The following is a 57,671-nucleotide window of genomic DNA, read 5'->3' on the forward strand; positions in this document are numbered from 1 at the left end:
CGGCCGAAGTGCGTTACTGCTAGCAGTTGCGCACTTCGGCCGCCCGGCGGCCCGGTCCGCTCAGTGTGACAGGGGGTTATTTTATGTGACAGGGGTTGTTTTGATTGGCTCAGCTTCAGGGCTTCAACTTCACCCAGTCTGCATTATAAAGCGGCATATGGATTGCTTTTAGCTTTGCTTCGGGGAATTTGATCACTTTGCGGTCGTAGGTCATCAGGCCGTTTGTTTCTATTTCTACGTCGGTTGTTTGCGTGTAGACTGCGGCTGATAATCCTCTTTTGATCAGGGATTCAAATCTTTTTACGAAGGACTCGTAACGGGCGTAAAGCTCCTGCTGGTTTTTAAAACTCTGGTATCCCCAGTTATCCTTTTGCTGCCAAACGTGACCGTCTATCGGCAGCCCCAGCCCGCCGAATTCACCCAGCACAATAATCTGCTTTGCACCAAAAATTTCTGGTCTCGGCATCACCGGTGCGGGATAATTATGCATGTCGATAATGTGGCCGACCGGGAAAAAGTTGCCTCCGCTGGCGCTGTTAACCAGGCGGCTTGGGTCGTATTGCATGGTCCAGTTGGTGATTTCTTCTGTTTTGAATTGTCCCCACGCTTCGTTGAAAGGAACCCATACGACAATGGATGGAAAATGATCATTGGCATCCATGATAGCCTTCCATTCCGTCTTATAAATGTTCTCTGACTCTGGTGTGCGCTGCTTTTCCGTCTCGTCTCCGGTAATGCCGGGACGCTGCTCCCAGTTGTTGCCCATATCGCCGCTCGGCATGTCCTGCCACACCAGCATTCCCAGCTCATCACAATAGCGATACCAACGCGCAGGCTCTACTTTCACGTGTTTTCTGATCATATTGAAGCCCATTTCCTTGGTTTTCAAAATGTCGAATTTCAATGCTTCGTCCGTTGGAGCTGTATAGAGTCCGTCTGGCCACCAGCCCTGATCGAGCGGGCCATATTGGAATAAGAACTTGTTATTCAATGCCATACGCTGAATGCCATTTGCATCCAATTGCATCGAAATTTTACGCATAGCGAAATAGCTCTTCACTTCGTCTACTACTTTTCCGTTCCGGGTTACTGTGAGCACTAAGTCATACAAAAATGGATTTTCGGGCGACCACAACTTAGCATTAGCAATGTTCAGCACGGCATTTTCACCGGATGCGATTTCCTGCTCAGCTACTTTATTGGAGCCGTCCAGCGCAACGATTCTGATCTTGTCCGTTGTTCCTGCATTTTTAAGCGTTGTTGTAACAGTCAAAGTTTGCTTATCAATGTCCGGAACTTGCTTGAAATCAGCAATGTGCGTGGTTGGAACGGTTTCCAGCCAAACGGTTTGCCAGATTCCGGTCACAGGCGTGTACCAGATTGCATGCGGATTTTTGATTTGCTTTCCTCTTGGCTGCGGACCATCGCTGCTGGGGTCCCAGACGCGAACGCTGATGTCCTGCTGCTTTTTCTTCACCAAAAGGTCCGTAATGTCAAAAGAGAAAGGATCGTAGCCGCCCTGATGCGAGCCCGCCGGCTTTCCATTGACAAACACATCACATTTCCAATCCACAGCCCCAAAGTGCAGGAGCACTCTCTGATCTTTTAGCTTAGGCGCAAAGTCAATGTTCCGCTGATACCAGAGCACACTGTCTTTTCCCACAGTCTTACCCACGCCCGACAATGCGGATTCCACGGCGAACGGGACCAATATCTGACCGTCAAAAGCCGCCGGCTTAGTTTCGGACGATTGTTTTGGAACAATTGAGAAATTCCATAAGCCATTGATATTAACCCAATTCTGGCGGACCATTTGCGGCCGCGGATATTCAGGATGAACATTGGCTGCATTTACCTTTTCCGCCCAGGGCGATACGATTTTCCCTTCAACATATTTCCATTCGGGAGACTTCTGCGCAGCCGAGTCGACGCTTAGGATGCATGATAGCAATCCCAATCCTAGCAGTGCTGTTTTCATTAAATTTGAGTTACTGAACAAGATGTTAATTAAATTCAAATTTAAAAGGATTGCAGGAAACCGCTCTACTATCATTTTGCTTAGCTTTGAAATAACTCACTCAAATTCCAACCCATGAAAAAACGCTGTTACCTGGCCATTCTCCTGCTGATCAGCTTTTCTGCCTTCGCACAGGACTACTCCGATAAAATCACACTTGCCCTGCATGGGGGCGCAGGCACCATTACGCGCGCCAGCATGTCGCCGGAGCAGGAAAAAGCCTATAAAGAAGTCCTTAATACGGCATTGCAAAAGGGTTATGGCGTATTGAAAAGTGGCGGAACGAGTGTTCAGGCGGTGGAAGCTACAATCAGGGTTATGGAAGATTCACCGCTTTTCAACGCTGGTAAAGGTGCTGTTTTTACCAACGAGGGCAAAAATGAGCTGGACGCATCCATTATGGAAGGAAAAACACTGAAAGCCGGCGCCATAGCAGGCGTCACCACGATCAGGAACCCGATCAGCACGGCCATTGCCGTCATGGAGAAGTCTCCGCACGTCATGATGGCAGGCAAAGGCGCGGAAACATTTGCGAAAGCGCAGGGACAGGCAATTGTTGATCCTTCCTATTTCTATACCGAGTCCAGGTTTAAAGCATTGCAACGCGCCAAAGAGCAGGAAAAAACAGAGCTGGACCATGACGCCAAAGAAAAGCAGGAAGTAAAAAAAGCGCCGAAGACAGGTTTCGTTGAACAAGACGAGCTGATATTTACAGAAGGCAAAAAATTTGGGACTGTGGGCTGTGTTGCACTGGACAAATTCGGGAATTTAGCGGCTGGAACGTCCACGGGCGGAATGACCAACAAACGATACGGGCGCATCGGCGACGCACCGATCATTGGCGCAGGAACTTATGCAAATAATGCCACATGCGCGGTTTCGGCCACGGGACACGGCGAATATTTCATCCGCTCCGTGGTTGCCTACGACATCTCGGCACTGATGGAATACAAAGGCATGACTTTGCAGGACGCTGCGAATCAAGTGGTGATGAAAAAACTGGTAGAACGTGGCGGCGAAGGCGGCATTATTGCGGTGGACAGGAACGGTAATGTTGCGATGCCTTTTAATAGCGAAGGCATGTACCGCGGTTATATCAAAAGCGACGGAAAAAGTGAGATCCTGATTTATAAGGACTGATTTCGGGTCTTTTGAGCAGGCGGTTTTGCTATGGTTACAAAAACGCGTTTTTATACACTTGTTTCTCATTCCCGTAATACAAAACGGGCTGCTTTTGTCGTTTGGATTAAGTAACGTAACATTCAGCTTCCTTACTCTATGAAATCAGTTTACAAGGTTTTTCTTCTGATCTTACTGGCTTCTCCGCTTTGTTTTGCGACCCATATCCGGGGCGGTGAGATCATGGCTTCACATATTTCCGGCCAAAATTATAACATTAAAGTGCGTTTGTACTTTGACAGGAACGTTGGTGAAGCTGCTGCAACTGCTCAAACAAATGTTTTGGTATGTTTTGGTGATGGTTCTACCAAAGAATTTCAAAGATCGAAAACGGAAGCGCTTCCTGGTGATGTGCTGGTGTCTGACTATGACGGAACGCACACCTATCCTTCTTCCGGGACATTCCAGATTTCTGTTTCAATGGAGAATCGTTCACCCGGAATATTGAACCTGCCGAATTCAGGCGATACACGAGCATTTTTCTGGACTGTTATCAATACACAGGTTTCCAATTCCACGCCTGTCCTTCCCTATCTGGCCTTCGAAGCGGGTGTAAAGCAGTTATTCAAAATTGATCTCAAACCAACCGTTGCTGATGCCGATAGCATTACTGTAAAGCTTCCCAAACTGAGCAAACCTTCGCCGGGCGAGTGCGGCGTGCGTATGCTGGAACATACTTATATGTATCCCAATGAAGTAAGCAGCACAGGCACATTCAAAGTCGTTCCATCGGTTAATCAGTTGGTTTGGCAGGCTCCGGAAGTGTTGGGCAACTACATATTTGCAATGGTAGTAAGTGAATGGCGTGACGGAGTTGCTATTTCTGAGACTTACCGCGAAGGTCTCATTACCGTAATTGACAAGCCCGGCCCGACCGTCGAGATACCACCCTACGAATCGGCTGCAAATGGTGGCTTGATCACGTCTACGCCAAATGTAAAATCGGCAGAAGTTTCCATGGCCATTGAAGCCTATCCGGTTCCTACTGAGACATCAATTACTGTGAAAGCATATAGCAAAAAACGTTCTGTTGTAACATTACAGCTTATAGATATTCGCGGAAGGGTTATCAAGGAAATCAAAAGCGGCGGCCCGGTAATTTCAGTTCAGGAGGAGTTTGATATGCGTAATCTTGCCAAAGGGATTTACATCATAAAAGCAGCAAACGAAAATGATGCGGTGTCGCAGAAAGTGTTGCGGTAAGAGCATTGTAATGGTGTAAAAGAGAAATTTCGTCTTATGTAAATACGACACTTGTATATGCAATTGGTCTCCGTATTTATCATAGGTTAATTATAATTCAGAAAAATGGCTGATCACATGATCAGCCATTTTCTTTTCAATACAATGTAAAAACCTCTTAATTAGCCGCCTGCCCTGACGCCGCAGACATATCGAGCGAAGTGATCCTGTCTTCAACAAACTGGCTTTTCAAAAGCATTTCTTTGATCATCGACAAATGGGTGTAGGTGATCATATGTCCGGCTTTGTGCAGGAAAATGTATTGAGCGCGCTTGCTCTTAATGTGTTTCTTGGCAAAATCAATGTTGGCCGGATCGGCTATCCAGTCATTTCCACCCTGGATTACCGTTGTAGGAAGGTCGAGGTTACGCCAAACGGGCAATAGTTTCCGGAGCTCATCGGAGTGGCTGTATTTCTCAGCCGTAGCCGTATTGAACTCTCCCGGCAAGAACAACTGGATAAAAGAATTCCTGCCCCATTTCGAAAACCAATAAAACTTCTCTTTTTCAGGATCTATAACAGGCGAAACCATGATCAGCTCCTTCACTTGATCCGGTTGCAGTGAAACGAGCTTGGCAGCGATCGGTGCACCGTAAGATCTGCCTAGAACGGTTACTTTTTCTTTGCTTTTATTTAATTCAAAAACGGGTAAAAGTGCATTGGCTTGTGTGGCAATGGAAGTCACATAGCGGTGCTTCTTCTTCATTTTAAGGCGGGATTTCCCATAACCCACACGGTCAACGGACACAATGTGAAAGCGCTTTTGCAGGTCTTCATCGTCCATCAAATTCATATAACCCCATAACGAGCCGGGGGCACCATGGATCAGCAGCAACATTGGCAATGTATCCGCACCCACACTTGCAATGCAAAGGGCAAGCGTATCATTTTTAATAATGCGTTCCTCAGGTTTTACTTTTTTCGCTGCATAATGTTTCCGCACCTGTTTGGCTGATATAGTGTACCGGGAAAAGCAGGAACTGAGCGAAATGGATATTAGAAAAACAACAATTACAGATCGCAAAAATTTAAAACTTGGCATACATTCAGGAATCTTACTGTAATTTATAACTTCACAGGATATTTCAATATACGATTATAAATAGAAAAAGAGTGAAATTCAGGACGTGTTTCTCAAAGAAACAGCCTGGACAAAATTTTTCCTGCTTATTATGTGTTCAATATAAAATTGATGCCAGAAATCCGGGTTATCTAAGCCAAATTCCTACTGTTGATGACAACCAACCAACAAAACGAGTTCTTCCAGCGCCTGGCAGAGCAAAATGAGCAGTATCGCTATCAATTACCTTCGAGACACGATGCTGGTAAGTTTATTCAGGACCTGATTAATTTTCTTTTTCCGATCAGTAAGGACTGCACGAGCTGCCCCACCAAGGACATTGCGATGAAATATGCTGATTTACGCAACAGTCTGAACTGCATGCTGGAACCATTGCTTCCCGAACTGGAAAAAAGCAAGGAGGGAATTCTGGATGACGTTTTTGGGCAGATTCCCGGGATTTACGAGAAATTGTTGCTGGATGCCAAATCAATCACGGATAATGATCCTGCTTCGGTAAGCATTGAAGAGGTCATTTCGGTTTATCCGGGCTTTATGGCTATTGCTACTTATCGCTTTGCCAACTTGTTTGCGCTTGCCGGCATTCCGCTTCTACCCAGGATGTTGACTGAATTCGCGCACAGCCAAACAGGAATCGACATTCACCCGAACGCAACAATCGGCCATTCGTTTTTTATAGACCACGGAACAGGCGTTGTCATCGGCGAAACGACGCACATTGGTAACAATGTTAAATTGTATCAGGGCGTAACATTAGGGGCGACATTTGTATCGAAGTCACTTGCTTCCAGCAAACGGCATCCAACCATTGAAGATAATGTTGTGGTATATGCCAATGCGACGATTTTGGGAGGAGAAACCGTGATAGGCCACGATTCGATCATTGGCGGGAATGCCTGGCTGGTGCGAAGCGTACCTCCATTTTCGCAGGTTTATCACCAGAGCAAAATAGAGATACGCCAGCAGACACCGTCTATTACATAATACTTCTTATAAATCTGCGAACACCTTCCATATACACGGGCTCAGCTTGCGGAAACGCATATCTGGGCTGTGTGGTCATGGTAATGCTTATAAAACCGTAGGTAAGGCACCACCACTCGTAATAGGTTTTGGTAACCATCTCGCCAGATCTCGGACGCAGGCTTGCGATCATTTCCCAAACCGGATTGCCCTTAATGCTCATGGCCTTTCCGTATACATTCTTGGAATCGCAATAAGCGCCTTCCAGATTGAACATTACCTGAAAAACCTCTGGATTTTCGATCGCAAACACCCAGATCCGCTGCGCTACTTCTGCCAACTGCTTCTGGGGATTGCTGAAATGGGTCTTGATTTTTGAAAACTCAGCCTGCAAGATATCGAACCCTTCCATGCGGATCGCTTCGAGCAATTTATCCTTGCTCTCAAAATATTCATAGAGAATCGGAGGGCTGTATTCGATCACTTCAGCAATTTTGCGGATAGAGACCGCTGTCCACCCGTCCTCACGGGCTATTTCCTTTGCTGTTTTGACGATATCCGAACGTACCTGTATTCTGAGGCGTTCTCTTCGCTCTACTATTCCCATACTATAATGCTGATTTTAAGATGGAGTCAGAATGATATGCATTCAAATATAAACATATAGTCCTTACCGCTCAAGAGGATTTTGACCCGTTTATTCAAAACATTTTGTCCTTTAAACTATTTTTTCCTGCAAACACCCCAGATTAAATCTAACAGCGGATTATTAAATTTATGCGTAAAAAAATTTTTTTAAACGCCTGAAAATGTTTTATTCAGCCCTTTTCGGGGGTCCTGTTTTCTCAATTTTTTCGACCAGACGATAATTCGATTCCTGCGCGCGAACCTTCCCGCGCGAGTCGTCGGTGATTCTTAAATTGTTCTGATAAAGGTCCAGCCTGACAGACTTCTGGTTGTCGCTTACATAGTTCCTGAGCACAAGACGCATCTGATTTTTCAGCGCTTCATCCAGGATCGGGAAGCATACATCAATGCGGCGGTGCAGGTTGCGGTGCGTCCAGTCGCAGGACGACAAATACATTTCATCATTGCCGCGGTTGGCAAAATGAAAGATCCGCGTGTTCTCCACATAGCGGTCTACGTGACGGCTTACTACAATGTTATCACTGATCGACGGCAGGCCGGAAATGAGGCCGCAACTTTCACTGACGATCACATGCACCGGAACGCCGGCCTGCCCGGCCTGATAAATCTTATCGATCAGCATATGGTCTTGCAGCTGATTAATTTTAATGGTCACAAAGGATTTTAGCCCCGCGTTACAATTGGCAATTTCGCGGTCTATCAGATCCAGGAGTCTTTTTTGGAGCGTAAATTGTGTTACAAACAGATTATTGAAGGGTAAATATTTATACTTTTTCGGCTCGTCCTGCGTAGACAAATATCCAAAAAGCAGTTCCAGCTCGTTGGTCAGTTCCCGGTGGCTCGTTAACAATGCGTGATCAACGATTTCCCGGCTGGTAAGCCTGTAAAAACCGCCCGTTCCAAAAAATGCGTATCGTTCCCAGCCTTTGTGGACTTTGCGTTTGACCAAAGCAATTTTGGCATGTACTTTCAATCCGGGGACGCTCAGAATGATCTTTACGCCCGCATCCCGCATTTTTTTGGACCAATGCAAATTTTCCTGAATGTCGAGCTTCGTATTAAGCTCTACATAAGTTGTAACCCGCTTACCATTGCGTGCTGCGCTGATCAACGAGTTCAGTATAAAGGAATTAGGGCTGATCTTATAAAGCGAAACGTGGATCTCGCGCACATGCGGGTCGACGGCAGCTTCATTAAAAAACCGCACGATGGGCTCGTAAGAATGGTAAGGCAAATGCAGCAGCTGATCTGCCTTTTGTATGGATTCAAAAACAGAGGTAACATCGTCGAAATCCGGATTCTGGATTGGGCGCTGAACAGGATAATCCAATCGCCGCGAAAGTTGCGGGAAGGTCATCAGGTCCTGCATATAAATGTAATGTCCCCGCTCGTGAAACTCGTTCATCGGGATGGCAGCCTTGCTGACCAGATATTCACGCATATACAGCGGCATACCCGATTCATAGAAATATTGCGCGGGCTGGACGAAATTGCGCTTTTCCAGCTGTTTCAAAATGCGCTGCGCAAGCTGCATCGGATACTCGTCTTCTATCGACAGTTCGGTATCTTTCTCGACCCGTAACGCATAGCTTTCCAAAACATCGTAACCCGGAAAAAGCAAGGGCAGATGTTCCCGGATAACGTCTTCCAGGAAAGCAACCTGCTTTTTCCCATCCAGTTCCGGCAACTCCGCGAAGCGGCCAAAAAGCTCGGACGGAATATTTACAATCGCATACCAATCCTCTTCCGTATCATCCCTATGCTGCAGCCTGACAACCAGATACAATTGTTTGGATTCGAAAAAGGGCATTTTCGAGCTTCTCCGACTGTCTAGAAAAACGGGCTGCAAATGCCTGAAAAGCTTGTCGACAAAAAATTTCCTCAAAAAATTCAGATGCTCATTCGCAAATGTTTCCCGATAATATAAATGTACGCCCTGCTCATGCAGCGCGGGAAGAATTCCAGTAAGTAATATGTCGTTGAACTCGCGCAGCTGGTTTTCAACCGTTTCGTAAACGTGTTCCAGCAATGACTCAGGGAAAAGATTGAGTTTGGTACGGATATCGTTGCTCACCTCCCCCATGGCCAGCAAGCTGGGAACACGTGCGCGGAAGAATTCTTTGGTTTGATATGCGTAAATGCCAAGAAAACGTAAACGTTCCCTCACCGGTACAGTCTCATCGTTGGCTTCCAGTAATAATCGGTAATTATTAGACAGCCAACTTAGATTTGTATCGAAGTAGGGATAAGCAACATCTATCATTGATTAAGGTAAAAAAGATTCAAAATTTGCTACAATATAAATACATTTGGCCGGTAAGGATCTAACTTTGCGACACAAAGATTTAACAAAGTTCGGCAAGCGTCCGATGTTATTTCTTTCATTTAAAACTTAATTACAGTACTATGCAATATCAATTATTGGGCCGGTCAGGTTTACGTGTTTCGGAAGTTTGCCTGGGCACCATGACCTTCGGAACTGAGTGGGGATGGGGAGCGGATAAGCATGAAAGCTATAAGATATTCGAAAGTTTCGCAGGCGCAGGAGGCAATTTTATAGATACAGCCAACCGCTATACAGAAGGCTCTTCCGAAAAATATGTAGGTGAATTCATTGAAAATGACCGTGATCACTGGGTCTTAGCGACCAAATTCACGCTAAAAGACCGGAACGACGACCTTAATTTTGCCGGTAACCACCGCAAAAACATGATGCGCTCGGTGAGAGCAAGCTTGAAGCGCCTGAATACGGAATACATTGACCTGCTATGGGTTCACCTTTGGGACAATACAACCCCCGTTGAGGAAGTAATGCGCGGCCTGGACGACCTGGTCACACGAGGTTTGGTCCATTATGTCGGCATTTCGGATACACCGGCCTGGGTGGTTTCACAGGCAAATACGATTGCAGATTTTCGCGGCTGGAATGCATTTGCGGCCATTCAGTTTGAATATTCCCTTATTCAGCGCACACCGGAACGCGACTTGCTTCCTATGGCAAAAGCGCTTGGACTTGCTGTAACACCCTGGGGCACAATAGGTGGCGGCGCACTTACCGGAAAATATTTACGCGGTGAAGCCGGCCGCGTTCCGGACCATAGCATTCGCAGAAACGAGCATAGTAGCATTATAGCACAAACTGTGGTGGATGTGGCCAGTGAATTGGGCGTAACGCCGGTGCAGGTGGCGATCAACTGGGCGCGTCACCGCGATCAGGTAATGATCCCGATCATTGGTGCTTCAAAGGAAAAACAACTTGTGGATTCGCTTGGCTGCCTGTCGTTCAAGTTGCCCGATGAAATGATCGCGCGGCTTAACGAGGTAAGTAAAATCGAGCTGGGTTTCCCGCATGAATTTCTTAAATCCGAAGGCGTGAAGGAAGAGGCGTTCGGAGGACTTTATGAAAAGCTGGAAAATCACAGAAGCTAACTGTAACGTATCGGCTGCCGGCCATTAAATGTAAAGCCGGCAGCCGATAGCATTTGGCTACTATTAATTTCTGCCCCAGCTCTCAGGAGCTACGCGCCATGCGCTCAGACTTTCCAGTTGAGAGCTGTCAATGTAATTGTGTTCCAATGCGGTTTCTATCAATGCATTGTAATTGCTCACTGTGCTAAGCTTTACATTTTTCTCTTTGAAATTATTTTCTGCAACCGCGAAGCCGTAGGTAAAAATCGCGACCATTCCAGCCACTTCAATCTCCGCTTCCCGCAGCACGTCAACCACTTTCAAAGAGCTTCCGCCGGTTGAGATCAGGTCTTCAATGATAATCACCGACTGACCTTTTTCCAGTCTGCCCTCGATCTGATTGCCCATGCCGTGCTTCTTAGGCTCAGGACGAACATATGCGAAAGGCAATTCCAGCAAGTCTGCTACCAATGCTCCCTGGGCAATGCCGCCCGTTGCCACACCTACAACTGCCTGCACATCAGGATATTCCTTTTTTATCAATGCCGCCAAGGTCTTTTTGATAAAAGTTCGTGTGTCAGGATAAGATAACGCCACACGGTTATCGCAGTAAATGGGAGACAGCCAGCCCGAACTCCATTGGAATGGCTTATCGGGACTTAGTTTTATTGCTTTGGCTTCAAGCAGCAATTCAGCGATTCTTTTGGTAATATCCTGTTGGTTTAGCATTGCTAGTCTTCGGATTCTTCGTTTGTACTATGATTGATTACTAATAATTTATCGATCCGGCTCCGGTCCATATCAATCACTTCAAACTCGAAGTGCTTCCATTTGAACTTCTCGCCGGTGGTAGGAATATTTTCAAGAATGTGCAGCACAAAACCGCCCAATGTGTTAAATCCAACAAATTCCCGGCGCTCAGCTTCCTGAATGTTGAGATTGAAATACTGGATAAAATCATCGAATGGCAATTGTGCATCGATGAGAAAGCTGCCGTCTTCCCTCCGGACCACTTCGGATGCTTCTTCAATGTCCTCTGAAATATCACCAACGAGCGCATCCATGATGTCGTGCATGGTTAACACGCCCAGAATGCCGCCATACTCATCCACAATGATACCGAAATAGACGCGCTGCTCTTTGAATTTGGCCAGGGCCTGATATGCACGGTTGCTTTCGGGCAGATAAACCGGGTCTTTTACAACCGCATTCATATTGGCAAGCTGCGCTTCTATATCCGTTGCAATGAGGTCTTTCACATAAACCAAACCCACCACATCATCCACAGCGCCGCGGCAAACTGGATAAATCGAATGTCTTGCATCGAAAATCTTGGCTTTATTTTCCTCAACAGAATCTTCCAGGTCCAGCCAAACGATCTCCTGGCGATTGGTCATGAGTGACGTCACTTTCCTGTCCCCCAGCTGGAACACATTGTGAACGATCTCCTGCTCAATTTCTTCAAAGACACCGCCCGAAGTCCCTTCCTGTATCAAACTTTTAATTTCCTCCTCTGTGACCGAATTTTCACTTTGTTTAATATTTAATATCTTGATAATGAAGTCACTGGAAAAGCCTAGCAATGCGATAAAGGGCGCCGTGGCCTTCGAAAGCAGGTTCATAGGCATGGCCATGAACTTCGAAATGGACTCGGGATTAGCCATTCCTATTCTTTTAGGAACCAGCTCACCAAGGACTAATGATAAATATGTGATAAATACCAGCACTGATCCAACAGCCAGAGAATGGGCATATGGCATCAGAAACGGGATAGTAGCAATGTATTTTTCAAAATCACTCGTAATGTTGTCACCGCTGTACATACCCGTCAAAAGACCGATAAGCGTGATGCCGATTTGCACGGTAGACAGAAAACGAGTGGGTGAATTGGCGAGATGAAGGGCTGCTTTCGCACTGGAATCTCCATTTTTTGCAGCGGCTTCGAGACGTGATTTGCGGGATGAAACGAGTGCAATCTCAGACATGGAAAAGACACCATTGAGCAGCACAAGCAGTAGAATTATCAGGAGTTCCAAGAACTGTATATTTGATACAAGCACAAATTTATCAATAATAATCACTGTCTAAACTAAACTCTTTACTTAATTTTGGCATCGATTCACGTACCATTTGAAAAATGATCATTTTTTTTGACGACCGTCCTTTGCGAATTGTACGGAACAATCAGCTTTCTGCAACGGAAACTTCCGCCTTCGATCACATTGTAGACCTGAGACTTGATAAGCTGCAAAAAAAGATGCTAACCGGCCACGTGCTCTTCCTGAACACCACTGCCGCCTCTGCCATGCAGCTCATTGAACTCCTGGACAAAGCCGTCCCGGCAGACATGTTATCAGTCACGATGGCGACGCGGGAAAGGTCGGAAGTAGAAGAGAAAATTAAAGGCAGTTACAAAGTTATCAAGGCCGCAGGAGGTGTTGTGGTGAAGGAAGGAAAGTGGCTTTTCATGTTCCGCCGCAAAAAGTGGGACCTGCCCAAAGGCAAGCTGGACAAAGGTGAAAATTCCAGAACGGCTGCTATCAGAGAGATTGAAGAAGAAACCGGCGTAAAAGCATCAGTTAAGGACAAAATCTGCACCACATGGCACACTTACAGCCTCAATAACAACCGGATTTTAAAGCGGACCAAATGGTATCTTTTTGACTGCATCGATGATGCCAACATGCAGCCGCAAGCCGAAGAGCAGATTGAAAAACTGGGCTGGTATACGCAGAGCGAAGCTAAATCGATTCTTATAAATTCTTACAGTTCAATTCGTTACGTAATTGAAAGCTTGAATAAAACCCACGACATTAAAGAACAATAATATCGCAAGACTATACTTTTAATAAACTCAGCCTTAATGGTTGAGTTTATTTAGTTCAGAAAGGGAATAAGGGAGAAAATCATCCACACGCTGCCCGTATCGGTGCAAATCGCGGATAATGCTCGAACTGATCGGCGCCAGCATGGGTGAAGTGATCAGAAATACTGTTTCAATTTCTTCGTAAAGATATCGGTTGACCTGCGAGATGCCATTTTCGTACTCGAAATCGGTCGTGTTACGCAAACCCCTCAGCAGAAATGTTGCTCCCAGTTCACGTGCTGTATGCGCAGTAAGGTCATCATAAGTAACAACCTTCACATTGGTTTGATCCGAAAAAGTCTTTTCGATCATTTCCTTCATCACATCGAGCGGGAAATAGCGCTTCTTGGTTGCGTTGTTCCCAATGCCAATGACCACTTCATCAAAAAGCCGTAATCCGCGTAAAACAATGTCTTCGTGCCCTTTTGTGAATGGATCAAACGATCCCGGAAATAGTGCTATACGCTTCATAAGAGCAGTATTTACAATTAAGATGATACGAGGTAGGTATTGAAAAGGCCAAAATAACGATGTCCCGGAACGTCCGCACATTGTCTGTTGTATTTCAGCGTTGTGGGCCCGTTGCCGATCTGCAAATTGGGGAAAAATCTTGAAAGCTCGGTGTAAGCGTCGGAAGAAGATGCGATTTCACCGTAGCAAAGCACTTTCATCTCCTCGGGAAGGAAATTAAGCTGGCTTAGTGTGAACAGAATGATGTAGGCCAGTTCCTGCGTTTTGGAAAAGCGGAACCGGTTGCAAAGTATCAGTTGCTGGCTTTCGGTAATAACCAGCGTGAAATAATCTTTTTCAAAATAAACGGAAACCATCCTCAGCTGCTGATGTTCCAGATGGCTTACGAGTGCGCCAATGATCAGCGGGCTGGTCAAATGGTAGAATGTGATCTGCGACGACCCAAAATGGTTGATCATCCAGTCGTACCAAATCTGCGGAACGCTGAAGACATTATGTGCGCGGATAAGCGGAAGATCGTGATAGAGCACTTTTTCATCCTTAGGAACCGGGTTACCCAATGCAAATGCGAGATAATCGGCCGCAGCATCTTGCTCAAAAATCAGATTGGGAATTAAGCTGAATGCGTGTGAATTAATTGAAATCCTGACATATTTCCAGCTATGCGATGACCAGAGCAAATGTCCGGTAAAAACCTTTTTGAGCCTTTCAAAGATCTCCGTAGGGTTTAAAACGGTTTCAAAGCTGTAATCTTCCAGCCAGATACATTCCATGTTTTCATCGCGGACAATGCAAAACCGGATGCGCCTTTCGTCCACTTCAATGCACAATGTGCACAATGGAATACTGGACGCGTCGAATGAGTTATCGCCTACAAGCAGCGTAGGAATAATTTCAATGACCTGGTTTTCAGAATTTGCCACAATAAAGGGGTAAAGTTTAAATCTATATTAATGTTTCAGGTTGGGGTAAAAACTTGTCCAATCTGAGCAACTCTTCCAATGATCGCACTCTGCTGAAAATGCTGTGAGATGCATCTGAGGGAAAAGATTTGATTTCATCGAGCCGTAAAAATTTGACTTCCTCAATGATCTGGTTTGCCGCTGAAATTTCCGGATCAGCGCCTTTATCCATCTTGCCTTGCACTGCTTTTATTTCAAAAAAAAGCTCAATAGCGTGAAGTGGAGGCCGTACATGCTCGTTGACAAACAGCAAATCCCCGATTTCAGCATCCAGACCAGTTTCTTCTTTGATCTCCCGTTTCAAGGCCGCTTCCGCAGTTTCCCCGAAAAGAATCCCTCCGCCCGGCGGGCTCCAAAAAGACTGCTCTTTGCCATACAATGAATGATTTACCAAAAGAATCCGATCCCGGACAATGTATATGCCGCTTACACGAACACGCACATTCCCGCCGTATAAATTCTTTACTTCATCATTCAAAGTCTGCACCAGCGCTCACTTTTTTGGAGCGGCAAAGATAACCAACCTGGGATAATTGACAAGATATAATATAAGGATCAGGAATAAGGACTTCCTGAGATGTAGCTTTCGAGCGTATTGATGTGCTCCTTTTGTTCGTAGATAATAGCGGAAACAATGTCATTGATGGAGATGATCCCGACGAGCTTTCCATCCTGATTAACAGGCAGATGTCGGATATGTTTGTCAGACATGATCTGCATACATTCCTCAATTTTCTGGTCCGTTTCAACCGTAATCACTTTGCTTGTCATTACTTCCCGGATGCGCGTGTCCCGCGAACTCTTTCCCTGCAGAATAACTTTTCTGGCATAATCCCTTTCGGAAAAGATCCCGATCAATTCATTATCTTCAAGAACCAAAACTGCACCGATGTTCTTAGCGGCCATGAGTTCCAGAGCTTCAAACACCGTATTGTCCTGCGTTACCGACCAAAGCGCATTGACAGGCTTGTTGCCCATTACATGTTGTACTAGCATAGATGATTGAGGTTTTGGAGTGTAATTGATAAACTTTGGAAATCTAATATATGCAATTACGCCTTTAAAATGCAATAAATTCTAAGTATATTTTTGTAACTGAGGCACACTTTGATTTTAGTAATCCTTGCCTTAGCTTCGGCATTATGGAAACAGATAAGATTTTACCTTCCCAGCTTTTACGCAAGCGTTTTCCTTTCAAACCCACCGAAGGCCAGCTCCGTTTTTTCGAGCAGACCAATGATTTCCTCGTCGAAGAAAAAGGCCTGGAACGTTACCGCGACTGCTTTTTGCTGAAAGGTTATGCAGGAACAGGAAAGACAACCATCATCAGCACATTGATTAAAGTGTTGAAGAACTTTGGCTATAAATCCATTTTGCTCGCCCCGACCGGCCGTGCTGCAAAAGTAATGTCAGGCTATTCCGAAAAGGTCGCATTAACGATCCATAAGAAAATATACAAGCAAACCGCCGACTCGTTTTCGGGCAACCTGACATTCCAGCGCCAGAAAAATTACCATGACAATACGCTCTTCATCGTCGATGAAGCTTCCATGATCACCGATGATGCCGATTTCGGCAACAAAAGTTTGCTCGCCGACTTAATCGAATTCGTTTTCGAAAACCCCGGAAACAAGCTCATGCTGGTTGGCGACGTGGCGCAGCTCCCGCCCGTTGGTAAGGAACTGAGCCCAGCCCTGGACGGCGATTATCTGGAAAAGACATTCTATATGTCTGTGTTTCAGGAAGAATTAAGGGAAGTAATGCGGCAGGATGAAGAATCCGGAATATTGTTCAACGCAACTTCATTAAGGAACCAGTTGGTCGCAGAAAAACCCGAAATTCAGATCACCACACGCTCTTACCGAGATGTTTTCAAGATGACCGGTGAAAAATTGGAAGAAGGGCTTCGCTACGCTTACGACAAATACGGCCAGGAAAATTCCATCATCCTGACGCGTTCCAACAAATCCGCTGTTCAATACAATGAATATATCCGGCGTACCATTAACTTCTCCGAAGAAGAACTCGATGCCGGTGACCGGCTGATGGTGGTCCGTAACAATTACAACATTCTCGACGAGGATTCACCCGCAGGCTTCATCGCCAACGGAGATTTTGTTGAATTATTAAAGATCCGAAAAACGCAGGAAATGCACGGTTTCCGCTTTGCAGACGTAACATTACGCCTGACGGATTACGAAAAACAACCAGAATTCGACGCCAAAATCTTCCTCGACACATTACATTCCGCCTCCCCTTCCCTATCCGCCGAGGATAACAAGAAGCTGTACGAAAGCGTCCAGAAGGACTATTTTGATATCTCTTCCAAGAAAGAAAGAATGGAAGCATTGAGGAAAGATCCTTTCCTGAACGCCTTACAAGTAAAATTCGCATATGCATTAACCTGCCACAAGGCCCAGGGCGGCCAATGGAGTTCAGTTTTTATAGATCAGGGCTATTTGCCCGAGGAACAAATCAATATAGAATTTATCCGCTGGCTCTACACGGCCATTACAAGGGCAACCGACGAAGTTTTCCTAATGAATTTCCACCAGCACTTTTTCAAATAAAAATGCCAAAAGCATTAAAATGCCGCAGGCACGCCATACGGTAGCAAAAATACATCATCACAAAATGCAAAGAAATGCCAGAGGCATGACATATCGGTAGCAAAAAACGATTTCGAACACGATGTAATGCCGGCAGGCATGTAACAACATGCATAATGCTTGCTGTCGCATCCCTCCGGGATTGGCAATTTGCATTGATATTGTTCATTCTACCAATATTGCGTCGCTCTGCGACTTACTACTTCGCTTCGGCGCGGTTGCTATTTAGCAGCGGCGCGTTGCAGACGGTCGTTGATCGCAAGGCCTAAGCCTTCTGAAGGGACACGTTCTGCCCGGATTTGCTCCATAGGCAATGTATCCAACTCCCTCAGAAATGCAAACAAGTTATGCGCAGCTTCCTTCATATCACCACTTTTACTTAAAATACGCTGATATTTCAGATCAATGTCTTCCAGATATTTGTCAAAAACCAGATAACCTGTCAGCTCATCATCTCCTGCCGGAAATATTCCTCTCTCATACAAATAAAGCGGTTTTCTGGGCGCGTAGTGGCTTTTCAACATTCCCGGCGCTTTGGGATTCGATGAAGAATGTGGCATAAGCCTTACTTTTCCAACGATCTCTTCAATCTCCTCCACGGCTAAACCGCCCAACCTGTAAATCACCGGTTCGTCGTTTTCAAAACCCACAATGGTCGATTCAATGCCCACTTCACTTTCACCTCCATCCAATATATAAGCTATCTTTTCTCCCAATTGCGCATTCACATGGCCAGCATTCGTAGGGCTAATGTAACCGAACGGGTTAGCACTGGGCGCAGCAAGTGGAAATGGCAGTGCCTTCAGAAGTTCAAGCAGCAAAGGATGATTAGGAACGCGCACGGCAACATTATCCAGTCCGGACGTTACCAGATCAGGAATGATCTGTTTTTTGGGAAGCAATAAAGTCAGCGGACCGGGCCAGAAATGCACGGCGAGCTGCAATGCTTTTTCCGGAAAATCGGAAACGTAATGCTGCACTTTTTCTAATGAATCCGTGTGAATGATCAGCGGATCGAAGGCCGGCCGGTTTTTCACCTCGAAAATAGACAGCACCGCACTGTCGTTCAAGGCATTACCAGCCAATCCATAAACAGTTTCGGTAGGAATAGCCACCAATTCCCCTTTTATGAGGAATTCTTTTGCAACTTCAATATCGTTTCCGGTAATCGCCAAAGTGGATGCTGTTTTTCAAAATGCAAAAGTACGGCGATGATTGTTAAGAGCAAATGTTGGGGCGAGTCATTTAGATTGTTTTTAAATAACCTTTAAAATTGAGATTGCAGACTACTGGTATATAATCCGTGTTTATATTTATTGATTAAATAGCATTTCTAAACTACCCTTTTTACTATGTTTCAAATCAAAGAACAACCTGCTGTTTTTGACGTCTGTATCATTGGCTCAGGAGCGGGAGGTGGAATGGCAGCACTTCAACTTGCCCAACAGGGAGCCAAAGTGGCGCTTTTGGAGGCAGGTGGATATTTCGATCCTGCTGATCCTAAATATATTACGCAGCTCAAATGGCCATACGAGTCGCCACGCCGCGGTGCTTCCAACCACCGTCCGTTCGGGGATTTCGATGCTGCCTGGGGAGGCTGGGAACTGGAAGGGGAACCTTACACAAGAAAGAACGGAACACAATTCGACTGGTTCAGATCGCGGATGCTGGGCGGCCGTACCAATCACTGGGGCCGTATTTCGCTGCGTTTCGGACCAAAAGATTTTAAAAGAAAAAGCATAGACGGACTTGGCGACGACTGGCCGATCGGTTACGACGACGTGAAGCCTTACTATGATAAAGTTGATAAGCTGATCGGGGTTTTCGGAACGGTTGAGAACATGGACAATGAGCCGGATGGTATCTTCCTTCCTCCTCCAAAGCCACGTTTGCACGAGCTTTTCATTAAGCAGGCTGGTAAGAAGGCCAACATTCCGGTTATCCCGTCCAGGCTTTCGATCTTAACCAAACCGATTAACGATCAGCGTGGGGTTTGCTTCTATTGCAGCCAGTGCTCCCGCGCCTGCCAGGCATATGCGGATTTTTCTTCATCATCTGTGCTTTGTATCCCTGCTGTAAAAACCGGTAATGTTACATTGATCAACAATGCTATGGCACGCGAAGTGCTTACCGATCCGGTTACTGGGCTTGCAACAGGGGTTTCTTATGTTGATAGCCAAAAGCTTACCGAGCATACCATCAAGGCAAAAGTTGTTGTTCTTGCTGCAAGTGCAGGGGAATCTGCAAGGCTGCTATTGAACTCAAAATCAGACAGACACCCGAACGGACTAGCCAATTCAAGCGGCGTAGTAGGAAGATATCTGCACGATTCAACGGGTGCTTCACGCGGCGCATTCCTTCCGCACTTGATGGACAGAAAGCGTTATAACGAGGATGGTGTAGGCGGAATGCACGTGTACACGCCTTGGTGGCTGGACAACAAAAAACTGGATTTCCCAAGAGGTTACCACATTGAATACGGCGGCGGAATGGGCATGCCTAGCTACGGATTCGGTGCCGGAATTGAAAATATGAACGGAAAATACCCGACAGCAGCAGGTGTCACCAAGCCAGCGGGTGGATATGGTTCGTCATTGAAAGAAGATTACCGTCGTTTCTACGGAGCTTACGTCGGCATGGCCGGTCGTGGCGAAGCGGTTCCGAATTTTGATAACTACTGTGAAATTGACCCGAATGTGGTTGATAAGTTTGGTATTCCCGTACTTCGTTTCCACTACAAATGGACGGATTACGAGATCAAACAAGCAAAACACATGCATGACACTTTCGAAGAGATCATTCATGCATTGGGTGGCGTTGCGAGTGGAACCAAGCCTGGCGCAGACACCAATTACGGCATTGCAGCTCCGGGTCGTATCATTCACGAAGTAGGAACGGTGCGCATGGGTAATGATCCCAAAACTTCTGCGTTGAACAAGTTCTCACAAGCGCACGACGCGAAAAACGTGTTTGTGGTAGATGGTGGTTCTTTTGTATCCCAAGCGGATAAAAACCCAACCTGGACCATTCTGGCGCTTTCTATGAGAGCTTCGGAGTATATCACGGAGCAGGTTAAACAGAAAAATATCTAACATTGGAACACAGTTTCAAATCATAACTATGAAACGTCGAGATACATTAAAAGCATTAACGCTCAGTTCATTGGGAATAACCGCATTAAGCCCGCAGGTTGCCCTCGCTGAACAAAGAGAACTTGATATCCAAACGCCCCCGGAAACCCCGCTTAAAATTCCGGGTGGACGCACAAAGGAAGAAGCGATCAGGGACGCCAAATTAATGAAGGAAAAATTCCTTACAGTGGCAGAACTGGCAACCATCAAAGTGCTGGTAGACATTATCATTCCGGCTGATGATAAATCGGGCAGCGCGTCACAAGCGGGTGTTCCGGATTTTATCGAATTCATTGCCAAGGATATGCCTCAAAACCAGGTTCCTTTGCGTGGCGGGCTGAAATGGCTGGAATTGGAATCTAACAAAAGATTCAAAAAAGGCTTCACATTATTGACCAAAGCGCAGCAATTGCAGATTGTGGACGACATCGCATATCCTGAAAAAGCGAAACCAATGCACAGCCAAGGTGTTGCCTTCTTCAATCTGATGCGTAATTTAACTGCATCCGGTTACTATACATCTAAAATTGGCATTGCTGACCTGGGTTATATGGGTAACACGCCAAATGTATGGGAAGGTGTTCCTGCGGATGTTTTGAAGCAATATGGTTTGAGCTACGAATAGCATTTGGTTTTATAGCAAAAGGCCCGATTACTTCTCAGTAACCGGGCCTTTTCATTTATAGTAACTTTGCTATTAGTAAAGCTTCTGACGCTGCTGCTTCACAGTTTCGTCTTTCAGGAATTCGTCGTAAGACATTAGTTTATCCAAGATTCCTTTCGGCCCGATTTCAATGATCCTGTTCGCGATAGTATGAACGAACTGGTGGTCATGGGAATAGAACAAAAGACAACCGGAGAAATCGATCAGACCATTGTTCAATGCCGTAATGGATTCAAGGTCAAGGTGGTTGGTAGGATCATCCAAAACCAATGCATTAGCACCGGACAGCATGGTTCTGGAAAGCATACAACGCACTTTTTCACCTCCCGAGAGCACTTTCGCTTTCTTTAAAGATTCTTCACCCGAGAAAAGCATTCTTCCCAAAAATCCGCGGATAAAACTTTCGTCCTTCTCCTCAGAATATTGACGCAGCCAGTCAACCAGATTCAGATCTACGTCAAAAAACGAAGTCGGATCTTTTGTGAAATATGACTTGGTGATGGTAACGCCCCATGTGTAGGTTCCTTTGTCCGCCTTTTGTTCTTCATTGATAATATCAAAGAAAGAGCTGATTGCCATCACGTTGCGGCTCACGAACGCTATTTTGTCTCCTTTATTTACATTGAAACTCACATTTTCAAAAAGCTTCGTGCCGTCATCAGCCGTTTTTGACAGACCTTCCACACGCAGAAGCTGATCGCCCACTTCCCTTTCAGATTTGAAAGCGATATATGGGTATTTACGTGAAGACGGCTTAATGTCATCAATGGTAAGCTTATCCAACAGTTTGGCGCGGGAAGTTGCTTGCTTGGATTTCGAAGCATTGGCACTGAATCTCCTGATAAAATCTTCCAATTCCTTGCGCTTATCCTCGGATTTCTTGTTCTGGTCCTGACGCTGCTTCAAAGCGAGCTGGCTGGACTCGTACCAGAAAGAATAGTTACCGGAGAACATTTGTACTTTACTGAAATCAATGTCGACCACATGCGTACAAACCTCATCCAGGAAGTGCCTGTCGTGGGAAACAACGATCACGGTGTTTTTGAAATCGGCAAGGAAGTTTTCCAGCCAGAGCACTGTTTCAACATCCAGGTTGTTGGTAGGCTCATCCAGAAGCAGCACGTCCGGATTTCCAAAAAGCGCCTGTGCAAGTAAAACCCGCACTTTATCATTAGCATTCAGATCACCCATTGTGGCAGAATGCTGCTCTTCCGTAAGGCCTAGTCCGCTCAATAATTGCGCAGCTTCGGTTTCGGCTTCCCAACCATTCAAGTCAGCGAATTCTGCTTCCAGATCGGCTGCTTTTTCACCATCGGCGTCTGTAAATTCTTCTTTTTCATAAATCGCCTCGCGCTCCTTCATGATCTTGTAAAGGCGCTCATGGCCCAGGATCACCGTATCCATCACAGTATATGCATCGAATTCGAACTGATCCTGTTTCAGGAAAGTCATCCTTTCCCCGGGGTTCATGCTTACATTGCCTGTCTGCGGTTCTATTTCGCCCGAAAGGATCTTCAAGAATGTAGATTTCCCAGCGCCATTCGCTCCGATCACACCATAACAATTGCCGGGAACAAACTTTATATTTACCTCGTCGAATAATACCCTTTTGCCGTATCGCAATGATACGTTCTGAACCGTAATCATTTTAAAATAATTTTTATGAATGAAAGCGCAAAACTACGAAATTCAGAACGAATTCGCATGTTGAACAAACTAAAACAAACGAAGCGAACCAGTGATTACCAGTCCGCTTCACAGAAATATTGAAATAAGATTAAGGAATAACCCGCAATGTATGGGCGCCTCTGCCAACGCTGATCATCGCGCCCTGTTTTTTGAGCGAAGGCGAATCGCCTTTTGCAACCGTCCAGAACTCAACTCCTCCATTTCCTGTGCCATAAGCAAGATATTCAAAGACAGAAACGGCAACATTTGAACCATCCTTATCAAATGCAACGCTTTGCGGATAAATGCCTTCAAACGGATAATCAGCCACTTTTGTCAGTGCGCCCGTAGGCGCTGCAACTTTATATAATGTCAGCGAAGCGCCGGCTCCTGAACCTGCTTCCGTCCAGGGTGCACCGCTTTTGCCCGCATTGACGGTTACGAGCATAGAGCCGTCCGGGCTCACTGCAAACGATCCCGTATTTGTTCCGGCAGGAACCTGCGCGGCTACTTTATGTTCGATCGCGCCATCCATAGAGAAGTTAACAACATGGATTTCGCCGTCCCCGGTTCCTTTTCCAGGTGATGCCGCCTTGGTATCCAGCACAAAATAATGCCTTCCATCTGCCGAAAATTTACCAAAAGAAGGCTCTGCTCCCACTTTTACGGGCTTGCCAACCATTTCCACATTCTTCAACTTCCCTGCTTCCCGGATCACTTTATAAAGTCCTACTTCATTGGAGTTATCAAGTGTAAATGCGATGAAATCACCGGACGGATGCCAGGTAATGTCTATAATTTTATTGGTTGTGTCAATCGTTGCCGGCAAGTTCAGAACACGCGCCGGTTTGCCGTCTGCTGCTGCCTCAATAAAAACAAGCTCTTTGCCCACTTCATTGGTGGTTAAGATCAGCTCGTTTTTGTTCACATCCATGGCAATCGGTTTTTTACCAACTGTAAAACCAAACTTAGCTTTCGGCGCTGCCAGGTTGGCAATATCAACGACGAATAATTTTTCGCCAGCCGGAAATTCGGCCGTCGCGTCTTTATACTCACTTACGCCGTCCTCAGGGCGAAGCCTGCTGTCCAGCACGAATGCCAATGATCCGTTGGCCGGGACGGCTAATGTCTTTGAAGATGCAAGCACAGAATTGGATACGATAGCGCTTCCAAATCCCTTACTGCCTCTTTCAACTGGAAATTTAATGGTCGTCAGCAGATCTTTTGCTGTGTTATCCCTCAACAGCTTGCCATCGACCAGCGCTGATGCTGCCATGTCGGCATCTGAAACAACGACCAAACCCCGGGCATTAAAATTAATGGGTGATTGGGCAATCGCCGGAACTGCTCCCAAGGCTGCCAAACCAGCAAATAATGCGACTTTTTTCATAGAGTGAATTTAAGTTAAAGGTGGTTACATTATTAAAAGGGTGGTTAAACCAAAGAAACCTTGTAAAGGGTTTAAGCCTTACAAGGTTTCTTTTTCAATCCGCAATATACGACAAAAAAAGAAAAGCCCCGATAACAGCGTTACCGAGGCTAAAATCTTTGCTACAAAAAATTATGCTGCAACTGAAATTGAATTAACCAATCTGGCCAATTTCGACTTCTGGTTAGAAGCTTTTTTCTTGTGGATGATGTTTTTCTTTGCCAAACGATCCAACATTGAAGATACAGTTTTGTAAACTTCAACAGCTACTGCCTTATCGGTCGTATCACGCAATTTCTTTATGTATGAACGTGTAGTTTTGTGTTGGTAGCGATTACGCAAACGCTTTGTTTCGTTAGCGCGGATTCTTTTTAATGCTGATTTATGATTTGCCATTTTGTAATGATAATTTTCTCTTCTTCTATTCGGTTTGCAAAAATAGAAATTGCTTGTTGAAATGCCAAATTTAGCTGTAAATATATTTGCTAAACCTTACAATACTCACTTGGGCATACGTTGCACATCCGAATTCAGATATTCTTCTATGCGGTTTTCCAATTCAGAATAAGGAATGTTGCTGTGCAGCTCACCTTCCACAGCAAGCGAAATTTTACCTGTCTGCTCCGAAATAACGATCACAATGGCGTCCGTGGCCTCGCTCATGCCCATGGCAGCACGATGCCTGAATCCCAGCGACGATGGAACATCGATGCCGTCAGCAACCGGTAAAACACACCTGGCCGCTTTCAAAATACCGTCTACAATGATAATAGCGCCGTCATGCAGCTCACTATATTGATTAAATAAAGAAACCAGCAGCGGCTTGGAAACGCGCGCATCCAATAGTTCACCCGTCTCCACAAACTTGCCCAGATCGTCGCGCTTGTTGATAACTATGAGTGCCCCGGTAAAATTGGCGGCGATGGTTTTGGAAGCATCGACAATCTCTTTCAAATTTTTGCCTTTCAGGTCCAGCACAGAATTGCCCATCATTTTTTTAAGCAAACCATTATTGGTATAAATGGTCGACTTACCTATAATGAGCAAAAACCGCCGGATTTCCTGCTGAAAAATCACGATCAGTGCAACGGCTCCCACGCCCATGAAATATTGCAGGATAGCGGTGAGTAAGCCCAGTCCCAGTCCTTTTACCACCAGATAAAACACGTAAACAAACAGGTAACCCAGAAAAACCCGGCTCGCGATGCTTCCACGGACCAGTGTAAAAACCTGATAAAGAAGGATGGCCACCAAAAAAACATCCAGGACATCAGCCCAATTGATGTTTAAAAAACCCACACGCATAAGAAAATCAATATTATTTCGCGACTAAATTACTCTTTTTAATTTACACTTGAAGTAGCCATCCACAGTTTAACAGCTTCCGCAGCGGGCCTAACATCGTGCACCCGAATGATGGAAGCCCCTCGTTCCAAAGCCATTGAATTCATCACAGACGTACCATTTAATGCTTCCGCAGCAGATATGCCTAACGTTTTATAAATGGTTGCTTTCCGCGAAATGCCAACCAGAAGCAGGCAGTCCAGCAAGCTGAATGCTGACAAATGATGCATCAACTCGAAATTCTGTTCCGTATTCTTGGCAAATCCGAAACCCGGATCCACAATAATGTCCGCAACGCCCAAGGATCTCAGCTTGTCTATCTTCCCTTTCAAATCTTTCAAAACATCCGGAACGAGCTGATTATAAGTGGTCATCGTGCTCATCGTTTGTGGCGTTCCGCGCATATGCATTAATATGTAAGGAACGCGTAATGTGCTGACAACATCAAACATCTGATCGTCCAGAGTTCCTCCGGAAACATCATTAACGATGTGGGCACCTGTTTCTATTGCCCGCCTCGCTACTTCGGACCGAAATGTATCGACAGAAATAATCAGTTCAGGGAAATTTTTATTCAGTGGCACCACAGCCGACTCCACCCGGTCCGACTCTTCGGCTGCCTCTACTACCTTTGCACCGGGACGTGTGGAATATCCGCCAATATCGACCATTATAGCGCCCTCAGCCAGCATCTGACCTGCTTTTGAGAGTAATTCATCTTCCGATCGCATCCGGCTTCCTTCGTAAAATGAATCGGGTGTAATGTTGAGAATCCCCATCACGGCTGGTGTGGACAGATCGAGCAGTTTGCCCCTGATGTTGAGCGTTTTTTTGCTAACTTGCAACATAAAATCTTGTTAAATCCAGACAAGGAAGTGATTATCAAAGTGTTTGATTTTCTTGTCTATTAAGCAGTAAACCAATTTTACGCAGTGAAATCCACAGAATCGGAATATCAGGAAATCATTCAGTATTGCCAAGATCTTTTCGCAAAAAAAAATAAAGATTACGGGACATCCTGGCGCATACTACGCATCCCTTCCCTTACCGACCAGATATTCATCAAAGCGCAGCGCATCCGCACCATTCAGGAAAAAGGCATGCAGAAAGTGGATGAAGATGTTTCCTCAGAATTCATCGGAATCATCAATTATTGCGTCATGGCATTGATCCAGATCGCCTCTATTGAGCAGAAGCAGGAGATCAATGACACTGAACTGACGACATTATACAATCAGCAAGTGAACGAAGTGAAGGAATTGCTGTTTAATAAAAATCATGATTACGGCGAAGCCTGGCGCGATATGCGCGTTAGTTCTATGACAGATATCATTCTCATGAAGTTATTAAGGATCAAGCAGATCGAGGATAATCAGGGATTAACCCTTGTTTCTGAGGGAGTTAAAGCTGGTTACCAGGACATTATCAACTATTCTGTCTTTTGTTTGATCAAATCCAATGCTTTGCAAACCAATTGATCCGGTATCGTCGTTACTGGCATTCCTAAAATTTTTGAAATGAAAATTCTTGCTCAGATCTCACGCGTTATTGTTGGCTTACTCTTCATTTTTTCAGGCCTGATCAAGCTGAATGATCCCGTTGGAACGCAATACAAGCTGGAAGAGTATTTCGAAGTCTTTGCAATGGACCTGCCCCAGTTCCATGACTTTTTCATGGCGCTTGTTCCGCTGGCGCTTTACTTTTCGGTGTTTCTGTGCACGGCCGAAGTGGTGCTGGGCATTGCGCTGCTTGTAGGATATAAACCCAGAACAACCGCCTGGTCGCTCCTGCTGATCATTGTATTTTTTACCTTCCTGACATTTTATTCAGCTTATTTCAATAAAGTAACGGATTGCGGCTGCTTCGGCGCGGCGATCAAGCTCACGCCCTGGACTTCGTTTGGAAAAGACATTTTCCTGCTTGCGCTGATCCTGATCATCGTCTTTTACCGAAAGAAATTCAAAGCATTGCCCACCGGCATTATCGTCGTCATTTCGACCATTGCTTCGCTCGGCATTGCTGTTTACGCATTAAGGCATCTGCCCATTCTGGACCTGCTCCCCTACCGCGTCGGCGCCAGCATTCCGGCCCAACTGAAACCTTCCGAGCCATTGCGCTATCTGTATATTTTTGATAAAGGCGGCAAAGAAGTTGAGTTTGAAAAATATCCAAGTGATACCACATTGATTTTCAAGGAAATGGTTGTGCTGAATGAGGACGCAAAGCCCAAAATAACAGATTACAAAGTTTGGAATGATGCAGGCGATTATACCGAGGAAACATTCAAAGGCAAGAAGCTTTTCCTGATCATTAAAAACCTGACAGACATTAATACTGCTGCCTTGCCAGACATTAATAAGCTCATTAACAGGGTAAAAACGAAGGGTGTAGAACCCATTATCCTTACATCAGGCAATAGTGAAGAAATTGTAAAATTCCTGGCGGCGCATCAGCTCAATGCTCCTTACTATTATGTGGATGCCACGGTTTTAAAAACCATTTCCAGGTCCAATCCTGGCTTGTGGCTTTTGAAGGACGGCATAGTAAAAGGAAAATGGCATTATAACGATACGCCGGACGCAGAGGAAGTCATTGATCTGGTAAAATAATGAGCATGAAGAATGTCATATTAGTCGGTATGATGTCGTCCGGCAAATCGACATTGGGTAAAAAGCTGGCGAGACTGCTGGGTTACAAGTTTGTTGATCTGGATAAATTGATTGAAAAGGATCAGCAAAGCGACATTCCTGGCTTGTTTGCACAAAAGGGAGAACCGTACTTCCGTGAAGTAGAGAGCCGTATCTTGAAGGAACAAGCTTCACAGCACGGCATCGTGCTGGCATCGGGCGGAGGAACACCTTGTTTTCATGATAATATGGCTTTTATTAAGGGAATGGGCATCAGCGTATTTCTGGATGTTCCTGCTTCCAGCCTGGCCAAAAGGATCCGCAGCCACGGCAAGGACGATCGTCCTATTTTGTCGGGAGCAACTTCGCTTGAAGAAACATTACAGAACAAAATCGATGAGCGCCTGCCGTTTTATTCACAAGCAGACATTGTTATAAAAGGTGAAATTGAAGCAAATCATTTACTAGAAATGCTTCATCCGTTATTGTAGAAAATCTGCATAACAGAAAAATGCCCTCAACAAGTGGATCACTGGTTGAGGGCATTTTCATTTACAGCTGAAATCGTTTTTAGAAATTCATCCCAAAAGTCATTACAACATTTACCGGCCTGTGTGTCACTTCAACAGACGCATAGTTTTCGGGATTATTTAAAACATAGGGTGTATAAAGGGATTTGAATGTGCTCATTGTTCCGCTGAGGTCGGCAAAAAACCTGTCTTTACGAATGCCAACTCCGGCTGAAAACAGCAGCTTATCTCTTTTAATTCCGTCATTGTTTTGGTAAGGATCGCCGATATAAGCAGCGCCAAGCCTTGCCCGGAACAAATTCGCCCTGAACTCACCGCCTAATCTGAAATTATAAGAGCTGCGGAATGTGTCTCTAAGTTCAGCTTTTGTATTGGACTTAAATGCAGAGTTGTCACTGCTGCTCAGGTAATTTGTCCGAACACCCATGGCACTGTAATCCTGGTATTCCACAGATCCGGTTATGAAACCTCTGTCTTGTACAAAGAATGTTGCTCCAAAGTTTGCTTTTAGCGGACTTCTCAACGAATACACAAAGTCATTGGGTGCGATTGGCAGGTTCAAATAGGGAGGCTGGATCAATGTTCCATCCGGTCCGGTTACACGGTCATCAACAAATTCCGCGCTGACATTTTGTGTAAAAGTCTCTTTGATAGAGCTGAATGTTGGACTGGTAAGCACACCGCCAAGCTGGAAAACAGGGTTAACCTTATAAATAACACCAAGAGCAAAATTCACCCCGTTGCCAGTTACGGTCAAAGCCTCATTTTGTTGGGTGTAGATCAACTCCGGACTGTTCACATAACTATCCTGAAAGGTACGGTCGTAATTATATCTGATCCTGCTGAAACCGAAGTTGGCACCGATGTACAGTTTATCATTATAATTACCTGCATAGGCGATCGTCCATTGCGTATTCGCGCCGGTTGCCGTATAAGTCCCGAACTGGTCCACGACGCTGTTTTTATCAAGCGCATTATAAGGAGGCCCGGCTTCTGACGATGGGCTTATCAGATACATTTGATAATAAGCCGCAGGCAGCGAGTAGGCCATCGGACCGCCATTGGAAGCGTTGCCCTCAAAGTCTGCGTCAAGCTGCTGGATAGAAACTTTGTTAGCATTGGCATCTTCAACCACTTTATCTACAAAGGCACTCTTGTCATTAGGGCCCGAGAATGTATAATGGTCCCGGAATGACTGCTGTCGCGAAAACGATATACCCAATGAAGAGCGTTTCCACTTGCGCTGAAAACCCGGCTGGCTGGCTATTACCAACGAAGCCTGTGCAATGTTCAAATTCCCTTTGTTTGCCGAGTTTTTATCGCCCAAATAGCTGGTTTTCGTGTTGCTGGGCGTGATTCCCGGACTGAATGTAAGTTCGGATCTGGTATAAAATCCCAACCCGGCCGGGTTGCCATGAATGGAGCTTGGGTCACCACCCAGCGAAGCGTGGTTACCGCCTAAGGACTGGAATCTGGCTGATCCGGTCTGGTCACTTTCGGAATATCGCAAAGCGTCTGTCGCGTATTGCGCGTAGGTTGTTGAGGAAGTTAAAAGGGCACAGAACACAGCGCCCCAAAGAAGTGGTTTAGTCATGTTTCAGATAAAGAATTCGACAGTTAGTTCAAATACTAATTAAACGAAAACCCTGCAAAATTATGACATCTTGCAGGGTTTGAAATTCATTTTAAGCGCAATTATCAGCCAATTATCTTGGTCCTCTTGAAGAAGAACGAGTTGCCCCGCCGCCTCCACCACCGCCACTGCTCGCAGGAGCACTGTAACTTCTGGATGGTGCGCTGTAAGTAGGCTGGCTGTATGTGCGTTGAGGAGCTGAGTAAGACTCGCTTCTGCTGCTCGGTGTTGAATAACTTCTTGTCGGAGCAGTATAGTCAGACTGGCTTCTCGTAGGTGCCGTATAAGTACTGCCACTTGAACCTCTCGAAGACCTTGGCGATGCCTGGTAGCTTCTTGTTGTTACGCCATCAGAAGAATAATTGCTTCCGCTACTGGCGCGTGGACGTGAGTAATATACATTGTTACCTTCGCTTGAACCTCTGCTGCTGTTGTATGAACTTCCAGCGGCTGTTCTTCCTCCCGCATCTGCAACGCCTGTTCTGTTACCTGATCTTGACGACCGCGGTGAAGAATAAGTATCATTTGCTGAAATCGTGCTGTTTGCTGCACTTCTGCCTGATCTGTTACCTGATGCACTACGCGGAGAACCTACATAATTTCCATTGCTGTTAGAGCGGCCATTGCTCCTTGAACTAGTTCCGGCAACCACGCGTGGTCCGGCTGTTCTGGTCAGGCCTCTGCTTTCGTAATTGTTCACTACAACAACCGGACGGCTGTAAGCCCATGGATTATAGCCATAACCACCTCCGTAGAAGCTATCATAACCGTACCCGTACATGCTATTATAGCCCCATGGAGAATAACCGAAGCCATTGTAACCGAAACCATTATAACCAAATGGATCATAACCGAATCCGTACATGCTGTTCATCCCCCAGGGCGAGTAGCCATATCCCAGCATTGAACCCATTCCAAAACCTACGTAAGGACGAATTCTGCCATATCCGAACTGGAACCCAAGATTCATCATGCTTCCGGGCCAGTACGAACCCAAACCGCCAAAGCCGTAAGGATTAGCAAAACGGGATGCGCCGCGGTCGTAACCGTCTGCAAATCCGGCGTTATAGCCTGGATCCGGTGAAAGCGCGCGATTTACACTTCTTGAAGACAAGTAGGACTCATCATAGTAATCACTTGTTCCTTCATCCGCATTGCCTGTATAGGCGTAGTCGGGATTGTCTGAGCGGGAAATATCTTGATCTGCACCCTGTTCTCCTCTCACTACGCCAGGGCCGGTGTTATTTCCGTAGAGGTCATCATAACCGCCTGATCGTGAAACATATTGATTTGTGGTACATCCCCAAGCTCCCAGCAACACTAGCAAAGAAAGATATTTTGCTTTATTGATCATCGTCATGGCTTTTAAGGATTAAAAGTTTGTTGCTAATATATATAAAATTTCGTTCCTAAGTACTAAGTAAACGTCCGTTACAATACATTAATTCCAAAGTTAACATAAAAAACTATCTTTGCAACTCGCGAAAAAACAGGGTGAGCATAACGATATACTCCTTTTCATTAATCAAATAATCCTAATAATGAGTAAAGCCTTACCAACCCGAAGTGAAAATTACTCCGAATGGTACAATGAGTTAGTAAAAAGGGCCGACCTGGCCGAAAATTCCGCAGTGAGAGGCTGTATGGTGATCAAGCCGTATGGTTATTCGATCTGGGAGAAGATGCAGCGTGCTTTGGATGATATGTTTAAGGAAACAGGCCATTCCAATGCTTATTTCCCGCTTTTCATACCAAAATCATTTCTTAGCAAAGAGGCTTCACACGTGGAAGGCTTTGCCAAGGAATGCGCTGTTGTGACGCATTATCGCCTCAAAAACGATCCCGATGGAAAAGGAGTCATTGTGGATCCGGACGCGAAACTGGAAGAAGAACTGATCGTTCGTCCTACTTCGGAAACGGTGATCTGGAGCACTTATAAGAACTGGATCCAATCCTACCGCGACCTGCCCTTGCTGATTAACCAATGGGCCAATGTGGTTCGCTGGGAAATGCGCACGCGGTTGTTTTTAAGGACCACCGAATTTTTGTGGCAGGAAGGCCATACGGCGCATGCAACCTCCGCAGAAGCCATTGCAGAAACAGAACAAATGCTGGAAATATATGCGCAATTCGCTGAGGAATGGATGGCGCTTCCAGTTGTTAAAGGCGTAAAAACGGCTAACGAGCGTTTTGCAGGAGCAGTTAATACATATTGCATTGAAGCTTTGATGCAGGACGGGAAGGCCTTGCAAGCCGGAACTTCTCATTATTTGGGACAAAATTTTGCGAATGCTTTTGACGTCAAATTTCAGGATAAAGATGGCAAGCTGGAATATGTATGGGGAACTTCATGGGGCGTGAGCACGCGGTTAATGGGCGCACTAATCATGGCGCATTCTGATGACGCCGGATTGGTTTTGCCTCCGAAACTAGCCCCTATCCAAGTGGTGATTGTTCCAATTTATAAAAATGAGGAGCAGCTGAATTTAATTTCTGAAAAGGTAAAGGAAATTTCCAAGGAGCTTAAAAAACTGGGGATCAGTGTGAAATTTGACAACAGTGATGCCTATAAACCTGGTTATAAATTTGCCGAGTATGAACTGAAAGGCGTTCCCGTGCGTCTTGCTATGGGTGCACGCGATCTCGAAAACGGAACGGTGGAGGTTGCACGCAGGGATACCAAAACAAAGGAAACGGTTTCGCTGGAAGGCATTGCCGAATTCATCCAGTCGTTGCTGGACAACATTCAGGAATCCATTTACAACAAGGCGCTCGCATTCCGCGAAGAGAACACGACAAAGGTCGATTCGTTTGAAGAATTCAATAAAGTGCTCGATTCCAAAGGCGGGTTTATTCTGGCGCATTGGGACGGCACATCAGAAACTGAGGAAAAGATCAAAGAAGAAACTAAGGCTACAATCCGCTGCATCCCATTGGATCAGGTGAAAGAATCCGGCGTTTGTATTTACTCAGGAAAGCCTTCGGCAGGAAGAGTCGTTTTTGCCCGGGCATATTAATTTTATCAATCCGAAAACAGTTCATTTTCCGCTGTTAGTAAGGCATTTTTAACCATTTAAGATTTACAAGATGAAGCAGGCGCAGGCAGGTGACAATGTACAGGTCCATTACAAAGGGACTTTGACAGACGGACAACTTTTTGATTCTTCGGAAGGACGCGATCCGTTAAATTTCAAGCTGGGTAGCGGTCAGGTTATCAAAGGTTTTGATGATGGCGTTACAGGCATGGAAATCGGTGATAAAAAGACCATTCACATCCCGAATGCAGAAGCTTACGGCCCTGTAAATGAGGATATGGTTATCAATTTCGAACGCTCACAAATTCCTGCCGACATTCCTCTGGAAGTGGGCGGAACGCTTAATATGCATCAGGATGGCGGACAGGTTATCCCGGTTGTGGTGAAAGAAGTGACAGAAGAATATGTCATTCTGGATGCCAATCACCCATTAGCAGGTCAGGACCTGATTTTTGAGCTTGAATTGGTTGGGATCAACTAATAAGTGTAGAAAATTAGAAGTTAAAAGCATAAAGTCAGATGAATGTCTGGCTTTATGCTTTTTTATTTGGCTAATTTCAGACTGAATGCTTCGGGTTTGTTGCGGGAGATTTTAAGCAGCACCTGTTTCTCTGCCAGATCATGCAGCATTCGTTCCGCCCGTTTTTCGGAAATATTAATGATCCGTGAAAAAACTTTGGCTGTTACCGAGTCCTGCTCCCGCAGATAAGTGATCAGTGTCTTTATATGTCTGGATGCCAATAGTTTTTCCAGGTCCGCATCGGTTTCTCCCTGCATGAGCAGTTTTGGAATGGGAATGCTTTTGTCCTTTACCCGAATGTAAATGATCCGCATATCTTTCTCATTCACCGCATAATGTGGCTTGTCGGGGCTTTCGTCAACATCCACCTGCATCACCTTTTTTCCGTCAAGTAACGCAGATTTTATCCGGATCGTCAGCTTCGGCTCAATCAATTTACCCGTGGCCGTTTCCAGCTTTTTCAGCTCGGCCAGCTCGGAACCAACGCCCAGGATCGCGCCCGAATCGGCAATCCCGATCAACAGGCTGCCGCCGGAGGTGTTGGCGAACGATACAATGGTTTTAGCAATCTTGTACGGGCTGTCAATCGTCCTTTTAAATTCGGTCGTAAGCCCTTCTCCTTCTTTGATAATCTGTATGATGCTTTTTTCGCGCATTTAAATCAATCCATATTTTTTCCCTGGCAGCGATCGCACCATTCCCTGGAATTCCAGGTTAAGCAACAACGCCGCCAGTTTATTCAAGTGCATTCCGGCATGCCAGGAAAGTTCGTCAACTTGCATAATGCCTTTCTGCCGGAGCAATGCCAATATCTGGCTTTCGTCCTGTGTAAACCCTTCAAAGCTTGCCTGCATCTGGACCGGACGAACTTCCGCAGGCTCGTCTCCTGCCTGCTCCCAGCCCATTGCCACCGCCATATCCTCAACAGACGTGAATATGGACGCTTTGTTGTCCCGGATCAGAAAGTTACAACCTTCTGAATGCACGCTGCCCAGCATGCCGGGCACTGCGTAAACATCCCTGTGGTAATTCTGAGCAAATTCGACCGTAATCAGGCTGCCGCCCTTCCGCGCCGACTCTACCACAATGGTAACATCACTCAGCCCCGCAATGATTCGGTTCCTTGCAGGAAATCTCATAAAATCAGGTTTGGTAGCAAGTGCATTCTCGGTAACAAGGCCACCATTTTCCTGCATTTCGAATGCTGTTTTTTTGTGGGCAAAAGGATAGATGACGTCCAGGCCGCTCGCCATGACGCCGATCGTGGGCATATTGTGCTTCAGACAGGCCCGGTGGGCGGTGATATCCACACCAAATGCCAGGCCGCTTACGACCATTACATGATAAGGTTCCAGCTCCTTGATAATGGTTTCCGTCACCGATTTCCCATAGTCACTCACCTGCCGCGTCCCGACGATGCCCACCGTCCGGCTCATATTAAAGTCAAAATTGCCGCGTGAGTAAAGGACAATGGGTGAATCGTAAAGCGATTTCAGTCTGGCCGGATAAGCCGGGTCAAAAAAGAAGTGAAGGTTGGTTGTAGTATTCTTGCAGCTGAGGAATTCTTTTTCAGCCATTCCAAGCGATTCCTTGTTTAATATCGCCCTGGCTACTTTATCGCCAACCCCGGGAATGTGGATGAGTTTTCGGTAATCCGATTTAAAAACTTTCTCCGCGCCGCCGCAATGACTGATTAGCTGCCGGATGGTAACTGCGCCGACTCCGGGCGTGTGTATAAGCGCGAGTGTACAGATCTTTTCGTACTCTGTTAATTCCAACATGATAGTGTGTTTTGAGTGGCATACAATTTGCCTATATACGTAATGAAGATAAATCAAAAATAACAAAAATCCTCAAAGGGAATATGGATAATTTACAGGCCGCTGAAACAGAACCGGTTCAGAGTTTTGAAGGAATGGGTGCGACGTGCTACCCGGAAGGAGTTTATTACAGGGTGTGGGCGCCACACGCTGAAAGTGTTTCGGTAGTGGGGACTTTTAATGATTGGAAAGCAGATGCAAATCCCCTTTCACAAGAAGAAAACGGACATTGGGGTGCACTTATAGAGAATTCGAAGGAAGGTGATGAATACAAGTTTGTTTTACAGACACCATCCGGAGAATTGCACAGAAACGATCCTTATGCATTGAAGATGACCAACTCGGCCGGAAACTGCGTGGTTTACAACCACGCAAGTTTCGATTGGCAGGATGTTGGTTTTGAAATTCCAAGCTGGCACGAGCTGGTTATATATGAGCTTCACGTTGGAACATTCCATGTGAAAGAAGAAGGTCAAATCGGAACGTTATACACCGCTATTGAAAAGCTGCCATATCTCAAAGACATGGGTTTCAACGCTGTTGAATTAATGCCCTGTTCTGAGTTTCCAGGATCGCGCTCGTGGGGATATAATCCCGCAAGTCCTTTTGCAATAGAATCTGATTACGGCGGCCCTGATGGCTTGAAAGCATTCGTGAAAGCAGCACATGAGGCCGGCATAGCCGTTATCCTGGACGTGGTATATAACCACTTCGGGCCTTCGGACCTGGACATCTGGCAATTTGACGGATGGCATGAGAACGATGGCGGCGGCATTTACTTTTATAACGACTGGCGTGCAGAAACGCCTTGGGGCAGCACCCGCCCGGATTACGGCCGTGGCGAAGTAAGACAATACATTCATGACAATGCCATGATGTGGCTGCGCGAGTTCCGTGTAGATGGACTGAGAATGGATATGGTCCCTTACATACGGAATGTGAAAGCAGACGGAAATCCTGGTAACGATATACCTGAGGGCATTTCATTAATGCAATGGATCAATAAAGACATTCGCGAATGTTATCCAAACTGCATTACCATTGCAGAAGATATGCATTCGCTGGACTTCATTACGGACTCTGTCGAAGATGGAGGCCTGGGCTACGGTTCTCAATGGGATGCCAGGTTTGTGCATTCAGTTCGTGAAGCCATTATCACCGCTAACGATCAGGACCGGAATATGGAAGATGTTGTTGAAGCGATAACACACCGTTACAATGAAGATTCCTTTCAACGCATTATTTATACTGAATCACACGACGAAGTGGCTAACGGTCAGGCGCGCGTGGCGGAAGAGATTGCAGATGGCGATGTAAATAACTGGTATTCTAAAAAACGCGCTGCTCTGGGCGTTGCGCTGGTGCTTACTTCACCAGGCATTCCAATGGTTTTCCAGGGACAACCCTTGTTAGAAGATAAATGGTTTTCCGACAGCGACCCGATTGATTGGTCAAGACTGGAAAAATTCAGTGGATTTGCAAATTTACACCGTGATATGATCCATATGCGCCGGAACTGGTTCGGTGTAACCAAAGGGCTGCAAGGACAGAATGTTGAGATCATTCGCGCCGATAAAGACAAGAAAGTGATCGTGATGCACCGTTGGAGTGAAGGCGGGCCAAAAGACAGCGTTGTTGTCGTACTGAATTTTTCAGTTGAAACATTCCATGACTATAAAGTTGGTTTCCCAAGAGCCGGAAAATGGCACTTGCGATTTAACAGCGACAATGAGCAATACGATCCGGAATTCTCCCATCTGGGTGTGTTTGACATTGAAACAACGGATGGTGAATTTGACGGTCTGTCGGCTTACGCAGAATTGCAAATCCCACCTTATTCAGTGCTTGTATTCTCTCAGGAGGATTAATTATAAACCTATGATAAATGCAAAAGACCGGCTCATCACCGGTCTTTTTTGCTATTCAATTATCCTGAAAATCCGGTCCCAGCGTATTTTATTTACAAAACTAACGGGATCGGGATCCAGTGACATCCATACAAAAACTGCTTTTCCAACAATGTGGTCTTTGGGCACAAATCCCCAATATCTTGAATCGGCTGAATTGTGCCGGTTATCGCCCATCATGAAATAGTAATCCTGGTGAAATGTGTAATCGGTTAACACTTTTCCATTTTGAAGGATTTCCCCTTCCTTAATCTCTACGTTATCATTGCCGTCATAATTTCTGATAATCTCTCCGTAAAGGGCAATGTTCAGTGGAGACATTGGAATGGTCAATCCTTCTTTCGGCACCATGATAGGGCCATAATTGTCTTTATTCCAATACATTAAATCCGTCTTAGGAAATAGAAAAGGCTCTTTCAGTCCTTTGCTGCTGTAAATAGGCTCAATTCTTTTTACAAAATCAAAACCCTTCAACTTCTCAGCAATCGCGCTGGTTGTCTTGATAATGTAGCCCGACTGATCATTGGAAGCAATGGTGTCGTTAAACGTTTCCGTGAATTGGGAGAAGTCCGTAATGCCATTTTTGCGAAACACATTTTGTTCGTTCACCGGCGTAGATGTGGACACAAAATATTCACTCTGCATCCGGACCGGATTCTTTTGCGCTGCCCCATTCACATACACCTGGCCACCCCTTACTTCGAGCTTATCCCCTGCGATAGCAACACATCTTTTGATATAATTGGACCTCAGATCCAGCGGATGCGGATGCAGGTCCGGCAGCACGGAACTGTATTTATTATATGCATTGGGATGCTCCACCGGTAAATTAAAAACTACCACATCGCCCCGTTTCACATCCGCAAATCCCGGAAGCCGGTACTGCGGCAGCTGTATCCAATCCAGGTAAGACGGAATTTTCGTGCCCCAGATCATTTGATGCGTGAGTGGCATTTGCAATGGTGTAACGGGTGTGGTTGTGCCATAATGCAGCCTGCTCACAAACAAATAATCGCCTACCAAAAGCGAATTCTCCATGGAAGATGTAGGAATAACAAAGCGCTGAAAAATAGCCAACGGATCAATGTTGCAGCAATAACCGCGAACAGCACAGAATCCAGCCATTCCCGGAATGCAGATTTTTTAGGTTTAACTTGTTGAGGCTTTCGAGGAATAGAAGTGACAGACATAATGCCGAATTATAATTTCTTGGCAATATAATGTTTATCTTAATAACAAGTTAATAGTTATATAATGTTTATTTATATATCAAAAAAAATAAGGAGCGCATGTTGCGCTCCTTACCATTTCCATGTATAATATCTGCTGCTTAGTTGATCACACGGAACAAACGGTTCCATCTGATTTTATTAAAGAAGCTCGTAGGATTTGGATCGATGGACATCCAGACAAAAACCGCCTTTCCCACTATGTGATCCATCGGCACAAATCCCCAGTAACGCGAATCAGCCGAATTATGACGGTTATCCCCCATCATGAAATAGTAATCCTGCTTAAATGTGTAGCTTGTAACAGCCTTACCAGCCACTTTCAAAGATTTTTCATCAAACTCCACGCCTTCCAGTCCTTCATAATTCTTGATGACGGGACCATATGTCGCAATATTTTCAGGATTCAGCTGGACGGTCGCCCCTTCTTTGGGAACGGTGATAGGGCCGTAATTATCGCGGTTCCATTTGAACAAAGAGGAATTCGGATACAGCATGGGCTCGCTAATGTCCTTCGATGATTTAACCAATGTAATGCCTTTTACAAAATCATAGGCTTTCAGTTTAGCTGCAATTTCCACAGTTGTGAAAACCAGGTAACCCATTTGGTCATTGGAAGGAATTGTATCATTAAAGCTCTCAGTATACGCATTGTACTCCGAGATACCGTTTTCCTTAAACACTTTTTCCTCATTCACAGAAGTCGTCGTCGCAACGAAATATTCATTCTCCATCCGAACCGGATTTTCAACCGCAGTGCCATTGGCATAAACCTGCAAATCCCTCACTTCCAGCTTATCTCCGGGCAATCCCATGCATCGCTTGATGTAATTTGTTTTCAAATCAACCGGATGTTGCAGTTCGGGCGGATAGTTGAAAACAACAACGTCTCCCCTTTTCACTTCGCTGAAACCAGGCAGGCGATATTGTGGCAATTGAATAGCATCTGAATAGGAAGGAATGCTGGTTCCCCATATCGTTTGATGTGTTAATGGCACTTGCAGGGGCGTTTTGGGCGTCCTGGTGCCATAATGCAGCTTGCTGACAAACAAGAAATCACCTACCAAAAGGCTGTTCTCCATGGACGGCGTCGGGATTGTAAAAGCTTCGAAAAACAACCAACGGATCAAGGTCGCGGCAACAACAGCAAAAAGTATGGAATCGAACCATTCTCTGACCGGCGATTTTCTTTTGCCGGTGTGAGCAGTTCGGGAAGTCATTTCTTTATTAATAGCCATGCTATAATCAATTGATAGTTAAGAGTTTATATTTAGATTTTCAGGAGGTCATTCATACCAAAAACACCATTTCTGCCAGGAAGCCATTCGGCCGAAACCACGGCGCCCAATGCAAAACCTGCCCGACTGTGCGCAGTATGTGAAATTTCAATGGTATCCACTTCCGACTCATAGCGTACAATGTGCGTTCCGGGCACTTCACCCTCCCTTTTGGAGGTAATTTGCAGGTAACCGCTTTCCGTTTCAGGAGCCAGTTTCCATCCTTCCAGGTTGTCTATCTCGTCTGTAATCGCTTCCGCGAGTGTGATTGCCGTGCCGCTGGGCGCGTCCAGCTTGTGAATGTGGTGAATTTCGGTCATGTATTGCTCGTAACCATGTCCGTTCATCAGCCTGGCCAGCTGACGGTTGAGGCGAAAGAAAAGGTTTACACCAATGCTGTAATTGGAAGCATAAAAGAAAGCACCGTTTTGCTGCACACAAAGCTTTTCAATTTCTGCCCGGTGTTCGAGCCAGCCGGTTGTGCCGCTTACTACGGGCCAGCCTTTTTTCAAACAGTATGTAATATTGTGATAGGCAGCTTCGGGAGCACTGAATTCAATGGCAACATCCACATCGGCAGGCTGCAATGCATCCATTTCCGAGCGGTTATCAATGTCAATTTTCCCTACGATTGAATGTCCTCTTTCGAGTGCAATCTTTTCAATCGTCTTTCCCATCTTTCCATATCCCAATAATAAAATCCTCATTAACGTAAATTTATTCTGTACTAAATTATTTTAGGTTAAAAACCAGCCTCACTCCGGGTGTCGGCGTCAGCATAGCAGGTTGGTTCAGTTTCGGCTCGACTCTTAATGTAAGGTCTTCCGACAAATCGAATGTCTTCAAATGTGCCGCCACGTTCGCCTCGACGATGGATAATGTATAGATCAAACCCGACACAATTAAAGCAAAACCCCGATTGCGTCGCCAGTAATTTTTGCCTCTCGCAGCCTGGTCACGCGTTGCTACGGTCATTTCACTGTTTGTATTCAACAAATTGCGAACCCGTATCGCCTTGGTTGAATCTGGTGTTAAGCCTTTCTTAATGCTTCCGTAAGTCGGACTGTTTGGATCAAGATCATAAAAGGATCTGTAAGTGTCCAGGTAATCGTGATATTTCAGTGAGTTGAGATAATAAGCATACAATCCACCTCCAAAAGCAATGTAAACGATAGGAAGTTTCCAGTAATCGCGGTTATAGATCTGCCCTCCTCCCGGAATCAATGCAAGCCTTGTCGCCGTTTTTGGGACCGGGAAAAATTTCTTTTCTTTTTTCTTCCCTGTCAGTGAATCTATTTCGCCAATTAGCGTGCTATCTGTTGTGATAATCTGCGCCTCACCGCGTTGCAATGTGTCCTTTTTTGATTTTTGTGCGATTGCTTCCACCGAAAACAACACCAATGCGAGAAGCCAAAACCAGTTTTTCAATCTTATTTAAATTTCAGTGTTTCCAGAATCTTTTTGAGCTCGTCCTGAGAAGCAAAGGGGATCTTGATTTCGCCTTTGTTGTCATTATTGCTTTTTACGGAAACCTTAGCCCCGAAAAAGGACGATAATTGAAACTGTAACGACTTAATTTCTTGATTAATTGTTGCCTGTTTTTTGCTCGCAAATGAGATATTACTCATCATTCCCAGCTTTCTGACCTCCTCTTCCACTTTTCGCACCGACCAGCCCTCTTCAATTATTTTGTTAAAAATCTTTAATTGACTCTGATCGCTGTTAATGGTGATAATGGCACGTGCATGCCCCATGCTGATCTGGTTGTCGCGCAATGCGGCCTGGATTACCGGTGGCAATTTTAGCAAACGGATATAGTTGTTGACCGTCGTGCGGTTCTTGCCCACGCGAACGCCCAGTTCTTCCTGTTTAAGGTTACATTCCAAAATCAGCCTCTGATAGCTGAGCGCAATTTCTATCGAGTTCAGGTTTTCCCGCTGAATGTTCTCGATCAGCGCCATTTCCAGCATTTGCTGGTCATTGGCAGTCCTTATGTAGGCAGGAATGGCAGTCATTCCAATGGACCTGGAAGCCTGCAAACGCCTTTCACCAGAGATCAGCTGATAGCTGTCTTCGGACAATTGTCTTACGGTAATGGGTTGGATAATGCCCTGAACGCGAATGGAATCCGCTAATTCCTGCAAGGATTCCTGATCGAATTTCGTGCGGGGCTGGTAAGGGTTTGCCTCGATAAGGCTCACATCAATTTCGCTCATCGAACCTACGACGTCCGTTGAAGACGGCCGTTCTTTGGTCCTGTGCGTATTTACTTTTTCAGAATCCTGAAGAAGCGCTCCGAGGCCTCTTCCCAATCCTGTCATTTTCTTGGCTTTACTGTTCTCCATTGCTTTCTCGCTATTCAATCATTTATCAGTTTACACCCATCGACCTGTCCGAGGACAGCAAACCATTTTTAGTAAGAATTTCCCTGGCCAGATTCAGATAGCTCACCGCTCCCTTGCTGTCCGCATCCTGCGCCATCACGGGGATTCCGTAGCTTGGCGCCTCGCTGATGCGTACATTTCGAGGGATAATGGTGTTGAAAACCAGGGATTCAAAATGGCTGGTCACCTCGTTCACAACCTGGTTCGAAAGCCGGAGCCGCAGGTCATACATGGTAAGCAGGATGCCTTCAATGATCAGTCCTGTGTTGAGACGGGATTGAATAATGGTGATGGTATTCAACAACTTACCCAATCCTTCCAATGCAAAATATTCACATTGAACCGGGATAATGACCGAATCGGCCGCGGTAAGGCTGTTGATCGTGATAAGCCCTAGCGAGGGCGAACAGTCTATAATGATAAAATCGTAGTCTTCGCGAATCTCGGCAATAGCGTCTTTCATGCGCTGTTCGCGGTTTTTGAGATTGATCATCTCTATTTCCGCACCTACGAGATCAATGTGTGAGGGTAATAAATTTAGATTCGGAAAATCGGTTTCCAGGATAATGTCCGCCGTTTTCGCCTGCTCCACCATGCATTCGTAAATGCTGTTTTCCATCTCCTGCGGATTGAAACCAAGTCCGGAAGTTGAATTGGCCTGTGGGTCAGCGTCTATGATAAGCGTACGGAATTCCAGCGCCGCCAGACTAGCCGCCAGATTAATGGCAGTTGTCGTTTTTCCTACTCCTCCCTTTTGGTTTGCAATTGCAATTACTTTGCCCATGTATTCATTTGAGTTACCCAAGGTCAAATTTCTATTATTCGGGGCAATTCACCAAAAAATGTTCCACGGAGTTTTAAATAAATCATTCAAGCAACTGCCATTCAATTAGTTAGTTGACATTATTATTTAATTAAAAATAAAAACAAAGCCTTTTTGAGAAGTGTTTCACGCCCAGACCTGCGTTCCTTCGGTGCAGTTTTTACACATTTCAATCTCCGAACGCGAGCGGATCAGTGATGCCCGGAAGTCGCTGTATTTTTTGCCTTTCCAAAGCTGGCGGAATGTCTCGCGCTTCATATCGCCGAGCTGATATTCGGCGTCTTTGTCAAAGCAGCAAGGCACCACGGCACCATCCCAGGTGATCACGCACGAATGCCACATCTTCCAGCAATGGTCTACAAATTTGTTTTTGATTGAATAGCGGCCGCTTTCGGCTTTTTCGTAGCGGGAATATTTGTCAATGGTCGGGATAAGGTCCGAACCTTCTTCATAGTCATAGATCTGAGCCGTTTTCAAACCCACTTCATCCACACCCATTTCCTCAGCCAGTTTTTTCACATCTTCAATCTGGTGCTCATTTGGTTTAACTACCAAAAACTGGAAAATCACATGTGGCGTGGCCGATTTCAGCTCCTTTTTCCATTTGATAATGTTGCGCGTTCCTTCCAGAACCTTTTCCAGATTCCCGCCAATGCGATATTGCTTATAAACGTCTTGCGTGGTGCCGTCAATGGAAATAATCAAACGATCCAAACCGGACTCGACCGTTTTCTTCGCTTTCTCGTCCGTCAGGTAATGTGCATTCGTGGAAGTAGCCGTATAAATGCCTTTGTCATGCGCGTATTGAACCAGTTCAAAAAACTTTGGGTGCAGATAGGGCTCGCCCTGGAAGTAAAAAATCAGGTATAGTAATGTGTCGGCAAGCTCGTCAATAGTCTTTTTATATAATTTTTCTTCCATCATCCCGGTCGGGCGTGTGAAGGACCGCAGGCCGCTCGGGCACTCCGGACAGCGTAAATTACAGGAAGTGGTTGGTTCGAAAGAAATGGCGATCGGCATGCCCCAGTGGACCGGGTTACCCGTTGCTTTTGAATAAAAATAACTGCTTAGTATCTGAATGGCGTTCCAGGCCCTTTTGGGAGTGACCTTGGACATCAGGTTCAGCCCATCTTTAAAATTTTTATTCATTATTTGTGGCTTTGGGCGACTGGCAAATGCTAGCTGCCTATTAATCAGGGAAATCAAAAAGAAATGTTGCAGCCGCGCTACACCACCGAGATTCCCGTCGTGTACTTGATTTCGGAAATTACGAAATAACTGCTGATGTGTAACACACTTTTAAGGGCAGAAAGTTTGTGCTGGTAAAATTGATTGTATGCCTCGGCATCTTCCACGATCACTTTAAGCATATAATCGAAGTTTCCCGAAACGACCGAACATTCGAGCACTTCGCTCATTTGTACAATCGCCTGGTTGAAATCCTCGAAGCTTTCCTTCCGCTGTTTATCCAATGTTACATTACAGTAAACCACCAGCGCTTTGCCCAGCTTGCGGCGGTTAAGGAGGCAAACATACTTATCAATGATGCCTTCTTTTTCCAGCTTGCGGATCCGCTCGTGAACGGGCGTCACCGACAAATTAATCCTGCTCGCTATCTCCTTGATTGTCAATTGAGAATCAGTTTGCAGCAAATCCATTATTTTACGATCCGTGAGGTCAGGTTGCATACAGTTTTTTTTATTACCCGGTCTACATTTGAGAAGTTATAAGCCGAATATTTTCTTACAAATGTGATCAAAAATAGTTTTTTTTACTGTCCTTATGCTTCCCGATAGCATCTTTTTTCTACAAAAACTACTTTTGCGAACTTCGAAATTCTACACTAAAAACATACTTCCCAATGATCATTGGTGTCCCCAAAGAAATCAAGAACAATGAAAACCGCGTAGCCGTCACCCCCGCCGGAGTAACCGAATTCCGCAAACACGGACACACCGTATATGTACAGGCGGAGGCAGGCAAAGGCAGCGGTTTCAGCGACGAACAATATGCAGAAGCCGGCGCGACGATCCTCAGCAGCATCGAAGAAGTCTACGCCATCGCTGAAATGATCATCAAGGTAAAAGAACCGATCGCCAGCGAATACAGCCTCATCAAAGAAAACCAGCTCCTCTTCACTTACTTCCACTTTGCCTCTTCCGAACCACTAACACACGCCATGATCGAGCGTAAGGCCGTTTGTCTGGCTTACGAAACGGTTGAAAAAACGGACCGCAGTTTGCCATTGCTGGTTCCTATGAGCGAAGTGGCCGGAAGGATGGCGATCCAGGAAGGGGCCAAATATTTAGAGAAACCGATGGGCGGTTTCGGAATTCTCTTGGGTGGCGTTGCGGGTGTGAAACCTGCTAATGTGCTCGTACTGGGCGGCGGGATCGTAGGAACACAAGCTGCAAAAATGGCTGCGGGACTGGGTGCCAATGTAACGATCGTGGACATTAGCTTGCCAAGATTAAGATATTTGGAAGACATTATGCCTGCGAATGTGGACACCGTGATGTCCAACGAATACAACATTCGCGAGCTGATCAAAAGCACAAACCTCATCATTGGCGGTGTGCTGATCCCGGGAGCGAAAGCGCCTTCATTGATCACACGCGAAATGCTTAAACTTATGAAACCCGGCACCGTAATGGTGGATGTGGCGATTGACCAGGGCGGATGTTTTGAAACTTCCAAAGCAACAACCCACGAAGATCCTATATATGAAGTGGACGGAGTTGTGCACTATTGCGTGGCCAACATGCCCGGCGCTGTGCCCTACACTTCTACCCTCGCCCTGACAAATGCAACATTGCCTTATGCATTGCAGCTCGCCAACAAAGGCTGGCAAAGCGCCTGCGCCACGAGCGAAGAGCTGCGTAAGGGCTTGAATGTCGTAAACGGAAAGGTGGTTTTCAAAGGCGTTTCGGATGCCTGGAACCTTCCGTATACAGACGTGCAGGAAGTTTTTTAATACCAAACCTAGCTAAGGCAACCTGGCTGGCTGTAAAGCCGGTCAGGTTTTTTCATTTCCCGAAATATTACAATTAATTTCGTGTCAGTATTGCAATTTCGAAAGTTATCCTTACTTTTGCATAAAATTTGAACGAACATCCGTTCGTCTCTCTGCTTCTTACACGGTTTAGCACTTTATAGATCCGCTACCAACCTTTAAAATTCGCCTGGTTGGCACACCGTTCTCATGCAGGACCCCACGGATGGTTTGTGGTGGGCTTTGCGCAATCCCCTTTTGAATTAGTTTACGATTTGGCTTTGAGTTTTTGGTTGTGGGACAATTTTACCGTTTCCGACTTCGACCCATCGAGCCTGCTGACCTACGATACGTTTTCTGTTACGGCGATCCGCAGCAGCATTCAAATGACCGTAACAATTTGACTATCTTTTATTTACCCAAGAATTAATACAAAAATAAATATAATGACTACTGAAAATTTCGAAACTTTCGAAGAGCTTGGCCTCTCAGAAAACATCCTTAAAGCCCTTACTGAAATGGGTTTTACTAAACCCTCACCCATACAGGCACAAGGAATTCCCGCAGTAATGCAGGGATCTGACGTGATCGGACAAGCACAAACAGGAACCGGAAAAACGGCAGCGTTTGGTATTCCCGTGCTGGAAAGAATTGATGTATCCAATAATGCCGTTCAGGCACTTGTGCTTTGCCCTACCCGAGAATTAGCGGTGCAGGTTTCCGAAGAAATTGGCCGTTTGGCTAAATATGTAAAAGGATTAAGAATTGAAGCAATCTACGGTGGCGATTCTATCGACCGCCAGATCCGCTCGCTGAAAAAAGGTGTTCACATTGTTGTAGGAACTCCTGGGCGTGTGATGGACCATATGGAACGCAAAACGTTGAAATTTGACGAAGTGCGCATGATGGTGCTTGATGAAGCAGATGAAATGCTGGATATGGGTTTCCGCGAGGATATCGAAAGCATTCTGGCAGATATGCCGGCTGACCGTCAGACGATCTTGTTCTCAGCAACAATGTCTAAGCCGATTATGTCAATCACAAAACGTTTCCAGACTGATCCTATTTTGATCAAAGTGGTTCGTAATGAGCTGACTAACGTGAACATTGAGCAGGTTTACTTCGAAGTGAAGCCACAGGCCAAGGTTGAAGTAATGACGCGCCTGATCGACATGCACCATTTGAAATCGCTTTTGGTTTTTTGTAATACCAAAAGAAAAGTTGACGAAATCGTTGAAGATCTTCAATTGAGAGGATATGCTTCGGAAGGAATCCACGGCGATTTGCGCCAGCAGCAACGCAGCAATGTAATGAGCAAATTCAAGGCAGGTGTAACAACCATTCTTGTGGCTACGGACGTTGCAGCACGCGGAATTGACGTAAGCGGACTGGATGGCGTGATCAACTTTGACATTCCATTAGACGAAGAATATTACGTACACCGTATCGGCCGTACAGGTCGTGCCGGATTGTCCGGAAAAGCATTCTCACTGGTTGCCCGCGATGAAAAATATCGTTTGAAAACCATTGAAAGTTTTACCAAAGTGAAAATTGAAAAAGGAGTAATTCCTTCTTACGAAGATATCGTAGGTGTGCGTAAGGCACGTTTCGTTGAAAGCATTTCTGCTTCTATCAAAGAAGGCGACGATCAGGAGCTTTTCGGCGACGTATTGGAAATGTTGCACCATGCAGGTTATTCTACCGAGCAGGTTGTAGGCGCTATGGCTAAGCAGATCATGGGCGTTCAGAAGAACGAATATGCAGATGCTAACCTGGCTTGGGAAGAAAGACGTGGCGAACGCGACGGACGCAGAGAAGGCGGCAGCGACAGATTTGAGCGCCGTTCATCAGGAGGAAGCCGTTTTGGAGATCGCAGAGAAAGCGCTCCACGCGGAAACGACCGTTACGCTCCCGCAGCGCGCGGAGAATCACGTCCAAGATTCGAAGGCGGCCGCGACGAATCGAAACGTTCGGCTACACCGGAAGCTGGCATGACGCGCTTGTTCCTGAGCCTTGGCCGTAAAGATCACATTTTGCCAAAAGATATCGTTGGAGCCATTGCCGGCGAAGCGAACATTCCAGGTAAAACGATCGGTGCGATTGATATTTATGACAAATTCACATTTGTAGATGTTCCTGAGCGTGATGCCCGTGCGGTTTTGCGTGCAATGGACGGCAACACCATTAAAGGTAAGCCTGTACAAATTGATATCGCTAAATAATTAAGCTTAGCACATTTAAGAAAAGGGACTTGTAACAAAGTCCCTTTTTTTGTTATTTTTCGGTATGCAAAATCAACCGAAACCCGAGGTCTGGCTCAGAGGGCCACTCCCTGAAATATCCGATTTTCTGCAGCCCGCAGCCCACGCACTTTTGCAAGCGCAGGAAGAAATCAATGCAGAACTCAGCAATTTCCCCGTTGCATTGTTATGGGAACGCCCGGCAGATGTGGCGTCTGTTGGCTTTCATTTACAACACCTTACCGGCGTGCTCGACCGTCTTTTTACCTATGCCAGGGCTGAATCTCTGAGCGAAAATCAGCTTGCCTATTTGAAATCCGAGGGCCAGCCACTATCGTCCACATCGGCTTTGAACGAATTACTCGACGCATTCAACAGACAGATTCTCATCGCGCTAACACAACTCAAACACACTGACGAAGAGACGCTTACGCAGATCCGTTACGTGGGCCGGGCCATGTTACCATCCACACATCTGGGCTTGCTGTTTCACGCGGCCGAGCATACGCAAAGGCACACGGGCCAGCTGCTGGTAACTTCCCGCATGTTGAAACAAAGCGCTTAATCCTCACTTTCGGGTCTTATATGCAGGAGACGTCTGATCCAGGACTGGCTTTCAGTTTGTTGATCCGGCTTGTCTGTTTCCGTTAAAGAATCCTTCAACTGGCGCAGATCCGGCTGACCGGCGTTGATCCAGCATGTGAACCAGATGTCGGCCACCATTTTTATAGAAGCTCTCATGCGCCGCTCAACCTGCCGGTCGAGCGTTTCGTGGTAGCGGGTTGAAAATTCCAGTGAATAAGTCCGGGTAAGTACATTGTTACGAAGTTCGTAGCTAAACTTTTTTTCAGCCGGAAATGAAGCACTAAGCTGCTTTTCAAACAGAAAAACAGAATCTGTTGCGGCGTGTGACTCGGCCACGGTCTGCCACGCAATATTGGCAACATTATCCTGATACCTGGCCTGACCGATCCATAAGTCATAGTTTTCCGCAAACAACTCAGGCAACCGCGATTCCCAGAAGCCATGAATGCCTTCCTGACCGGTTAGTTGTCCATTATAATTCCGGGTTGTATGCAAAGGCACGTGGGCATCCGCAATGTAGTGCCCAAGATCTGCCGATATTCTAAGAATCCGACGCGCGTCTTTTTCTTTAAAGGCCTCCGTAAGCTGATAGGCAGCTGTTTGAATATACCAGGGAACAATGCCATGCTTGCGCAAGCTATCCTCGCCCATGCGCTTTACCGCCTCGTTCCAAAATTTCGGCAGCACCAGCACAGCACTGTCGCCATAGACATCCAGATCAATATAATGCCGCTCGGCCTCTCCTACCACAGCGTATCGGCGGCGGTCCGGGTTGACCGCATTTTCTGTTATATAATCAATGTTCTTTTTGTAGAAAACCTGCATTTCGGGTGGCAGGCGAAATACAGCCATACGATTGATCCGCTTGTGCGCCCAGAATCCCCAATGCGGTTTGCCGGATGTCAAAGCGAGAAAAATTAGCATTACCACGCTCATTTTCAGCCAAAAATGCCTCTCGAAAGCATTTTTCTTGAAAAAAAATTTCTTGCATCCAGATTTTACTGCCATATAATGTTTTGAAGGCCATTTTTAAGGCCTTTAACCTCTTTAGACGCTTTTTGCAAAAAATGGTCACATGAACGAGTATTTTGAAAACGCTCATTTTGCTGGTTGCACAAAATTCAACTGAATTTTGCCGCATTTATCTCTGAGTTAGCATTAAATACACATCCCGGCCTCCTGCGGCCTCCCAAACTAAATTCTGCATTCTGAACATTGTACTCAGGTTTCTTTTGCCGAATGCAAGAAAATCAGAATAAGTTATATTTAATATATAAATAATGCAATTATTAATTATTCGTTTATCTTTGTATCAAGAAAATTTAGAATGATTATCAGATTTTGAAATAATGAGAACCAGAAATAAAACATTAGGATATTTAGTACCCGTTTTTGCATTGTGCGTTTTTATGCTGCTGATTTACGGTGCGTATGTTCCTCACAAACCAGCTGAAATTCAGCGCGTAGTTTGTATCAAGTTTAAGCCGGGAACAACTAACGAGGACGTTGAAAAACATTTGCGTGATTTTGCTTCCATGAAAAACGCAGTGAAGGATGTAGTTGCCTATTCAGCAGGTCACGTTCAGAAACTGGAAGGAAGCGAAGAGCAGTTTGATGTGATCCATTACCTGACATTCAGAACAAAAGAAGGCGCAGCACAATATGCAGCGAATGCCGATCGCAAACAATTTGTGAAGGCTAATGAAGGAAATTGGGACAATGTATTGGAAATGAATTCCAACATTGAAAAGTAATTTACAATAGTAATAGGAGTGAAAATCTTAAAAAGAGTCGGGTATCCCGGCTCTTTTTTTTCGTTTCTACCAATTGATCGGCTCCAAGCCTTTGCTTTCGAGATAAGCATTAGCCTGACTGAAATGATGGTTACCGAACCAGCCTCCCCCGTTTGCCGACATGGGAGACGGATGTTTTGATTTCAATACAAAGTGATTTTTGTCATGGATAATGCTTCCCTTATCCTGGGCATAACGCCCCCAGAGCATAAAAACCACATTCTTTTTCTCGTCGGACACGCATTTGATAACAGCATCGGTAAATCGTTCCCATCCCTTGTTCTGGTGTGACCCGGCTTTCCCGCTTTCCACTGTTAATGTTGCATTAAGCAATAATACGCCCTGTTTCGCCCACCTTTCCAGATTACCGGAATTAGGAATGGGCTTACCCAGGTCGCTATTGATCTCCTTGAAAATATTGACCAGCGAAGGCGGGATACGCACGCCATCATTCACCGAAAAGCAAAGTCCGTTTGCCTGTCCAAAACCGTGGTAAGGATCCTGGCCTAGTATCACCACTTTACAGTCTTCAAAGCTGCAATAATTGAATGCATTGAAAATTTGTTTCGCCGGCGGAAATATCTGTTTCGTGCTGTATTCCTCTTTTACAAAGCTCACAAGCTCAGTGAAATACGGCTTTGCAAACTCCGGTTCCAGCCTTTCTTTCCACGATTGCTCTATTTTTACGTCCATCTCATCGTTTTTAAAACCAAACCCAAATTATATTATTTTGTTTTGGTTTTATCAGTAATTGATTGTTATTTTCGTTTTAGCAGAAGTAATGCAAATACAGCTCCGGCTGCTTCCCCATACCAACGCAAAACGCCCAAACACCCTCATCCATATGGTTTCCAAAGTGACAGATGGTGTGAAAGTCACCGTATTAACTGAGTATCAGCCCGATTATTCCAACCCGGGACAAGATCATTTTGTATTTACCTACAAGATCCTGATTGAGAACCACAGCGAGCATACTGTTAAACTTTTAAGAAGGCACTGGCTTATTTACGATGCGAACGGAACCGTACGCGAAGTGGAAGGCGCTGGCATTGTGGGACTGCAACCGATCCTGGAACCAGGGGATGTGCATGATTACGTGTCGGGATGCAACCTTCGTACAGACCTGGGCAAAATGGCCGGAACGTATCTGATGGAACGTGTACTCGACGGCCGCCAGTTCCGCGTGATCATTCCCGCATTCTCCCTGATCGCACCTTACAGAATGAACTGATCAACCGCCCGACTTCGGTTTTGGTTTACTAAATATCTTACCATTGATTGCTGCCTATTTAAAGTATTTGCTCCGCTCCGGTAACGAGCATTCCATTCATTCGCCTTTCCTTTTCGAACTTTACACGCAGGTTATTGCGGCAAAAAAGGATCAGAATCCCGAATATGAGGTTTTGAAAAAATTGCGCAAAGAACTGCTGGCATCCAATGAGCGAATCAACATTCTGGATCTCGGCGCCGGCTCGCGGGTGAATAAATCCAACCTCCGCAAAATCGGCACGATTGCTAAGAATGCCGAGAAGCCCGAAAAATTCGGAAAGCTCTTCAACCGCCTCGTGCAAAGATTTCAGCCCAAAACCATTCTCGAACTGGGCACTTCACTGGGGCTGACAACATTATATTTATCAAAAGCAAAGCCGGATGCAAGAATCCTGACTTTCGAAGGCTGCCCGGCCACAGCGCAGGTTGCACGCCATAACTTTGAAAAACTGGATGCTGAAAACATTGACATCGTGATTGGCAACATTGACCAGACGCTACCCGAAACATTAAAAAAGCTGAATCCGTCTTTGGATTTCGCCTATTTCGACGCCAATCACCGCTACGAGCCAACTGTCCGCTATTTCCAGGATTGCCTCCCCTACATGCACAACGATTCGGTCTTTATTTTCGACGACATCTACTGGTCCGATGAAATGACGCAAGCCTGGGAATTCATCAAAAAACATCCCCGGGTAACGTTAACGGTCGATTTATTCTGGATCGGGCTGGTGTTCTTTCGGCAGGAGCAGGTGAAGGAAGATTTTACATTGAGATTTTAATAAAACCGTAACATAACCGGGCCGCTCCGTTGAATAAATAAGCGCTGTTCTTGTAAGCATTCTTCTTATTATTGCCAGCTCTACTCATCCTCTTTTTTCCACGGAATGAATACGCAAACCATCCTGAAAGCCTTCGTTGAGAAGGCCGTCATATCCGAAGAACAAGCTTCAATCATAGCCGATTACGAGCAAAAAAAGGCGTTTTCGCTGCATTGGGAACTGCGCTCGATCCTTTACCTGGGAATTGTTCTTTTCAGCTCCGGCATCGGGGTTATTATTTATGAGAACATAGATACCATTGGTCATCAGGTGATTATCGCTTCAATTGCCGCCTTTACAGCCTGGTGCTTTTATTACACTTATAAGCATGCGCTTCCTTACAGCAACGAAAAAGTAAGCAATCCAAAAAAACTCGCCGATTACATTCTGCTGCTTGGCTGCACGACGTTCCTGGTTCTGGAAGGTTACCTCCAATTTCAATACAACATTTTTGGGACGCGGTACGGACTCGCGATCATTATTCCGACCCTGATTTTCTTTTTCTGCGCTTACCGTTTCGATCATAAAGGAGCCCTTTCCATGGCCATTACGGGACTTGCGTCATGGCTTGGTCTTACTGTGGCGCCGCTGGCTGTGCTTTCACAAAATGATTTCACGGATAACCGCTTACTCGCCACGGCTGTCATTCTCGGCTCGATCCTGTGCGCATTCGGCTGGGCATCAGAAAAACGGAACATTAAACACCACTTTGCATTTACCTATATTTTCCTGGGAGGCAATCTGGCGGTTCTGGCGGCATTGACCGGCATTTTCAGCGATCGCGCAGAATTCATCTATATGCTTGTGGGACTAGCCCTTTCCGTATTCTTCATCCAGCGCGCCCGCCTCACACAATCACTCATTTTCCTGCTCATAGGCGTCGTTTATGGCTACATAATCCTTACACATTTTATTTTCTCAAATATCGTTTCAGAAGACGCTTCTTTCGTTTTCGGGACGTTTTATTTCGCATTCACCAGCATAGGCGTTGTTTTCTTTCTGCTCAATTTTAAAAAATTCTTAGGGATCAAAAAATGAAAAAAGCCTACAACGAAACCTGGATTGAAAATCTGCACATTCTCAATAAAGCCGAACATTGGGCAGCTAAGAAGCTGCTGACCAGAGAACAGCTCGACCAGGCGGAAAAAGCATTTCCCCAGCAATTTTACCGGCCCGGCATTTTTGTAAAAATCGGGCTATTCATTTTCACACTCATCGCCTGCTCTTTTGCCTCGGGGTTTATATCCATGTTCATCATTGGCGACGGCGGGCAGGAAAACATTTCCGTCATCAGCCTTTTCTGCATGGCAGGGTTCCTATTCTTTTTGGAATTTTTGATCAAAAAAAGAGGCTTGTATCACTCCGGAACCGACAATGCACTGCTTTATGCTGCCCTTGGCGCAGCGGCAATCCCTATTTTATCGCTTTTTCAGGATCTTCAAGTCTGGCAATTCTGCATCATTTTCTTTGCTATCACATATGCCGCCACACTCCGTTACGCAGACCTGCTGACGGCCGCCGGCTCTTTCCTCATATTGATTTTAATGTTGGGAGATATGATGATGAAGTTTCCGATCGGCAAAGCGATCCTTCCTTTCGGAGTAATGATCCTTTCCGCGCTGGTTTATTTGATTGTGAAAAAAATCAAAAGCAGCTATTACCACGACTGCCGGAAACTGATCGAAATTCTGGCACTGGCTACGTTTTACCTGGGTGGAAATTATCTGGTTGTCCGCGAAGGCAATGCTATGCTGAATGACCTGAATTTGCCTTTCGCACCTCAAATTCCATTCGCTCAAGTCTTCTATTTCTTCACAATCGGCATCCCCGTTGCGTACATATTCTTTGGATTGAAAAAACACGATCGTGTTCTGCTGAATACCGGGCTGCTTTCGCTGGCATTGTCTGTTTACACTTATAAACATTATTTCAGCCCGTTTACGCCTGCACAGGAACTGGCGATAGCCGGAATGGCCATGATCATCCTGTCTGCCGCTGTGATTAAATATCTGCATAACCCCAAACACGGCTTATCCGATGAGCAGGAGGGCAAACGTAAGCTGGCCAATCTGGAAGCCATTTTAGTGGCGCAACATCTTGGTCAGACGCCGGGTGAGGATGGTGATGTTGAATTTGGCGGTGGAAATTTTGGCGGCGGCGGCTCGGGAGAGACCTATTAATTGGGCAAAAATTCAGAACTTAGCCAGGTACTTTTCTTGCGTAGTCCTAAAAATGAAAAAACCTATTTTGTCCATTGCGCTGCTTTTATGCGGCATAAGCACTTTTGCGCAAACCATCCAAAAAACCGCAGGTAACCCCGTCTTTCCAGGATGGTATGCTGATCCTGAGGGTATTATCTTTAACAAAAAGTTTTACATCTACCCCACATTTTCTGCACCGTACGAGCAGCAGGTTTTCCTGGATGCTTTTTCATCTGAAGACCTGGTTACCTGGAAAAAACATCCCGCTATCCTGGACACAGCGGCTATCAAATGGGCCAAACGTGCAGTATGGGCTCCTTCAATTATTGAAAAAGATAAAAAATACTATCTCTTTTTTGGTGCCAACGACATTCAGAATGATCAGGAGAAAGGCGGCATCGGCGTAGCCGTTTCCGACAGCCCCGAAGGCCCTTTTAAAGATCATTTGGGAAAACCGCTGATCGACAAATTCCACAACGGCGCGCAGCCCATTGACCAGTTTGTGTTCAAGGACAAAGATGGTCAGTATTATTTGTTTTACGGCGGCTGGAAGCATTGCAATGTAGCGAAGCTTAATAAGGATTTTACCGGCTTTATCCCTTTTGAAGACGGCACCATCTTCCGCGAAATAACGCCCGACAACTACGTAGAAGGACCATTTATGTTTATCAAAAATGGAAAATACTACTTCATGTGGTCGGAAGGCGGCTGGACAGGCCCTAATTATTCGGTTGCATATGCCATTGCGGATTCTCCTTTCGGGCCTTTCAAAAGAGTGGGTACGATACTGAAGCAGGACCCGCAAGTGGCAAGAGGCGCGGGACACCATTCCGTTATCCAGATTCCGGGCAAAGATCAATATTACATCGTTTACCACAGACGCCCGTTGACGGAAACCGACGGAAATCACCGCGAAACATGCATTGATGTCATAACATTCAATGATAAAGGTGAAATTAACCCTGTCAAAATCACGAAAGAGGGTGTCGGCCCGGTTACATTGAAGTGACAAAAGCTGATTAAACTTCATTCAATTTACTAATGCACAGCGCAACTGACTATATTTGTTTCTTATCAATAAAATGTCAGTTGCCTGTGAAATTGAATGTTCTACCCCTAAGAATTCTAAGACCGCTTTCTAGTTTTAGCATCAAGTTCTTTCTATTTTTTGCTACAACTGCGTTTTCAGGCAACATTGTTAATGCGCAACGCTTCTCTTCCGTTGTATTCAGCCAGCTCCCCCAGGATTTACAATTATATCCGCGCAATGCACAAAGCGAAGCCGTAATCCCCATATCCGGTTTTACGGAAACGACGGGCTATAATTACATATCTGTCCAGGTTTTCAGAAATGAAACTTTGCAGAAATACCTAAGGGCCGACATCAAATATGACAAAGGCATTGGCTCTTTTACCACGGAGGCCAAGATCAAAGCCGAGCTTGCCAATTATCATTTCAAAGTATATCTCTGCAAAACCAACGATTCCACAATGGTTGTGGAGAGGAAGAATGTTGTCAGCGGGGATGTGTACGTGCTTTCGGGGCAATCCAATTCAACCGGTTTTTTCACCGAAACCGATACCAGCACTTTTTCCCGCACTTTCGGCAAAATAACGGCCGATCTCAACACCGGACCTTACAATGCTGCCGACACATTATGGGCGTTTTCCAACCAGGATCATTATGATTACGGCGTAGGCACAATGGGTCTGGAAATCCAGAAACAACTGATCCGGCAGTCCGGTGTTCCCAATTGCCTTATTAATGCGGGTTTTCACTGGTCATCGGCCTTCGCACACGCGCAAAGGACCGAAAGCAATCCCGCCGATCTCCGTAATGGTTATGGCCGGATGCTCTACCGCTTGCAAAAAGGCGGAATGGCCGGCGCCGTGAAAGCGTACATTTTTCGCCAGGGTGAAACCGAGGCTTACCATGAAGGTGGTAACTGGCCGGAAAATTTCGCAGTGCTGCGAAATAACTTAAAAAAAGACCTGCCTAGCCTGGGCAAAATTTATGTGTTCCAGATCGATGTGATCTATTTTGCATCCTCTGTCGGCGCGGAAGTGAGGGATTACCAGCGCAGGCTACCCAGCATTTATCCGGAGCTCCGATCATTGGCAACGGTAGGAACGCAGCAATTTGACGGACTGCATTATGGAAAAGAAGGGAACAAACAGGGCGGCCTGGAACTGTCCAGACTGATAGCCCGCGATTTTTACGGGTTAAAGGATACGGCGAACATTAACTCGCCCAATATCAGGAAGATATTTTATAAAACGCCGGAAAAAAAACAGGTGATCCT

Annotated in this window: 55 protein-coding genes and 1 pseudogene (1 of these 56 running past the window's edge); 25 read left to right on the forward strand and 31 right to left on the reverse strand. The window is 45.6% G+C overall.

Annotation, left to right across the window (positions count from 1 at the left end; all coding sequences use genetic code 11):
• Positions 1-115: 115 nt before the first annotated feature.
• Positions 116-1,978, reverse strand: coding sequence for a glycoside hydrolase family 2 protein (locus L0660_RS21905; protein WP_235161334.1), 1,863 nt, complete (start codon positions 1,976-1,978; stop codon positions 116-118).
• 114 nt (positions 1,979-2,092) lie between these two features.
• On the opposite strand from L0660_RS21905, the gene L0660_RS21910 reads away from it, so the two are divergent.
• Together L0660_RS21910 and L0660_RS21915 are read left to right on the forward strand one after the other, a co-directional pair.
• A complete protein-coding gene (locus tag L0660_RS21910; RefSeq protein WP_235161335.1) occupies positions 2,093-3,157 on the forward strand; it encodes an isoaspartyl peptidase/L-asparaginase family protein in 1,065 nt (354 codons plus the stop codon).
• A 138-nt stretch (positions 3,158-3,295) separates the two neighbouring features.
• Complete coding sequence (locus L0660_RS21915) at positions 3,296-4,399, forward strand: T9SS type A sorting domain-containing protein (RefSeq protein WP_235161336.1); 1,104 nt, start codon at positions 3,296-3,298, stop codon at positions 4,397-4,399.
• A 157-nt stretch (positions 4,400-4,556) separates the two neighbouring features.
• Here the strand turns inward: L0660_RS21915 and L0660_RS21920 are convergent, their stop codons facing one another.
• The gene (locus tag L0660_RS21920) at positions 4,557-5,381 is read right to left on the reverse strand and encodes an alpha/beta fold hydrolase (protein ID WP_235161337.1); all 825 of its coding nucleotides are present in this window, start codon (positions 5,379-5,381) and stop codon (positions 4,557-4,559) included.
• Between the two features lie 291 nt (positions 5,382-5,672).
• On the opposite strand from L0660_RS21920, the gene epsC reads away from it, so the two are divergent.
• Positions 5,673-6,503, forward strand: a complete 831-nt coding sequence (epsC, locus tag L0660_RS21925; RefSeq protein ID WP_235161338.1) for a serine O-acetyltransferase EpsC — start codon at positions 5,673-5,675, stop codon at positions 6,501-6,503.
• Here the strand turns inward: epsC and L0660_RS21930 are convergent.
• Both L0660_RS21930 and ppk1 read right to left on the reverse strand, forming a co-directional pair.
• Entirely contained in the window at positions 6,496-7,089 is a 594-nt protein-coding gene (locus L0660_RS21930; protein WP_026630281.1) for a TetR/AcrR family transcriptional regulator, read from the reverse strand. The two genes, epsC and L0660_RS21930, sit on opposite strands and share 8 nt — an antisense overlap.
• Positions 7,090-7,296: 207 nt before the next feature.
• A complete protein-coding gene (gene ppk1, locus L0660_RS21935) occupies positions 7,297-9,393 on the reverse strand; it encodes a polyphosphate kinase 1 (RefSeq protein ID WP_235161339.1) in 2,097 nt (698 codons plus the stop codon).
• Positions 9,394-9,536: 143 nt separating this feature from the next.
• On the opposite strand from ppk1, the gene L0660_RS21940 reads away from it, so the two are divergent.
• Positions 9,537-10,559, forward strand: coding sequence for an aldo/keto reductase (locus tag L0660_RS21940; protein WP_235161340.1), 1,023 nt, complete (start codon positions 9,537-9,539; stop codon positions 10,557-10,559).
• A 63-nt stretch (positions 10,560-10,622) separates the two neighbouring features.
• Here the strand turns inward: L0660_RS21940 and pyrE are convergent, their stop codons facing one another.
• Entirely contained in the window at positions 10,623-11,267 is a 645-nt protein-coding gene (gene pyrE, locus L0660_RS21945; RefSeq protein WP_235161341.1) for an orotate phosphoribosyltransferase, read from the reverse strand.
• A gap of 2 nt (positions 11,268-11,269) precedes the next feature.
• Entirely contained in the window at positions 11,270-12,574 is a 1,305-nt protein-coding gene (locus tag L0660_RS21950; RefSeq protein WP_255703353.1) for a hemolysin family protein, read from the reverse strand.
• Between the two features lie 101 nt (positions 12,575-12,675).
• Here L0660_RS21950 and L0660_RS21955 point away from each other — a divergent pair, with 101 nt between their 5' ends.
• Positions 12,676-13,365: an NUDIX hydrolase gene (locus L0660_RS21955; RefSeq protein ID WP_235161342.1), complete on the forward strand. Its 690-nt coding sequence runs from the start codon at positions 12,676-12,678 to the stop codon at positions 13,363-13,365.
• Positions 13,366-13,398: 33 nt separating this feature from the next.
• Here L0660_RS21955 and coaD read toward each other — a convergent pair whose 3' ends face one another.
• The 4 genes from coaD to L0660_RS21975 all read right to left on the reverse strand — a co-directional run bounded on the left by coaD (position 13,399) and on the right by L0660_RS21975 (position 15,833).
• Entirely contained in the window at positions 13,399-13,875 is a 477-nt protein-coding gene (gene coaD / locus L0660_RS21960) for a pantetheine-phosphate adenylyltransferase (protein ID WP_233796119.1), read from the reverse strand.
• Between the two features lie 17 nt (positions 13,876-13,892).
• Positions 13,893-14,798 carry a DUF3822 family protein gene (locus tag L0660_RS21965; protein WP_235161343.1) on the reverse strand — a complete coding sequence of 302 codons (906 nt, stop codon included), beginning with the start codon at positions 14,796-14,798 and terminating at the stop codon, positions 13,893-13,895.
• Positions 14,799-14,820: 22 nt separating this feature from the next.
• A complete protein-coding gene (locus L0660_RS21970; RefSeq protein WP_235161344.1) occupies positions 14,821-15,324 on the reverse strand; it encodes an NUDIX domain-containing protein in 504 nt (167 codons plus the stop codon).
• 68 nt (positions 15,325-15,392) lie between these two features.
• Positions 15,393-15,833 carry a CBS domain-containing protein gene (locus L0660_RS21975; RefSeq protein WP_026630290.1) on the reverse strand — a complete coding sequence of 147 codons (441 nt, stop codon included), beginning with the start codon at positions 15,831-15,833 and terminating at the stop codon, positions 15,393-15,395.
• Between the two features lie 146 nt (positions 15,834-15,979).
• On the opposite strand from L0660_RS21975, the gene L0660_RS21980 reads away from it, so the two are divergent.
• A complete protein-coding gene (locus L0660_RS21980) occupies positions 15,980-17,407 on the forward strand; it encodes an ATP-dependent RecD-like DNA helicase (protein ID WP_235161345.1) in 1,428 nt (475 codons plus the stop codon).
• Between the two features lie 260 nt (positions 17,408-17,667).
• Here L0660_RS21980 and L0660_RS21985 read toward each other — a convergent pair whose 3' ends face one another.
• Positions 17,668-18,621 carry an L-threonylcarbamoyladenylate synthase gene (locus L0660_RS21985; RefSeq protein WP_235161346.1) on the reverse strand — a complete coding sequence of 318 codons (954 nt, stop codon included), beginning with the start codon at positions 18,619-18,621 and terminating at the stop codon, positions 17,668-17,670.
• Between the two features lie 177 nt (positions 18,622-18,798).
• Here L0660_RS21985 and L0660_RS21990 point away from each other — a divergent pair, with 177 nt between their 5' ends.
• Both L0660_RS21990 and L0660_RS21995 read left to right on the forward strand, forming a co-directional pair.
• Positions 18,799-20,538, forward strand: a complete 1,740-nt coding sequence (locus L0660_RS21990; RefSeq protein WP_026630293.1) for a GMC family oxidoreductase — start codon at positions 18,799-18,801, stop codon at positions 20,536-20,538.
• A 28-nt stretch (positions 20,539-20,566) separates the two neighbouring features.
• A complete protein-coding gene (locus tag L0660_RS21995) occupies positions 20,567-21,202 on the forward strand; it encodes a gluconate 2-dehydrogenase subunit 3 family protein (protein ID WP_233796114.1) in 636 nt (211 codons plus the stop codon).
• A 72-nt stretch (positions 21,203-21,274) separates the two neighbouring features.
• Here L0660_RS21995 and L0660_RS22000 read toward each other — a convergent pair whose 3' ends face one another.
• The 5 genes from L0660_RS22000 to folP form a co-directional block, all read right to left on the reverse strand.
• Complete coding sequence (locus L0660_RS22000) at positions 21,275-22,888, reverse strand: ABC-F family ATP-binding cassette domain-containing protein (protein WP_233796113.1); 1,614 nt, start codon at positions 22,886-22,888, stop codon at positions 21,275-21,277.
• Positions 22,889-23,018: 130 nt separating this feature from the next.
• On the reverse strand, positions 23,019-24,299 hold the full coding sequence (locus tag L0660_RS22005) for a beta-propeller fold lactonase family protein (RefSeq protein ID WP_235161347.1): 1,281 nt from the start codon (positions 24,297-24,299) through the stop codon (positions 23,019-23,021).
• 171 nt (positions 24,300-24,470) lie between these two features.
• Positions 24,471-24,734 carry a 30S ribosomal protein S20 gene (gene rpsT, locus L0660_RS22010; protein ID WP_233796111.1) on the reverse strand — a complete coding sequence of 88 codons (264 nt, stop codon included), beginning with the start codon at positions 24,732-24,734 and terminating at the stop codon, positions 24,471-24,473.
• Positions 24,735-24,839: 105 nt separating this feature from the next.
• The gene (gene cdaA / locus L0660_RS22015) at positions 24,840-25,643 is read right to left on the reverse strand and encodes a diadenylate cyclase CdaA (RefSeq protein ID WP_233796110.1); all 804 of its coding nucleotides are present in this window, start codon (positions 25,641-25,643) and stop codon (positions 24,840-24,842) included.
• A gap of 38 nt (positions 25,644-25,681) precedes the next feature.
• Complete coding sequence (gene folP, locus L0660_RS22020; protein ID WP_235161348.1) at positions 25,682-26,530, reverse strand: dihydropteroate synthase; 849 nt, start codon at positions 26,528-26,530, stop codon at positions 25,682-25,684.
• A gap of 84 nt (positions 26,531-26,614) precedes the next feature.
• Here folP and L0660_RS22025 point away from each other — a divergent pair, with 84 nt between their 5' ends.
• From L0660_RS22025 to L0660_RS22035, 3 genes are read left to right on the forward strand one after another with little or no spacing between them, the layout of a single operon-like run.
• On the forward strand, positions 26,615-27,160 hold the full coding sequence (locus L0660_RS22025; protein ID WP_235161349.1) for a DUF1599 domain-containing protein: 546 nt from the start codon (positions 26,615-26,617) through the stop codon (positions 27,158-27,160).
• Positions 27,161-27,199: 39 nt separating this feature from the next.
• The gene (locus L0660_RS22030; RefSeq protein ID WP_235161350.1) at positions 27,200-28,291 is read left to right on the forward strand and encodes a BT_3928 family protein; all 1,092 of its coding nucleotides are present in this window, start codon (positions 27,200-27,202) and stop codon (positions 28,289-28,291) included.
• Positions 28,292-28,296: 5 nt separating this feature from the next.
• Positions 28,297-28,800 (forward strand): shikimate kinase, encoded by a 504-nt coding sequence (locus tag L0660_RS22035; RefSeq protein WP_235161351.1) that lies wholly within the window; start codon positions 28,297-28,299, stop codon positions 28,798-28,800.
• Positions 28,801-28,879: 79 nt separating this feature from the next.
• Here the strand turns inward: L0660_RS22035 and L0660_RS22040 are convergent, their stop codons facing one another.
• Together L0660_RS22040 and L0660_RS22045 are read right to left on the reverse strand one after the other, a co-directional pair.
• Positions 28,880-30,433: a hypothetical protein gene (locus L0660_RS22040; protein ID WP_235161352.1), complete on the reverse strand. Its 1,554-nt coding sequence runs from the start codon at positions 30,431-30,433 to the stop codon at positions 28,880-28,882.
• A gap of 112 nt (positions 30,434-30,545) precedes the next feature.
• The gene (locus tag L0660_RS22045; RefSeq protein WP_233796104.1) at positions 30,546-31,832 is read right to left on the reverse strand and encodes a hypothetical protein; all 1,287 of its coding nucleotides are present in this window, start codon (positions 31,830-31,832) and stop codon (positions 30,546-30,548) included.
• A 181-nt stretch (positions 31,833-32,013) separates the two neighbouring features.
• Here L0660_RS22045 and proS point away from each other — a divergent pair, with 181 nt between their 5' ends.
• Both proS and L0660_RS22055 read left to right on the forward strand, forming a co-directional pair.
• Entirely contained in the window at positions 32,014-33,489 is a 1,476-nt protein-coding gene (gene proS / locus L0660_RS22050) for a proline--tRNA ligase (protein WP_235161353.1), read from the forward strand.
• Positions 33,490-33,559: 70 nt separating this feature from the next.
• The gene (locus L0660_RS22055; protein ID WP_026630306.1) at positions 33,560-33,988 is read left to right on the forward strand and encodes a peptidylprolyl isomerase; all 429 of its coding nucleotides are present in this window, start codon (positions 33,560-33,562) and stop codon (positions 33,986-33,988) included.
• A 62-nt stretch (positions 33,989-34,050) separates the two neighbouring features.
• Here L0660_RS22055 and L0660_RS22060 read toward each other — a convergent pair whose 3' ends face one another.
• Both L0660_RS22060 and dprA read right to left on the reverse strand, forming a co-directional pair.
• Positions 34,051-34,683 (reverse strand): helix-turn-helix domain-containing protein, encoded by a 633-nt coding sequence (locus L0660_RS22060; protein ID WP_235161354.1) that lies wholly within the window; start codon positions 34,681-34,683, stop codon positions 34,051-34,053.
• Positions 34,684-35,808: a DNA-processing protein DprA gene (gene dprA / locus L0660_RS22065; RefSeq protein WP_235161355.1), complete on the reverse strand. Its 1,125-nt coding sequence runs from the start codon at positions 35,806-35,808 to the stop codon at positions 34,684-34,686.
• Between the two features lie 83 nt (positions 35,809-35,891).
• Between dprA and L0660_RS22070 the strand changes: the two genes are divergently transcribed.
• Complete coding sequence (locus L0660_RS22070; RefSeq protein ID WP_235161356.1) at positions 35,892-37,715, forward strand: alpha-amylase family glycosyl hydrolase; 1,824 nt, start codon at positions 35,892-35,894, stop codon at positions 37,713-37,715.
• 51 nt (positions 37,716-37,766) lie between these two features.
• Here the strand turns inward: L0660_RS22070 and lepB (L0660_RS22075) are convergent.
• From lepB (L0660_RS22075) to L0660_RS22110, 8 genes and pseudogenes are all read right to left on the reverse strand, one after another.
• Positions 37,767-38,944: pseudogene (gene lepB / locus L0660_RS22075) on the reverse strand (signal peptidase I).
• 140 nt (positions 38,945-39,084) lie between these two features.
• Complete coding sequence (lepB, locus tag L0660_RS22080) at positions 39,085-40,221, reverse strand: signal peptidase I (RefSeq protein WP_235161357.1); 1,137 nt, start codon at positions 40,219-40,221, stop codon at positions 39,085-39,087.
• A gap of 32 nt (positions 40,222-40,253) precedes the next feature.
• A complete protein-coding gene (dapB, locus tag L0660_RS22085; protein WP_026630312.1) occupies positions 40,254-40,967 on the reverse strand; it encodes a 4-hydroxy-tetrahydrodipicolinate reductase in 714 nt (237 codons plus the stop codon).
• 25 nt (positions 40,968-40,992) lie between these two features.
• Entirely contained in the window at positions 40,993-41,688 is a 696-nt protein-coding gene (locus tag L0660_RS22090; protein WP_026630313.1) for a DUF5683 domain-containing protein, read from the reverse strand.
• Between the two features lie 2 nt (positions 41,689-41,690).
• Complete coding sequence (locus tag L0660_RS22095) at positions 41,691-42,605, reverse strand: ParB/RepB/Spo0J family partition protein (RefSeq protein ID WP_233796096.1); 915 nt, start codon at positions 42,603-42,605, stop codon at positions 41,691-41,693.
• 25 nt (positions 42,606-42,630) lie between these two features.
• Positions 42,631-43,428, reverse strand: a complete 798-nt coding sequence (locus L0660_RS22100; protein WP_233796095.1) for a ParA family protein — start codon at positions 43,426-43,428, stop codon at positions 42,631-42,633.
• Positions 43,429-43,593: 165 nt separating this feature from the next.
• Entirely contained in the window at positions 43,594-44,616 is a 1,023-nt protein-coding gene (locus tag L0660_RS22105; protein WP_233796094.1) for a radical SAM protein, read from the reverse strand.
• Positions 44,617-44,693: 77 nt separating this feature from the next.
• Positions 44,694-45,155, reverse strand: a complete 462-nt coding sequence (locus tag L0660_RS22110; protein ID WP_233796093.1) for an Lrp/AsnC family transcriptional regulator — start codon at positions 45,153-45,155, stop codon at positions 44,694-44,696.
• A gap of 173 nt (positions 45,156-45,328) precedes the next feature.
• On the opposite strand from L0660_RS22110, the gene ald reads away from it, so the two are divergent.
• The 4 genes from ald (at position 45,329) to L0660_RS22130 (ending at position 49,264) form a co-directional block, all read left to right on the forward strand.
• The gene (gene ald, locus L0660_RS22115) at positions 45,329-46,441 is read left to right on the forward strand and encodes an alanine dehydrogenase (RefSeq protein ID WP_233796092.1); all 1,113 of its coding nucleotides are present in this window, start codon (positions 45,329-45,331) and stop codon (positions 46,439-46,441) included.
• A gap of 212 nt (positions 46,442-46,653) precedes the next feature.
• On the forward strand, positions 46,654-46,863 hold the full coding sequence (locus L0660_RS22120; protein WP_026630319.1) for a hypothetical protein: 210 nt from the start codon (positions 46,654-46,656) through the stop codon (positions 46,861-46,863).
• A 42-nt stretch (positions 46,864-46,905) separates the two neighbouring features.
• Positions 46,906-48,681: a DEAD/DEAH box helicase gene (locus L0660_RS22125; RefSeq protein WP_233796090.1), complete on the forward strand. Its 1,776-nt coding sequence runs from the start codon at positions 46,906-46,908 to the stop codon at positions 48,679-48,681.
• A 64-nt stretch (positions 48,682-48,745) separates the two neighbouring features.
• On the forward strand, positions 48,746-49,264 hold the full coding sequence (locus L0660_RS22130) for a DinB family protein (RefSeq protein WP_235161358.1): 519 nt from the start codon (positions 48,746-48,748) through the stop codon (positions 49,262-49,264).
• Here L0660_RS22130 and L0660_RS22135 read toward each other — a convergent pair.
• Together L0660_RS22135 and L0660_RS22140 are read right to left on the reverse strand one after the other, a co-directional pair.
• The gene (locus tag L0660_RS22135; protein ID WP_233796088.1) at positions 49,261-50,136 is read right to left on the reverse strand and encodes a zinc dependent phospholipase C family protein; all 876 of its coding nucleotides are present in this window, start codon (positions 50,134-50,136) and stop codon (positions 49,261-49,263) included. The genes L0660_RS22130 and L0660_RS22135 overlap by 4 nt on opposite strands.
• Positions 50,081-50,425 (reverse strand): hypothetical protein, encoded by a 345-nt coding sequence (locus tag L0660_RS22140; RefSeq protein ID WP_233796087.1) that lies wholly within the window; start codon positions 50,423-50,425, stop codon positions 50,081-50,083. The genes L0660_RS22135 and L0660_RS22140 overlap by 56 nt, the downstream gene beginning before the upstream one ends.
• 208 nt (positions 50,426-50,633) lie before the next feature.
• On the opposite strand from L0660_RS22140, the gene L0660_RS22145 reads away from it, so the two are divergent.
• Positions 50,634-51,038, forward strand: coding sequence for a Dabb family protein (locus tag L0660_RS22145; RefSeq protein ID WP_233796086.1), 405 nt, complete (start codon positions 50,634-50,636; stop codon positions 51,036-51,038).
• Positions 51,039-51,104: 66 nt separating this feature from the next.
• Here the strand turns inward: L0660_RS22145 and ung are convergent, their stop codons facing one another.
• Complete coding sequence (gene ung, locus L0660_RS22150; protein WP_233796085.1) at positions 51,105-51,770, reverse strand: uracil-DNA glycosylase; 666 nt, start codon at positions 51,768-51,770, stop codon at positions 51,105-51,107.
• A 151-nt stretch (positions 51,771-51,921) separates the two neighbouring features.
• Between ung and apaG the strand changes: the two genes are divergently transcribed.
• From apaG to L0660_RS22180, 6 genes are all read left to right on the forward strand, one after another.
• Complete coding sequence (apaG, locus tag L0660_RS22155) at positions 51,922-52,308, forward strand: Co2+/Mg2+ efflux protein ApaG (protein ID WP_026630324.1); 387 nt, start codon at positions 51,922-51,924, stop codon at positions 52,306-52,308.
• A 43-nt stretch (positions 52,309-52,351) separates the two neighbouring features.
• On the forward strand, positions 52,352-53,128 hold the full coding sequence (locus L0660_RS22160; protein ID WP_233796084.1) for an O-methyltransferase: 777 nt from the start codon (positions 52,352-52,354) through the stop codon (positions 53,126-53,128).
• A gap of 105 nt (positions 53,129-53,233) precedes the next feature.
• Entirely contained in the window at positions 53,234-54,205 is a 972-nt protein-coding gene (locus L0660_RS22165) for a DUF2157 domain-containing protein (RefSeq protein ID WP_233796083.1), read from the forward strand.
• Positions 54,202-55,347 (forward strand): hypothetical protein, encoded by a 1,146-nt coding sequence (locus L0660_RS22170; protein WP_235161359.1) that lies wholly within the window; start codon positions 54,202-54,204, stop codon positions 55,345-55,347. Before L0660_RS22165 ends, L0660_RS22170 begins: the two co-directional genes overlap by 4 nt.
• A gap of 52 nt (positions 55,348-55,399) precedes the next feature.
• Positions 55,400-56,377, forward strand: a complete 978-nt coding sequence (locus tag L0660_RS22175) for a glycoside hydrolase family 43 protein (protein ID WP_235161360.1) — start codon at positions 55,400-55,402, stop codon at positions 56,375-56,377.
• Positions 56,378-56,463: 86 nt separating this feature from the next.
• On the forward strand, positions 56,464-57,671 hold the 5' portion of the coding sequence (locus tag L0660_RS22180; RefSeq protein ID WP_235161361.1) for a T9SS type A sorting domain-containing protein. Its footprint extends 841 nt past the window's final position; the window shows 1,208 of its 2,049 coding nt (coding positions 1-1,208); the start codon lies at positions 56,464-56,466; the stop codon falls past the right edge of the window.

The organism is Dyadobacter sp. CY351 (assembly GCF_021502625.1).
GTDB classification, from domain to species: Bacteria; Bacteroidota; Bacteroidia; order Cytophagales; family Spirosomataceae; genus Dyadobacter; species Dyadobacter chenhuakuii.

Excerpts from the sequence above, each read along its gene's own strand:
- proS (WP_235161353.1), top strand. The coding sequence starts at position 32,014 with ATGAGTAAAGCCTTACCAACCCGAAGTGAAAATTACTCCGAATGGTAC.
- L0660_RS22135 (WP_233796088.1), bottom strand. The coding sequence starts at position 50,136 with ATGGCTGTATTTCGCCTGCCACCCGAAATGCAGGTTTTCTACAAAAAG.
- L0660_RS21910 (WP_235161335.1), top strand. The coding sequence starts at position 2,093 with ATGAAAAAACGCTGTTACCTGGCCATTCTCCTGCTGATCAGCTTTTCT.
- L0660_RS22095 (WP_233796096.1), bottom strand. The coding sequence starts at position 42,605 with ATGGAGAACAGTAAAGCCAAGAAAATGACAGGATTGGGAAGAGGCCTC.
- folP (WP_235161348.1), bottom strand. The coding sequence starts at position 26,530 with ATGTTGCAAGTTAGCAAAAAAACGCTCAACATCAGGGGCAAACTGCTC.
- L0660_RS22170 (WP_235161359.1), top strand. The coding sequence starts at position 54,202 with ATGAAAAAAGCCTACAACGAAACCTGGATTGAAAATCTGCACATTCTC.
- L0660_RS22030 (WP_235161350.1), top strand. The coding sequence starts at position 27,200 with ATGAAAATTCTTGCTCAGATCTCACGCGTTATTGTTGGCTTACTCTTC.
- L0660_RS22110 (WP_233796093.1), bottom strand. The coding sequence starts at position 45,155 with ATGCAACCTGACCTCACGGATCGTAAAATAATGGATTTGCTGCAAACT.
- L0660_RS21955 (WP_235161342.1), top strand. The coding sequence starts at position 12,676 with ATGATCATTTTTTTTGACGACCGTCCTTTGCGAATTGTACGGAACAAT.
- L0660_RS22055 (WP_026630306.1), top strand. The coding sequence starts at position 33,560 with ATGAAGCAGGCGCAGGCAGGTGACAATGTACAGGTCCATTACAAAGGG.
- L0660_RS22005 (WP_235161347.1), bottom strand. The coding sequence starts at position 24,299 with ATGAAAAAAGTCGCATTATTTGCTGGTTTGGCAGCCTTGGGAGCAGTT.
- ppk1 (WP_235161339.1), bottom strand. The coding sequence starts at position 9,393 with ATGATAGATGTTGCTTATCCCTACTTCGATACAAATCTAAGTTGGCTG.
- L0660_RS22000 (WP_233796113.1), bottom strand. The coding sequence starts at position 22,888 with ATGATTACGGTTCAGAACGTATCATTGCGATACGGCAAAAGGGTATTA.
- L0660_RS22035 (WP_235161351.1), top strand. The coding sequence starts at position 28,297 with ATGAAGAATGTCATATTAGTCGGTATGATGTCGTCCGGCAAATCGACA.
- L0660_RS21990 (WP_026630293.1), top strand. The coding sequence starts at position 18,799 with ATGTTTCAAATCAAAGAACAACCTGCTGTTTTTGACGTCTGTATCATT.
- L0660_RS22140 (WP_233796087.1), bottom strand. The coding sequence starts at position 50,425 with ATGCGGCAAAATTCAGTTGAATTTTGTGCAACCAGCAAAATGAGCGTT.
- apaG (WP_026630324.1), top strand. The coding sequence starts at position 51,922 with ATGGTTTCCAAAGTGACAGATGGTGTGAAAGTCACCGTATTAACTGAG.
- L0660_RS22100 (WP_233796095.1), bottom strand. The coding sequence starts at position 43,428 with ATGGGCAAAGTAATTGCAATTGCAAACCAAAAGGGAGGAGTAGGAAAA.
- L0660_RS22125 (WP_233796090.1), top strand. The coding sequence starts at position 46,906 with ATGACTACTGAAAATTTCGAAACTTTCGAAGAGCTTGGCCTCTCAGAA.
- L0660_RS22145 (WP_233796086.1), top strand. The coding sequence starts at position 50,634 with ATGAGAACCAGAAATAAAACATTAGGATATTTAGTACCCGTTTTTGCA.
- L0660_RS22045 (WP_233796104.1), bottom strand. The coding sequence starts at position 31,832 with ATGACGATGATCAATAAAGCAAAATATCTTTCTTTGCTAGTGTTGCTG.
- L0660_RS22165 (WP_233796083.1), top strand. The coding sequence starts at position 53,234 with ATGAATACGCAAACCATCCTGAAAGCCTTCGTTGAGAAGGCCGTCATA.
- epsC (WP_235161338.1), top strand. The coding sequence starts at position 5,673 with ATGACAACCAACCAACAAAACGAGTTCTTCCAGCGCCTGGCAGAGCAA.
- ald (WP_233796092.1), top strand. The coding sequence starts at position 45,329 with ATGATCATTGGTGTCCCCAAAGAAATCAAGAACAATGAAAACCGCGTA.
- L0660_RS22070 (WP_235161356.1), top strand. The coding sequence starts at position 35,892 with ATGGATAATTTACAGGCCGCTGAAACAGAACCGGTTCAGAGTTTTGAA.
- L0660_RS21905 (WP_235161334.1), bottom strand. The coding sequence starts at position 1,978 with ATGAAAACAGCACTGCTAGGATTGGGATTGCTATCATGCATCCTAAGC.
- dprA (WP_235161355.1), bottom strand. The coding sequence starts at position 35,808 with ATGTTGGAATTAACAGAGTACGAAAAGATCTGTACACTCGCGCTTATA.
- L0660_RS22040 (WP_235161352.1), bottom strand. The coding sequence starts at position 30,433 with ATGACTAAACCACTTCTTTGGGGCGCTGTGTTCTGTGCCCTTTTAACT.
- rpsT (WP_233796111.1), bottom strand. The coding sequence starts at position 24,734 with ATGGCAAATCATAAATCAGCATTAAAAAGAATCCGCGCTAACGAAACA.
- cdaA (WP_233796110.1), bottom strand. The coding sequence starts at position 25,643 with ATGCGTGTGGGTTTTTTAAACATCAATTGGGCTGATGTCCTGGATGTT.
- L0660_RS21930 (WP_026630281.1), bottom strand. The coding sequence starts at position 7,089 with ATGGGAATAGTAGAGCGAAGAGAACGCCTCAGAATACAGGTACGTTCG.
- L0660_RS21995 (WP_233796114.1), top strand. The coding sequence starts at position 20,567 with ATGAAACGTCGAGATACATTAAAAGCATTAACGCTCAGTTCATTGGGA.
- lepB (WP_235161357.1), bottom strand. The coding sequence starts at position 40,221 with ATGGCTATTAATAAAGAAATGACTTCCCGAACTGCTCACACCGGCAAA.
- L0660_RS22130 (WP_235161358.1), top strand. The coding sequence starts at position 48,746 with ATGCAAAATCAACCGAAACCCGAGGTCTGGCTCAGAGGGCCACTCCCT.
- coaD (WP_233796119.1), bottom strand. The coding sequence starts at position 13,875 with ATGAAGCGTATAGCACTATTTCCGGGATCGTTTGATCCATTCACAAAA.
- ung (WP_233796085.1), bottom strand. The coding sequence starts at position 51,770 with ATGGACGTAAAAATAGAGCAATCGTGGAAAGAAAGGCTGGAACCGGAG.
- L0660_RS22060 (WP_235161354.1), bottom strand. The coding sequence starts at position 34,683 with ATGCGCGAAAAAAGCATCATACAGATTATCAAAGAAGGAGAAGGGCTT.
- L0660_RS21975 (WP_026630290.1), bottom strand. The coding sequence starts at position 15,833 with ATGCTAGTACAACATGTAATGGGCAACAAGCCTGTCAATGCGCTTTGG.
- L0660_RS21980 (WP_235161345.1), top strand. The coding sequence starts at position 15,980 with ATGGAAACAGATAAGATTTTACCTTCCCAGCTTTTACGCAAGCGTTTT.
- L0660_RS21915 (WP_235161336.1), top strand. The coding sequence starts at position 3,296 with ATGAAATCAGTTTACAAGGTTTTTCTTCTGATCTTACTGGCTTCTCCG.
- pyrE (WP_235161341.1), bottom strand. The coding sequence starts at position 11,267 with ATGCTAAACCAACAGGATATTACCAAAAGAATCGCTGAATTGCTGCTT.
- L0660_RS22105 (WP_233796094.1), bottom strand. The coding sequence starts at position 44,616 with ATGAATAAAAATTTTAAAGATGGGCTGAACCTGATGTCCAAGGTCACT.
- dapB (WP_026630312.1), bottom strand. The coding sequence starts at position 40,967 with ATGAGGATTTTATTATTGGGATATGGAAAGATGGGAAAGACGATTGAA.
- L0660_RS21940 (WP_235161340.1), top strand. The coding sequence starts at position 9,537 with ATGCAATATCAATTATTGGGCCGGTCAGGTTTACGTGTTTCGGAAGTT.
- L0660_RS22175 (WP_235161360.1), top strand. The coding sequence starts at position 55,400 with ATGAAAAAACCTATTTTGTCCATTGCGCTGCTTTTATGCGGCATAAGC.